Origin of the sequence: Flavobacterium sp. WG21, from assembly GCF_000335775.1 — a bacterium.
Taxonomy (GTDB): Bacteria; Bacteroidota; Bacteroidia; order Flavobacteriales; family Flavobacteriaceae; genus Flavobacterium; species Flavobacterium tructae.
The window spans coordinates 1-57671 of the sequence record NZ_AMYW01000008.1 but is presented as its reverse complement, the minus strand read 5'-3'; the positions used below and the strand labels follow the sequence as shown (position 1 = coordinate 57671).

Annotated in this window: 51 protein-coding genes (1 of these 51 running past the window's edge); 36 read left to right on the top strand and 15 right to left on the bottom strand. The window is 35.4% G+C overall.

From position 1 onward, the window contains the following. On the bottom strand, positions 1-515 hold the 5' portion of the coding sequence (locus C245_RS0108630; protein ID WP_026109956.1) for an aspartate kinase. It extends 745 nt beyond the left edge of the window; only the first 515 of its 1260 coding nucleotides appear in the window; it begins with the start codon at positions 513-515; the stop codon falls past the left edge of the window. A 116-nt stretch (positions 516-631) separates the two neighbouring features. Beyond that, positions 632-1120, bottom strand: a complete 489-nt coding sequence (locus C245_RS0108625; RefSeq protein ID WP_017496191.1) for a GNAT family N-acetyltransferase — start codon at positions 1118-1120, stop codon at positions 632-634. 171 nt (positions 1121-1291) lie between these two features. On the opposite strand from C245_RS0108625, the gene fbp reads away from it, so the two are divergent. Beyond that, positions 1292-2299: a class 1 fructose-bisphosphatase gene (fbp, locus tag C245_RS0108620; protein WP_017496190.1), complete on the top strand. Its 1008-nt coding sequence runs from the start codon at positions 1292-1294 to the stop codon at positions 2297-2299. Positions 2300-2407: 108 nt separating this feature from the next. Here the strand turns inward: fbp and C245_RS0108615 are convergent, their stop codons facing one another. Then, a complete protein-coding gene (locus C245_RS0108615) occupies positions 2408-2839 on the bottom strand; it encodes a TerB family tellurite resistance protein (protein ID WP_017496189.1) in 432 nt (143 codons plus the stop codon). A gap of 171 nt (positions 2840-3010) precedes the next feature. Here C245_RS0108615 and C245_RS0108610 point away from each other — a divergent pair, with 171 nt between their 5' ends. The 4 genes from C245_RS0108610 to C245_RS0108595 are packed head-to-tail and all read left to right on the top strand — an operon-like array spanning position 3011 to position 6005. Beyond that, on the top strand, positions 3011-3604 hold the full coding sequence (locus C245_RS0108610; protein WP_017496188.1) for a HupE/UreJ family protein: 594 nt from the start codon (positions 3011-3013) through the stop codon (positions 3602-3604). Positions 3605-3609: 5 nt separating this feature from the next. Then, complete coding sequence (locus C245_RS0108605; protein WP_017496187.1) at positions 3610-4041, top strand: dCMP deaminase family protein; 432 nt, start codon at positions 3610-3612, stop codon at positions 4039-4041. After that, positions 4042-5619: a S41 family peptidase gene (locus C245_RS0108600; RefSeq protein ID WP_017496186.1), complete on the top strand. Its 1578-nt coding sequence runs from the start codon at positions 4042-4044 to the stop codon at positions 5617-5619. It abuts the gene before it with no gap. A 17-nt stretch (positions 5620-5636) separates the two neighbouring features. Beyond that, a complete protein-coding gene (locus C245_RS0108595) occupies positions 5637-6005 on the top strand; it encodes a nuclear transport factor 2 family protein (RefSeq protein ID WP_017496185.1) in 369 nt (122 codons plus the stop codon). 61 nt (positions 6006-6066) lie between these two features. Here the strand turns inward: C245_RS0108595 and C245_RS0108590 are convergent, their stop codons facing one another. The 3 genes from C245_RS0108590 to C245_RS0108580 form a co-directional block, all read right to left on the bottom strand. Further along, on the bottom strand, positions 6067-6672 hold the full coding sequence (locus C245_RS0108590) for an FAD-dependent oxidoreductase (RefSeq protein ID WP_026109955.1): 606 nt from the start codon (positions 6670-6672) through the stop codon (positions 6067-6069). 4 nt (positions 6673-6676) lie between these two features. Beyond that, complete coding sequence (locus C245_RS0108585) at positions 6677-6877, bottom strand: hypothetical protein (RefSeq protein WP_017496183.1); 201 nt, start codon at positions 6875-6877, stop codon at positions 6677-6679. Positions 6878-6984: 107 nt separating this feature from the next. Further along, complete coding sequence (locus C245_RS0108580; RefSeq protein WP_017496182.1) at positions 6985-7563, bottom strand: MarC family protein; 579 nt, start codon at positions 7561-7563, stop codon at positions 6985-6987. A 317-nt stretch (positions 7564-7880) separates the two neighbouring features. Between C245_RS0108580 and C245_RS0108575 the strand changes: the two genes are divergently transcribed. The 21 genes from C245_RS0108575 to C245_RS0108470 all read left to right on the top strand — a co-directional run bounded on the left by C245_RS0108575 (position 7881) and on the right by C245_RS0108470 (position 35124). Continuing rightward, entirely contained in the window at positions 7881-8450 is a 570-nt protein-coding gene (locus C245_RS0108575) for a DUF3109 family protein (protein ID WP_017496181.1), read from the top strand. A gap of 335 nt (positions 8451-8785) precedes the next feature. Further along, entirely contained in the window at positions 8786-9763 is a 978-nt protein-coding gene (locus C245_RS0108570) for a ribonucleotide-diphosphate reductase subunit beta (protein ID WP_017496180.1), read from the top strand. 252 nt (positions 9764-10015) lie between these two features. Further along, on the top strand, positions 10016-12409 hold the full coding sequence (locus C245_RS0108565; RefSeq protein WP_017496179.1) for a ribonucleoside-diphosphate reductase subunit alpha: 2394 nt from the start codon (positions 10016-10018) through the stop codon (positions 12407-12409). Positions 12410-12809: 400 nt separating this feature from the next. Further along, on the top strand, positions 12810-14207 hold the full coding sequence (locus C245_RS0108560) for a DUF1800 domain-containing protein (RefSeq protein WP_017496178.1): 1398 nt from the start codon (positions 12810-12812) through the stop codon (positions 14205-14207). 11 nt (positions 14208-14218) lie between these two features. Next, a complete protein-coding gene (locus tag C245_RS0108555) occupies positions 14219-15385 on the top strand; it encodes a DUF1501 domain-containing protein (RefSeq protein WP_017496177.1) in 1167 nt (388 codons plus the stop codon). Positions 15386-15547: 162 nt separating this feature from the next. After that, positions 15548-15754 (top strand): addiction module protein, encoded by a 207-nt coding sequence (locus C245_RS0108550; RefSeq protein WP_017496176.1) that lies wholly within the window; start codon positions 15548-15550, stop codon positions 15752-15754. After that, positions 15755-16054 (top strand): type II toxin-antitoxin system RelE/ParE family toxin, encoded by a 300-nt coding sequence (locus C245_RS0108545; RefSeq protein ID WP_017496175.1) that lies wholly within the window; start codon positions 15755-15757, stop codon positions 16052-16054. Positions 16055-16546: 492 nt separating this feature from the next. After that, complete coding sequence (locus C245_RS0108540; RefSeq protein ID WP_017496174.1) at positions 16547-17386, top strand: prephenate dehydratase; 840 nt, start codon at positions 16547-16549, stop codon at positions 17384-17386. Positions 17387-17480: 94 nt separating this feature from the next. Beyond that, on the top strand, positions 17481-18626 hold the full coding sequence (locus C245_RS0108535; RefSeq protein WP_017496173.1) for a pyridoxal phosphate-dependent aminotransferase: 1146 nt from the start codon (positions 17481-17483) through the stop codon (positions 18624-18626). 146 nt (positions 18627-18772) lie between these two features. Next, on the top strand, positions 18773-19630 hold the full coding sequence (locus tag C245_RS0108530) for a prephenate dehydrogenase (RefSeq protein ID WP_017496172.1): 858 nt from the start codon (positions 18773-18775) through the stop codon (positions 19628-19630). A gap of 12 nt (positions 19631-19642) precedes the next feature. Beyond that, a complete protein-coding gene (locus tag C245_RS0108525) occupies positions 19643-20725 on the top strand; it encodes a bifunctional 3-deoxy-7-phosphoheptulonate synthase/chorismate mutase type II (RefSeq protein WP_017496171.1) in 1083 nt (360 codons plus the stop codon). Between the two features lie 217 nt (positions 20726-20942). Then, the gene (locus tag C245_RS23645; protein WP_026109953.1) at positions 20943-24305 is read left to right on the top strand and encodes a VIT domain-containing protein; all 3363 of its coding nucleotides are present in this window, start codon (positions 20943-20945) and stop codon (positions 24303-24305) included. 137 nt (positions 24306-24442) lie between these two features. Continuing rightward, positions 24443-25420, top strand: coding sequence for a ribosome small subunit-dependent GTPase A (gene rsgA, locus C245_RS0108515; protein WP_026109952.1), 978 nt, complete (start codon positions 24443-24445; stop codon positions 25418-25420). Positions 25421-25510: 90 nt separating this feature from the next. Then, a complete protein-coding gene (gene dtd / locus C245_RS0108510; protein ID WP_017496168.1) occupies positions 25511-25963 on the top strand; it encodes a D-aminoacyl-tRNA deacylase in 453 nt (150 codons plus the stop codon). A gap of 65 nt (positions 25964-26028) precedes the next feature. Then, the gene (locus tag C245_RS0108505; RefSeq protein WP_017496167.1) at positions 26029-27936 is read left to right on the top strand and encodes a DUF3857 domain-containing protein; all 1908 of its coding nucleotides are present in this window, start codon (positions 26029-26031) and stop codon (positions 27934-27936) included. A gap of 5 nt (positions 27937-27941) precedes the next feature. Further along, on the top strand, positions 27942-29954 hold the full coding sequence (locus C245_RS0108500) for a DUF3857 domain-containing protein (RefSeq protein ID WP_026109951.1): 2013 nt from the start codon (positions 27942-27944) through the stop codon (positions 29952-29954). Positions 29955-29997: 43 nt separating this feature from the next. Next, positions 29998-30324, top strand: a complete 327-nt coding sequence (locus C245_RS0108495; protein ID WP_012022600.1) for a nucleotide pyrophosphohydrolase — start codon at positions 29998-30000, stop codon at positions 30322-30324. Between the two features lie 81 nt (positions 30325-30405). Further along, a complete protein-coding gene (gene aroA, locus C245_RS0108490; RefSeq protein WP_017496165.1) occupies positions 30406-31632 on the top strand; it encodes a 3-phosphoshikimate 1-carboxyvinyltransferase in 1227 nt (408 codons plus the stop codon). A gap of 331 nt (positions 31633-31963) precedes the next feature. Then, positions 31964-33013: a tRNA preQ1(34) S-adenosylmethionine ribosyltransferase-isomerase QueA gene (gene queA / locus C245_RS0108480; protein WP_017496163.1), complete on the top strand. Its 1050-nt coding sequence runs from the start codon at positions 31964-31966 to the stop codon at positions 33011-33013. A 196-nt stretch (positions 33014-33209) separates the two neighbouring features. Further along, on the top strand, positions 33210-34487 hold the full coding sequence (gene kynU / locus C245_RS0108475; protein WP_017496162.1) for a kynureninase: 1278 nt from the start codon (positions 33210-33212) through the stop codon (positions 34485-34487). Between the two features lie 184 nt (positions 34488-34671). Further along, complete coding sequence (locus C245_RS0108470; RefSeq protein ID WP_017496161.1) at positions 34672-35124, top strand: glycine zipper family protein; 453 nt, start codon at positions 34672-34674, stop codon at positions 35122-35124. 57 nt (positions 35125-35181) lie between these two features. On the opposite strand, the gene C245_RS0108465 is transcribed toward C245_RS0108470, so the two are convergent. Continuing rightward, positions 35182-36993: a hypothetical protein gene (locus tag C245_RS0108465; RefSeq protein WP_017496160.1), complete on the bottom strand. Its 1812-nt coding sequence runs from the start codon at positions 36991-36993 to the stop codon at positions 35182-35184. A gap of 129 nt (positions 36994-37122) precedes the next feature. Continuing rightward, positions 37123-38685 (bottom strand): hypothetical protein, encoded by a 1563-nt coding sequence (locus tag C245_RS0108460; protein WP_017496159.1) that lies wholly within the window; start codon positions 38683-38685, stop codon positions 37123-37125. Between the two features lie 116 nt (positions 38686-38801). On the opposite strand from C245_RS0108460, the gene C245_RS0108455 reads away from it, so the two are divergent. Further along, entirely contained in the window at positions 38802-41192 is a 2391-nt protein-coding gene (locus C245_RS0108455; protein ID WP_017496158.1) for a penicillin acylase family protein, read from the top strand. A 288-nt stretch (positions 41193-41480) separates the two neighbouring features. Here C245_RS0108455 and C245_RS0108445 read toward each other — a convergent pair whose 3' ends face one another. The 6 genes from C245_RS0108445 to C245_RS0108420 all read right to left on the bottom strand — a co-directional run bounded on the left by C245_RS0108445 (position 41481) and on the right by C245_RS0108420 (position 47602). Beyond that, positions 41481-41924 carry a hypothetical protein gene (locus C245_RS0108445; protein WP_017496156.1) on the bottom strand — a complete coding sequence of 148 codons (444 nt, stop codon included), beginning with the start codon at positions 41922-41924 and terminating at the stop codon, positions 41481-41483. Positions 41925-42130: 206 nt separating this feature from the next. Further along, complete coding sequence (locus C245_RS0108440; RefSeq protein WP_017496155.1) at positions 42131-43594, bottom strand: serine hydrolase domain-containing protein; 1464 nt, start codon at positions 43592-43594, stop codon at positions 42131-42133. A 358-nt stretch (positions 43595-43952) separates the two neighbouring features. Next, entirely contained in the window at positions 43953-45482 is a 1530-nt protein-coding gene (locus C245_RS0108435) for a serine hydrolase (RefSeq protein ID WP_017496154.1), read from the bottom strand. An 80-nt stretch (positions 45483-45562) separates the two neighbouring features. Beyond that, complete coding sequence (locus C245_RS0108430; protein ID WP_017496153.1) at positions 45563-46357, bottom strand: AraC family transcriptional regulator; 795 nt, start codon at positions 46355-46357, stop codon at positions 45563-45565. 29 nt (positions 46358-46386) lie between these two features. Continuing rightward, complete coding sequence (locus C245_RS0108425) at positions 46387-46944, bottom strand: HD domain-containing protein (protein ID WP_017496152.1); 558 nt, start codon at positions 46942-46944, stop codon at positions 46387-46389. A 64-nt stretch (positions 46945-47008) separates the two neighbouring features. After that, the gene (locus C245_RS0108420; protein WP_017496151.1) at positions 47009-47602 is read right to left on the bottom strand and encodes a GNAT family N-acetyltransferase; all 594 of its coding nucleotides are present in this window, start codon (positions 47600-47602) and stop codon (positions 47009-47011) included. Between the two features lie 219 nt (positions 47603-47821). Here C245_RS0108420 and C245_RS0108415 point away from each other — a divergent pair, with 219 nt between their 5' ends. After that, positions 47822-49162 carry an NAD(P)/FAD-dependent oxidoreductase gene (locus C245_RS0108415; RefSeq protein WP_017496150.1) on the top strand — a complete coding sequence of 447 codons (1341 nt, stop codon included), beginning with the start codon at positions 47822-47824 and terminating at the stop codon, positions 49160-49162. A gap of 114 nt (positions 49163-49276) precedes the next feature. Here the strand turns inward: C245_RS0108415 and C245_RS0108410 are convergent, their stop codons facing one another. Continuing rightward, positions 49277-50794: a helicase HerA-like domain-containing protein gene (locus C245_RS0108410; protein ID WP_017496149.1), complete on the bottom strand. Its 1518-nt coding sequence runs from the start codon at positions 50792-50794 to the stop codon at positions 49277-49279. A gap of 379 nt (positions 50795-51173) precedes the next feature. On the opposite strand from C245_RS0108410, the gene C245_RS0108405 reads away from it, so the two are divergent. The 8 genes from C245_RS0108405 (at position 51174) to C245_RS0108370 (ending at position 57660) form a co-directional block, all read left to right on the top strand. Then, entirely contained in the window at positions 51174-51998 is an 825-nt protein-coding gene (locus tag C245_RS0108405; protein ID WP_017496148.1) for a MotA/TolQ/ExbB proton channel family protein, read from the top strand. A 52-nt stretch (positions 51999-52050) separates the two neighbouring features. Further along, positions 52051-52677 (top strand): biopolymer transporter ExbD, encoded by a 627-nt coding sequence (locus tag C245_RS0108400; protein ID WP_017496147.1) that lies wholly within the window; start codon positions 52051-52053, stop codon positions 52675-52677. A gap of 19 nt (positions 52678-52696) precedes the next feature. Further along, positions 52697-53254: a biopolymer transporter ExbD gene (locus C245_RS0108395; RefSeq protein ID WP_017496146.1), complete on the top strand. Its 558-nt coding sequence runs from the start codon at positions 52697-52699 to the stop codon at positions 53252-53254. 37 nt (positions 53255-53291) lie between these two features. Continuing rightward, on the top strand, positions 53292-54092 hold the full coding sequence (locus C245_RS0108390; protein ID WP_017496145.1) for an energy transducer TonB: 801 nt from the start codon (positions 53292-53294) through the stop codon (positions 54090-54092). Next, positions 54092-54322, top strand: coding sequence for a hypothetical protein (locus tag C245_RS24535; RefSeq protein ID WP_017496144.1), 231 nt, complete (start codon positions 54092-54094; stop codon positions 54320-54322). Before C245_RS0108390 ends, C245_RS24535 begins: the two co-directional genes overlap by 1 nt. A 2-nt stretch (positions 54323-54324) precedes the next feature. Next, complete coding sequence (locus tag C245_RS0108380) at positions 54325-55242, top strand: PstS family phosphate ABC transporter substrate-binding protein (RefSeq protein WP_017496143.1); 918 nt, start codon at positions 54325-54327, stop codon at positions 55240-55242. A gap of 17 nt (positions 55243-55259) precedes the next feature. Then, positions 55260-56927, top strand: a complete 1668-nt coding sequence (locus tag C245_RS0108375; protein ID WP_017496142.1) for a tetratricopeptide repeat protein — start codon at positions 55260-55262, stop codon at positions 56925-56927. 100 nt (positions 56928-57027) lie between these two features. Further along, on the top strand, positions 57028-57660 hold the full coding sequence (locus C245_RS0108370; protein WP_017496141.1) for a 7-carboxy-7-deazaguanine synthase QueE: 633 nt from the start codon (positions 57028-57030) through the stop codon (positions 57658-57660). Positions 57661-57671 lie beyond the last annotated feature (11 nt).

The following is a 57671-nucleotide window of genomic DNA, read 5'->3' as shown; positions in this document are numbered from 1 at the left end:
ACATTTTTACTGATGTTTTGTTGTGTAACCTCCCAGTCTACTTCAGCATCACGGTAGTTGGCATTGGTTTTGATAAAATTTCGAACATCCAGCCATTGCGTTTGAATGCCCATAAAATTCATAAAATGGCTTAAGATAGTCGTTGAAATCAATTCTCCGAAGCTCACAATCTGATCGTAAACAAAATTATAGTTTGGAGATTTATTGTGTGCCAGGAAATATTCCAATTCAGAGAATAGCGCTTTTACAGCAGTAAAAACAGCATGTTCTTCGTTCTCAAACAAATCCAGTAAAATTTGATTGTGGTATTTCTTTATTTCCTGTACGGATGAACTCAGTTCTGATGATTTATCAAAATAATTTTTGATTACTACTTCAAGAGCATTTGTCGTTTTTCCCATTGCGGAAACTACTAAAATCACATCTTCATAACCTACTTTTTGTAAAACGTCGTATACGTTTTTAATTCCTTCGGCATCTTTAACCGATGCTCCACCAAATTTAAATACTCTCATTTTTAATTTTAGATTTTTTATTTCAGATTTCAGACCGGATGAAATCTTGTATATGTTATCATTTTTCTGCCATGAATCTATATTAATTGATGAAATTCGTGGCAAAATATTGTTTTTTATAATTTTTCTAAAAACGAATTAATTCCCGTTTCGTCCATTTGGACAACTCTCCAGTCCTCAAGGATTTTTGCACCCGAATTCTCGTAGAATTTTACAGCAGGAGTATTCCAGTCCAGAACATTCCAATCGATTCTGAGAACATTATCCCGTTTTCCCTGTTTTATGATTTCGGCATAAAGTGCAGACCCTAAACCTGTACCTCTCATCTTTTCTTTAACGACCAAATCTTCAAGATGTATTGTTTTTCCTTTCCAGGTCGAGTATCGGTAATAGTAGAATGCAATTCCAACAATTTCTTTATGATTTTCGTCAGTATCAATTTCTGCAACAAACACATGAAACAGTGGTTTTTCACCAAAACCGTCACGTATTAAATCTGCTTCTGTAATCACTACGGCATTTGGTTCTTTTTCGAATATTGCCAACTCCTGTATTAATCCCAGAACCGATTTCATGTCTTCAGGATTCCCTTTTCTAATATTCATATATTCTTATTATTAAGCGTTTATTGGCTAAAAAAGTATTCTTTTGCTCAGTACTTTAGGGCTTTATTTAGCAAATATACAATAGTGGCAAACTAACGAAATAATTTTTAAACCATTCTCACAAAAAAAACGATATTTGTGACTTAAAAACAAAATTACAACGATTTAGTAATGGAAGAACGCAATAAAACACTGGGAGAGTTTATTATTGAGAACCAAAAAGCATTTCAATATTCGTCGGGGGAGCTTTCCCGAATTATCAATTCTATACGTTTGGCGGCCAAGGTCGTAAACTATAAAGTAAACAAAGCTGGATTGGTGGATATCATTGGCGCTGCAGGAGAGCAGAATGTTCAGGGTGAAGACCAGCAAAAATTAGATGTATATGCAAACGAAGTATTTATTCAGACGTTAATTAACCGTGAGATTGTCTGTGGTATTGCTTCAGAAGAAAACGACGATTTTATTACTGTTCAGGGGAGCGACAACAGTCATAATAATAAGTACGTGATCTTAATGGATCCGCTGGACGGATCTTCAAATATCGATGTGAATGTATCAGTGGGAACCATTTTTTCGGTTTTCAGAAGAATTACACCTATCGGAACTCCGGTTACAAGCGAGGATTTTTTACAACCGGGAGTCAATCAGGTAGCAGCAGGATATGTTATTTACGGAACGTCGACGATGTTGGTTTACACCACAGGTCATGGCGTAAACGGTTTTACCTTAAACCCGGCGATTGGAACATTCTATCTGTCACATCCTAATATGAAATTTCCGAAAAATGGAAATATCTATTCTGTAAACGAAGGGAATTATGTTCACTTTCCGCAAGGAGTGAAAAATTATATCAAATATTGTCAGAGAGAAGAAGAAGACAGACCTTATACTTCAAGATATATCGGAAGTTTAGTTTCTGATTTTCATCGAAATATGATCAAAGGCGGAATTTATATTTATCCAACCAGTTCAAAAGCACCAAAAGGAAAATTGAGATTGTTGTACGAATGTAATCCGATGGCTTTTATTGCAGAACAGGCAGGAGGAAAAGCAACAGATGGTTTTGGAAGAATTATGGAAATACAGCCAACTGAATTGCACCAAAGAGTTCCGTTTTTCTGCGGAAGTTACAACATGGTCGAAAAAGCAGAAGAGTTTATGGCGGAAACAGAGTAATCTCCGTTTTTGGTTTAATTTAAACCCGACAGGTTTTAAAAACTTGTCGGGTTTATATTTTATTTAGTTTTAACGATCAGTCTGAAAACTGAAAATTGCGACTGAATACTATTTATGCATGTGTTGCATTTCGTAAACAAAAGTATCACCGTCTACTTTTTTGTCGACTAATGATAATGCTTTAGAAATAATATAGTTTACGTTGCTTGGTGTAAAACCTAAAGCGATACCTAATTTTCGTAACATCACTTCTTGTTGGTCTTCAAGATGGTGATCTACGTGTACCATTCTTGTTAAATCATACAAACGCTCTAAACGCTGTACGTGCAAATAAGGAGGATTGATAGGGTATTTTAATGGGTCGTTAAGAATTTCTTCGTATTCAGTTTCTGAAATTTCTAAACGTGCAGCCAATTTGTCCAAGAAATTTTTTTCTTCAGGATGTACAATTCCATCAGCTAGTGCTACACGAACAATAGCAGAAAAGTGACCTTTGTTTCTTTGTTTGAATTCGCTATCAAATAAATCTGAAAATGACATAATTATGGTTTTTTTTATCCTACAAAGATAATTTTTATTTTAAATTATTAATTTTAAAGTTCTCATAAAATTTAACTTAATTTTTATCGGTTGTTTTAGTTTGGGACAGCTGTAATTGTTCAAAATAAATCGTAAGTTTACAACCCCTAATCATTATAATAGAGTACCCTTATGTCAGAATTTTGGATTTATTTTCAAATAGGATTAAAGCATGTTTTAGATATTAACGCTTATGATCACGTTCTTTTTTTAATTGCATTAACAACCCCTTATTTGTTTAAAGACTGGAAACGTATTTTGCTTCTTGTTTCTGTTTTTACAATTGGTCATACGCTGGCTTTATTGCTTTCTGTTTACGGAATTATTGCGATAAAAGTGAATACTGTTGAGTTTTTAATTCCCATAACGATTTTAATTACTGCAGTTTTTAATCTTTTAACAGCCGGAAAGAACTCTAAAAATGATGGTTTGAATGTAGTTTTTTTTGTGACCTTATTTTTTGGAATTATACACGGACTTGGATTCTCGAATTATTTCAAAACAATTTTAGGAGGATCACCTGGTTCAAAATTACTACCTTTAGGAGAATTTGCTTTAGGAATTGAAGCAGCACAACTGGTTGTGGTTTTTGTAGTTTTGATACTATCTTATATTGTGCAGACCATATTTCGTTTTTCAAAACGTGATTGGGCACTTGTAATGTCGGCTTTTGTTATCGGAGTGGTTATTCCTATGATTATTGAAAGCCCAATTTGGAACAGATAAAATAAATGAAGAAAAAAAAATTAAATAAATACGATAAAGCCTATCTGAGGATTGCCAAAGAGTGGAGTTTGTTGTCGTATTGCAAACGAAAGCAGGTAGGTGCTATTATTGTAAAAGACCGGATGATTATTTCGGATGGATACAATGGTACCCCGTCTGGTTTTGAAAATTGCTGTGAAGATGAGGAAGGATTAACCCGTTGGGACGTTCTTCATGCCGAGGCAAACGCCATTTTGAAAGTAGCAAGATCAACGCAATCCTGTGAAGGAGCGACCTTGTATATTACACTTTCGCCTTGCAAAGAATGCAGTAAATTAATACATCAGTCGGGTATAAAAAGAGTGGTGTATCATGACGGATATCGTGACGATTCCGGAATTCAGTTTTTAATAAAAGCAGGTGTCGAAGTCGAACATATTCCTGTTTTAGAAGAGTAGATGAAATTTAATTCAAAATATTTACCACTTGTTATCGGAGCAACCTTAGCTCTGGGTATCGTTCTCGGAAGCCTGATGAATGCTCCCGCAGATGATCAGCTTTTGGCTAAAAATTACTCAAAAACCAAACTGAACAAGCTGATCGATTTTATCAATAATGAATATGTTGACAGTATCAACACCGATTCAATTGTAAATCTTACGGTCGACAATATCCTATCAAAATTAGATCCGCATTCTGTTTATATTCCCCCAACAGAACAGGCCGAAGTAGCTGAAAGCATGAAAGGGGATTTTGTAGGGATTGGGATTAATTTTTACATGTACAAAGATTCTGTTGCCATTATAAAACCAATTGAAAATGGGCCTTCGGCAAAAGCCGGAATAAAGTCGGGTGACCGTATTCTATTTGCCGGAAAAACCAAACTGTTCGGACGCAGATTGTCTTCAGATATTTTGTTTTCTAAGTTAAAAGGATTAAAAGGATCTGAGATTGAACTGACTGTTTTTAGAAGATCAGAACAAAAGAAACTTAAGTTTAAAGTAAAAAGAGATATTATTCCGATCAAAAGCGTTGATGCTTCATTGCTGTTGGGGAATAATGCCGGATATATCAAAATCAATCGTTTTGCCGAAACTACCTTTAATGAGTTTAAGAGTGGTCTGGATCGATTGAAGCAAAAAGGAATCGAGTCGCTGGTGATTGACCTTCGTGACAATGGCGGTGGTTATATGGAAGAAGCTATTGCAATTGCAGATGAATTTTTAAAAGACAAACAGCTCATCGTTTTTACTAAAAATAAAAACGGTACAACCGAGAAGACTTATGCAACCAAAGCAGGCAGTTTTGAAACCGGTAAAGTGTATGTGCTGATTAATGAAAACAGTGCATCGGCCAGTGAAATTCTGGCGGGAGCATTGCAGGATAACGACCGTGGGACCATTGTAGGCCGACGTTCTTTTGGAAAAGGTTTGGTGCAGCGTGAAATGGATTTCAACGACGGATCGGCAGTGAGGCTGACCGTGGCTCGTTATTACACCCCAACCGGAAGATCGATTCAGAAGCCTTATAAAAAAGGAAATGAAGACTATTTTAAGGAATCTGAAGCCCGTATAAAATCAGGCGAACTTTATGCAAAAGACAGTATAAAAGTGGCCGATTCTTTAAAGTTTAAAACGCCAAAAGGTAAAATTGTGTATGGCGGTGGCGGAATTGTTCCTGATGTTTTCGTGCCGATGGAGGCCGAGCATGGGAATGAAAATGTTGCCTACCTGATGCAAACCGGAATTGTGGGGCATTTCGTTTTTGAAGAATTGGATAAAAACAGAGGTGTATTTGCCGGACTTCATTTTAATGAGTTTTTGGCAAAGATGAAGGGTTCTGATCTGTATTTTAAAAAGTTCAAAACCTATGTGCTGTCAGCTGGTTTAGATTTGAAATTTGACAAAACCAAAGCGTTGGTAAATCGATATATCACTGCTGAGTTTGCCAGACAATTGTATGGCGAATTGTATTACTACGATGTTATTTTAAAAGAAGATGCCATGATCAAGGCTGTTTTGAAACCAAACAAGTAATCCCTAATCTTCATCAGATGAAAATAGAAACTATTGTAAATGCTGAGATTGAACTATTAACGGCCATGAAAAGTGCAGATATTCCAACTTTGGAAAAGATGCTGCATGACGATTTACTTTTTAATTTACCGGACGGACAAACCATTACGAAAGAGTTTGATTTAAATTCGTATCGTTCAGGTAAGATGCAAATAGATGCATTAGAAGCTTCAGATCAGACTGTAAACGTAATTGATGACTCGACGGCTGTAGTTGCAGTAACGATTTTATTAAAAGGAAGCTTTAATCATAATCCCTTTAACGGAACTTTCAGATATATCAGGGTTTGGAAACAGTTTGATGAAAATCTGAAAGTAATTGCCGGAAGCTGTATTCAATTGCAGTAAAAAAACGATCTAAGCTGGATTTTGTTAATCTGCGGTGTTTTTGTGCTAATTTTTCAGGGTTTTATCGAATACTGTCGTGTGCATGAGTTTGCACGCCGTTGTTCCATAAAGTTAAGATGTCTGTCGCTACAGCGGCGCCGCTTCCGGCTGCAATCGCTAATTGACTTCTCCATCCTGCCAAAGTTCCAATAACATAAATACCGTCGGCAACCTTGTGGTCGTCATTTTTAAGTTGGATTCGCTGTTTTTCTGGAAGTGCTTTTTTGTGTGGCTCGATATAGTGCATCAAGCCTTCTATGTCAAAAGTATTCGCTGAACCAATACCGATTACGATACTTTTTGTTTTATAAGAGTTTTTGTTGGTAGTTACAATGAAGTCCGGGTATGAACCCTCAACTTTAACTACCTTTTCGTTTTCTATCTGAGTGATATGCGGATAAGTTTTGGCTAAATCCTGAGTACTTTCTACTAACAAATCAGATCCCAGTTTGCCGGGTGTAATGCCGTAAGCATTGTAAAAAATGGCTTCCTGTAGAGAAGAGTTTTTTTGATGTGTAAAAATTCCGATTTTTTTGTCGGTTACAAAAGCTTTGTTTTTGGCTGATCCCAATACAAGAGCACAGGACATGCCTGAAACACCTCCGCCAATAATTAAAACATCAAACATAAGATTATCGTCCGTTTGTTTTTTCTTCAATTCTTTTAGAGATTCTAAAAATCAAAAGAATTAAAACGGCGCAGAATGAAGCAGCGATTCCAATAAAAGCAACTACACTGTCTCCCTGAAAAGGATTTTTGAAGTCCAGTAGCGTAATATTAAAAACGATTAATGCCAAAGCCAAAAGCACTAAAATTGAAGTAAAAATTTTCATAATGGTTGTTTGTTTGTCTAAAATAATAAAGTAGAACCGTCAGATGTGAAAAGTATCTTAAAGTTATATTTTAGAAATTTTATGGGGTAAATTTATAAAAATAAATGTTAGACAAACAAACCTTTAACATTAGCAGCAAATAATTTAACAGCAATTGCTAAAAGGATTACTCCAAATGTCTTGCGAACTACACCAAGTCCGTTTTCTCCTAATAAATTTTCTATTTTTTTAGAAGATTTCAAAACAACGTAAACCAGAATAATATTTAGTAAAATGGCAATAATAATGTTAATAGTGTGAAACTGAGAACGTAATGATAATAAAGTAGTCATCGTACCGGCGCCTGCAATTAAAGGAAAGGCCAAAGGAACAATCGAGGCTGATCCCGGTTCTTCATCACGATAAATTCGGATTCCTAAAATCATTTCCAAAGCCAGAAAGAACAATACAAAGGAACCCGCAACAGCAAAAGAATGTACGTCAATTCCAATAAGATGCAGAAAACCTTCTCCGACAAAAAGAAAAGTAATCATAATCAGACCGGCTACAATTGAAGCTTTCTCTGATTCTATATGGCCAACTTTCGCTCTTAAATTTAGTATAATCGGAATTGATCCTACAATATCGATTACGGCAAAAAGTACCATTCCAACGGTGATAATTTCCTTAAAATCAATTTCTAACATAATTTTTTTATTTACTGTTTAGAGATGTGCAAAAGTAGATAATAAAGTTAATGCTTTTTTGTGATATAGTGAAAGGGCTGTATTTTTGTTATAAAAACACGTGTTACTGCTTAAAAAAGTGATTTTTATAACAATTGCCAAATTGTTTTGCATATTTGCAAGGCGTTTGCTGAAAAATGTTGCGACGGTTTTTTATTCGGGACTGGCATAAAGTGTTTGACATGAGGATCTGTTGGGTAAGTATGAGAAAAGAATAGGCAGAATATCTGCTTTCTTTGCGTATCTTTGCACTTTATAAATTACAGTATTTCAATATCATGTTTCAATTAGGGAAAACCATTATTTCAGAAGATATTCTTGAAAAAGAATTTGTGTGCAACTTGTCAGCTTGTAAAGGAGCTTGCTGTGTTGATGGAGATGCCGGTGCGCCTTTGAGTGAAGCTGAGACTAAAATTCTGGAAGAAATCTATCCTAAAGTAAAGCCTTTCCTGCGAAAAGAAGGGATTGCTGCCATCGAAGCTCAGGGAACCTGGGTAAAAGGAACGGATGGTGATCTTGAAACGACTCTGATTGATAATAAAGACTGTGCTTATGTTATTTTTGATGGCAAGACCGCGCTTTGCGGAATTGAGCAGGCGTACAATCAGGGAATCGTAGACTGGAAAAAACCTGTTTCCTGTCATTTGTATCCAATCCGGGTGAAAGACTTTACAGAGTTTGCTGCTGTAAACTATGACAAGTGGGACATTTGCGACGATGCCTGTTCGTTAGGTAAGGAGTTGGAAGTTCCGGTGTATAAATTTGTCAAAGAAGCATTAATTCGCCGTTTTGGACAGGACTGGTATTTGGAGCTTGAAAAAGTTGCAGAAGAACTCAAAAAATCGTAAAAAATCGGTAGCCATTACCATTGCTGGGAAGTGTTCGGATTTTGATTAAAAAACATTTAAGAAGTCAGGTGAAAACTTTTAAAAACATTTAAAATTTTCTTGCTTTTTGTTTCAAAAATTCTATATTTTACTTCCAAAAATGAGATGAAATTTAATATTAATTTGCTTGTTTTCAGTATTTTAGTTATTGTATGAAAAATATCTCATTTTCGGTGTGTTGTTAAAAACTACGCCCGATTGTGAATAAGTTTGACTTTTATTTTCGGCAACAAATGACAATCTTTGTAGTCTACTGAATGAGCTAAAATTTAGTATAAAAATTAAAGAAAAATTTCATGTTACAAGTCGAGCCAATATTACAAGAAAACAAAAATCGTTTCGTTATTTTCCCAATAAAACACCATGATATTTGGGAATGGTACAAAAAGATGGAGGCTAGTTTCTGGACTGCCGAAGAAATCGATTTGCACCAAGACTTGACTGACTGGAATAATAAATTAACTGACGACGAAAGATACTTTATCAAGCACATTTTAGCTTTTTTTGCAGCTTCTGACGGAATTGTAAATGAAAACCTTGCAGAGAACTTTGTAAATGAAGTTCAATATGCCGAAGCTAAATTTTTCTATGGCTTTCAAATTATGATGGAGAATATTCATAGTGAGACTTATTCTTTATTAATTGATACCTATGTGAAAGATGAAGCAGAGAAAGCGGAATTGTTTAATGCTTTAGAAGTTTTTCCTGCAATTGGTAAAAAAGCAGAATGGGCTTTAAAATGGATCGAATCAGATTCGTTTGCTGAAAGACTAATTGCTTTTGCAGCAGTAGAGGGGATCTTTTTCTCAGGTGCTTTCTGTTCAATTTATTGGTTGAAAAAACGTGGTTTAATGCCAGGTTTAACTTTTTCGAATGAATTGATTTCGCGTGACGAAGGTGTACACTGTGATTTTGCAGTGCACTTACACAATCATCACCTGGTTAATAAAGTGCCAAAAGACAGAATTAAAGAAATCATCGTTGATGCTTTAAATATCGAAAGAGAGTTTGTAACAGAATCTCTTCCGGTAAGTTTAATAGGAATGAATGCTACTTTAATGACGCAATATCTAGAATTTGTTGCGGATAGATTATTAGTAGAATTAGGTTGTGAGCGTGTGTATGGATCAGCGAATCCGTTTGATTTCATGGACATGATCTCTCTTCAGGGAAAAACTAATTTCTTTGAAAAACGTGTTGCGGAGTATCAAAAATCAGGTGTGATGAACACAGATAGTGATGCTCAGAAAATTTCATTTGATGCAGATTTTTAGACAACAGCAATAAATTTAGTGTATACCAAAACACTAAAAAAATAAATCATTTTATAAGATTGAATCTTCATCCCAAATCGTTGATTCAAGTACAATTTTTAATGCCTTTCAGTTTGTTTTTCAAACTGGAAACAGACAACTATTGAGAATCCTGCAATTCTCAAAAAATAATTTAAAAACACACAATGTTTAAGCCTTGGAAATCGTTATTCCCGAGACTTTCATTTTTTCAATAACTAAAAAAGTAAGCTTATGTATGTAGTAAAAAGAGATGGCCATAAAGAGCCGGTAATGTTTGATAAGATTACAGAAAGAATCAAAAAATTGTGTTATGGTTTAAATGAACTTGTAGATCCTGTTAAGGTGGCGATGAGGGTTATTGAAGGATTGTACGATGGGGTTTCGACTTCTGAGTTGGATAATCTTGCGGCAGAAACGGCGGCTTCTATGACGATTGCGCACCCTGATTATGCACAATTGGCGGCACGTGTGGCAATTTCAAATCTACATTCCAATACCAAGAAATCGTTCTCAGAAACGATGAAGGATATGTACAATTATGTAAATCCAAGAAACGGACAAGATGCTCCGTTACTTTCGGATGAAGTATTTAAAGTAATTCAGGAAAACTCTGCTTTCTTAGATTCTCATATCATTTACACAAGAGATTTTAATTACGATTACTTTGGTTTTAAAACCTTAGAGCGTTCTTATCTGTTAAAAATAAACGGTAAAATCGTCGAAAGACCACAGCACATGTTAATGCGTGTTTCGGTTGGTATTCACCTTGACGATTTAAAAGCAGTAATTGAAACCTACGACTTAATGTCTAAAAAGTTCTTTACGCATGCAACGCCAACGTTGTTTAATGCCGGAACTCCAAAGCCACAAATGTCTTCTTGTTTTCTATTGGCCATGCAGGATGATAGTATTGATGGTATTTATGATACTTTAAAACAAACGGCTAAAATCTCGCAATCGGCGGGAGGAATCGGACTTTCTATTCATAACGTCCGTGCGACGGGATCATACATTCGTGGTACAAACGGAACTTCAAACGGAATTGTTCCGATGTTGAGAGTTTTCAATGATACTGCTCGTTATGTAGACCAAGGTGGCGGAAAACGTAAAGGAAGTTTTGCGATTTACATCGAAACCTGGCATGCTGATATCTTTGATTTCTTAGATTTAAAGAAAAACACAGGGAAAGAAGAAATGCGTGCGAGAGATTTATTCTTCGCGATGTGGACTTCAGATTTATTCATGAAACGTGTGCAGGAAGATACTACCTGGACTTTAATGTGTCCTAATGAGTGTCCTGGTTTGTACGATGTTTATGGAGAAGAATTTGAAGCATTGTATACCGATTATGAATTTAGAGGAAAAGGTAGAAAAACGATTCGTGCACGTGAATTATGGGAGAAAATCCTGGAATCACAAATCGAAACAGGAACACCGTATATGTTGTATAAAGATGCAGCAAACCGTAAATCAAATCACAAGAATTTAGGAACCATTCGTTCGTCTAACTTGTGTACTGAGATTATGGAGTACACTTCTAAAGATGAAATTGCAGTTTGTAACCTGGCTTCTATTTCATTACCAATGTTTATTGATAACGGAAAATTCGATCACGAAGCGCTTTACAATGTTACGAAACGTGTAACACGTAACCTGAACAAGGTAATCGACAGAAACTATTACCCGGTTAAAGAAGCTGAAAATTCTAACCTTCGTCACCGTCCGGTGGGATTAGGAGTGCAAGGTTTAGCAGATGCTTTTATCATGTTGCGTATGCCATTTACAAGTGATCAGGCTAAAGCATTAAACCAGGAAATTTTCGAAACTTTATACTTTGCAGCTGTAACCGCTTCTATGGAAATGGCAAAAGAAGAAGGACCATATTCAACTTTCGCAGGTTCTCCAATGTCACAGGGAGAATTCCAATACAATATGTGGGGATTGAAAGACGAAGAATTATCAGGTCGTTGGGACTGGGCTTCCTTAAGAAAAGAAGTAATGGAGCACGGAGTTCGTAACTCATTATTAGTTGCGCCAATGCCAACAGCTTCGACTTCGCAAATTTTAGGGAACAATGAAGCTTTCGAACCGTATACCTCAAACATTTATACACGTCGTGTATTGTCTGGAGAATTCATCGTAGTAAACAAACATTTACTTCATGATTTAGTAGACAGAGGTTTGTGGAACGAAGATTTGAAACAGGAAATTATGCGTCATAACGGATCTGTTCAAAACATTGATATTATTCCACAAGATTTAAAAGATCTTTATAAAACAGTTTGGGAAATGTCGATGAAAGATATTATCGATATGTCACGTCAAAGAGGATATTTTATTGATCAGTCTCAGTCGTTAAACTTGTTCATGCAGGATGCTAACTATTCTAAACTAACGTCAATGCATTTCTATGCTTGGCAATCAGGTTTAAAAACAGGAATGTATTACCTAAGAACAAAATCAGCAGTTGATGCGATTAAGTTTACGTTGAACAACGATAAAAAAGAAGAAACATCTCCAACTTTAGTTCCGGAAACTGAAGCAATCAGCGTTGAAGATTACAAAGCAATGTTGCTAAAAGCACAAGCTGGAGATCCTGAAGATTGTGAAATGTGTGGATCTTAATGATTTTTAGAAGAAAGAAAATAGAGTAAAGAAGATAGAGTAGAGATTATTTTTATTCTTAAGTTTATAGAAAGCAGTTATCGTAAGGGTAGCTGCTTTTTTTGTTGTCGTTTGTTTTTGTCAATGTAGAGGAACGAGGTGTTTTTGTCCACTGCTATTTTAATATTGTCCAGGGTTTCAACCGTTAAATACACTGCATTTTGTCATAGGTTTTTCAGACTTGAAACTATAACTTGTAATGTATATAAATGTTGTAAAGCGCGTAATATCCCATAAAAAAATCCGTTCTAATTATTACCAAAGATTTTAAAGCCTTAGCACCTTAGTAACTAAGCATCTCAGAACCTTCTCTTTAAACCTTTAAGAGAAAGTCAAGTCTTATTGTAATAATTTCTGAATTATGAAAAAAAGCAATCTTTGGTCATTGCGATTGGGTTTTTCTGGAAAAGAATCCGATGCGATTGAAAAATTAGGAATAGAAAAATTCCTGAAACAGTCTTATCAATCAAAATTTGATACCCAGCTTCCCGCTTTTCTGGAAGATGATCCCAAAACATTATTAGAACTCAAAGAACTTAAAGAGTCTATTAAAGTCGCAGATTCAGAGGAAAAAAAGAAAGCGCTGAAAAAAGAATTCTACTCTGCTGTGGAGTTGAGAAAATGGTGGATCGGAAAAATGCGTAATGACGAATTTCCATTACGGGAGAACATGGTTTGCTTTTGGCACAATCACTTTGTCTCTACTTCTCAAAAAGTAAAAGTCAATTACTGGATTTACCAGCACAATATGATTTTGCGGGAACATGCCTTTGGTAATTTTAAAGAGCTTACCAAGCAAATCATAAAATCGAATGCTATGGTGAAGTATCTGGATAATGTTGACAACAAAAAAGGGAAATACAACGAGAATCTCAGTCGTGAATTATTGGAACTGTTTACCATTGGAATTGGAAACTATACCGAAAGCGACATTAAGAACGGTGCAAGAGCTCTGGCCGGACTCAATTACGGCGACAACAGGGCTGCTTACAGAAGGTTTGCTGAAGATGATACAGACAAAACGTATTTTGGTAAAACCGGAAATTGGAAAGCAGATGATTTGGTCGATATTATTTTCGAACAGAAAAATATTCCATATCTCATTACCCGAAAAATTCTGGAATGGTTTATTTATGACAATCCGCCTGAAGATTTGGTCACTTACTATGGAGATTATTTTAGAAAGGTGAAATTTGAAATACAGCCTTTACTAACCAAAATTTTTACCGAAGAGTATAAGAAAGAGAATTCAGGAACCAAAATCAAAGATCCGTTAGTTTATATTTTGCAGCTTTTAGATGAACTGCATATCGACGATCTTGATGAGGGTATGATTTTGTTTTTTCTGAAGCAGCAAGGAATGGATTTGTACAATCAGGTTAATGTGAAAGGCTGGGAGGGAGGAAATTCCTGGCTGACTTCTCAGGTGTATCTGCAGCGCAACAACACAGCCGACTTACTTTGTTCTGGAAAAAGTATTACCCGAAAAACTTTGAACACAATGACTACTGAAACTGAAAAGCCAAAATCAGAATTTGAAAAAGTGGATGTAAAAATGGACTTTGACACCAATGGTACTAATAAAACGATCATCACAGAACTGTCAAACAGATTATTGTTTAAAGTAAATGATTCAATGCAAAAAGACATGGAGAATTTACTAAAATACGATTTCGATCCAAAAGAGGAACACGCCAATTTTGCCGTAATTCGGCTCTTCAATTATATTACAAAACTGCCCGAGTATCAATTAATTTAGAAGTTATTATCATGAACAGAAGGAATTTTCTAACGCTTACAGGAACTCTTACCGGCGGAATGTTGGTACTTCCTGATTTTTTACACGCATTTGGTTCGCAGAGTAGTTTAATTGTAGGGGAGCAATGTGTGGTGTTTGTTCAGTTAAATGGTGGGAATGATGGTCTGAATACTTTTATACCATACGACAATCCGCTGTATTACGATTATCGTACAAAAATCGCTTTGAATAAAGATGTTGTTATTGGTAAAAATAAAGGAATGGCATTTCATCCGGCACTGAAAGATCTGGCTCAGATACAGCAAAACGGAGATTTGACTGTAATTCAGAATGTAGGTTATCCCGAACCCGTCCGATCACACTTTAGAAGTCAGGAAATTTGGCAAACCGCAACAGATTCTAATAAGTATAGTAACGAAGGCTGGTTAGGACGTTATTTGGATTTACAATGCAATGGACATCAGGCTACAGCGGGAATAAATTTGGATTCGATCGATAATTTAGCTTTAAAAGGAAATGAGCCTAATTTTATAACCGTAAAAGACCCAAACCGATTTAAGGTAAAATCAGATAAAGAAGTAAATATAACCTTGTCTGATAATCCGCAATTGGATTTTGTTCGAAAAATTGCCAATTCGGTTACAGAAGGGTCAGATGAAATTCAGAAGGCATTGGCAAAATCAAAGTCGGAAATTAGTTATTCGAAAACAGAATTGTCTAAAAACCTGGAATGGATTGGCCGATTGATTAAAGGAAATCTAAATTCGAAAGTATATTATACCTCGTTGGGTGGATTTGATACTCATGACAATCAGCTGGCTTTGCACGAAAGAAAATTGGGGGAGCTTAATGACGCCTTGTATAGTTTTTATCAGGATTTGAAACAGGCAAAGCTGCTTCAGAATGTAACGGTCGTAGTTTTTTCTGAATTTGGAAGACGTGTTAGAGATAACGGAAACGGTACAGATCACGGAACTGCGGCGCCAATGTTTATAATTGGCGGAAACAACCGAGGAACAATTTTAGGTAAGAACCCTGATTTATCTAATTTGGATAACGGAGATTTGAAATATGAAATTGATTTCAGAAGTGTGTATGGCTCATTATTACAGCAAAAAATGAATTTCGATTACACTAAAATTGGAATTAAGAATGCACCAGTTTCGGGATTATTTTAGGATTGCTAGATAGCCACGAATTCACGAATTTTTTGTTTAAAAGCTGCAAGAGTTTGAAATCATTTGTGAATTCGTGGCAAATAAATAGTGTTCTTAATTTATTCTATTCAAGGCAATTTTTAATTAATTTTGTACTATTGATAATGTATTAATACTGAAAATATGGAAATTAAAAATCTATCTAAATATAGTAATGCCGAAAAAATTGTTTTGGCAGAGCAATTGTGGGACAGTGTTTCTAAAGATGATTTAGAAATTTCTGATGATGTTAAAAGAGAATTAGATATTCGGATACAAAATTTAGAAGAAGGAAAGTCAGAATTGTATTCTTGGGAAGAGGTTAAGGCCCATTTAAAATCTTTGAGATAATTGTATAAACTTCAATTTGTAAAGGAAGCATTATTTGATATTGAAGATATAGTTCTTTGGTATGAAGAACAGCGTATTGGGTTATCTTATGATTTTGAACTTTGTTTGGAAGCAGGAATTGATACCATTTTAAGGAATCCCGATGCTTTCCAAAAGAAATACAAAAATATAAAAATCCGATTTATTTCGAGATTTCCTTATGGGATCCATTATAGATTAGAAGAGTCAGAAATAATCGTACTTGGTGTCTTTCATACTTCTCGATCTCCAAAAAAATGGTCTAAAAGATTAGGGTTGTAATATTGACACTATTTAAACAGTTTCAAAAAGTGGGGATAATTCACTAATTTTTTCCTTTAAAAAAAATCACACAATTCGGAAAATTGAATTTCACGCCACAATTATTTTGCGTTAATTCGTGAATTCGTAGCGAAAAAACGTAGCACATTAGTACCTCAGAACTTTAGCATCTTCAAAAAACCAATTGTAAATATCTCATTTTAAGAGGATATTTTTATATTATCTTACAAAACATCATAAATTTGTTAAGAAATCCTTTTTTGTTTCATAAAAAGTATTATTTTTTTTGGTGCGGTAAAAATAATTTATACATTCGCAGAGTATTTATTGAAAAACACAAACAAAATGACTAATAACCGTTTTTATTTTAGCAACTCTTTTTATTTCTTCTTTAGTAGAAGTGAGGATTGTGCTATGGTTATTTGAGAAAATTAAAAGACAAATAAAACTAATATACAATCCTGATGCAAATCAGGATTTTTTTTTGAATATATGACAACGAAAATTGCGATACAAGGTATTAAAGGATCTTTTCACCATCAGGTAGTGAAGGAGTATTTCTCTGAAAACGTGGATATTGATGAGTGTTTATCTTTTGAAGAATTAATTGACAGTCTGCTTTCAGGAAAATCTGAGCAGGCAGTAATGGCTATTGAAAATTCGATTGCGGGGCCAATTATTCCGAATTATGCCTTGATTGATAAGAATAATATTCACATTATTGGAGAGCATTATTTGAATATTCACCAAAATTTAATGGCTTTAAAAGGTCAGAAAATTGAGGATATAAAAGAGGTTCATTCGCATCCGATGGCCTTATTGCAATGCATGGATTTTTTGAAACAATATCCAAATATTAAATTGGTTGAGGATAAAGATACGGCCGAAACAGCAAGAAGAATTCAGGAGAAACAATTGACCGGAATTGCAGCGATCGCAAGTAAAACGGCTTCAGAAATGTACAATTTAGAAATTATTGCTCCTGAAATCCAAACCATCAAAAACAATATGACCCGCTTTGTAATCATTAAAAAGGAGAATTCATTTTTGCCGGAAAATGAAATCAACAGAGCCTCAATTAAATTTGAACTGGATCATAAGAGAGGAAGTCTGGCAGCGGTTTTAAATGTAATGAGTGACTGCAAATTGAATTTGACGAAAATTCAGTCGCTTCCAAAAATTGAAACACCTTGGAAATATGCGTTTTTCGTAGATGTGACCTTTGAGAAATACGAGGATTTTGCAAAAGCCAAATCGTTATTAAATATTATGGCAGAGTACTTTAAAGTATTGGGAGAATACAAAAACACCAAACCTTTAAGTGGGTCTTAAAGTTGAAAATTATAAAGTCAAAAAAATAATACAGCAAATTAAAAAGTTTAAATGAGCTTAAAGCATACAGCTTAAAGCCTAAAGCCGAAAAAAAATGATCACAACAGCAAAACGATTAGATACAGTTGAAGAATACTACTTCTCCTCAAAATTGAGAGAAGTTCGTCAACTGCAATCTGAAGGGAAACCTATCATCAATATGGGTATCGGAAGCCCTGATTTGAGTCCGTCTAAAGCAGTAATTGAAGCGGTAGCCGCAGCAATTCAGGAGGAAAACGGGCATGGCTATCAAAGCTATCAGGGGTTGCCGGAATTGAGAAAAGGGATGGCTGATTTTTATCAGAACCAGTTTGGTGTTGTGTTGAATCCAAACAATGAGATTTTACCGTTGATGGGTTCGAAAGAAGGAATTATGCACATTTCGTTAGCATTTTTAAATGAAGGCGATCATGTTTTAATTCCGAATCCGGGTTACCCAACTTATACTTCGGTAACCAATTTGGTTGGAGCAGTTCCGGTTTATTATGATTTGAAAGAAGCAAATGCCTGGGAACCTGATTTTGAAGCTTTAGAGAAATTAGATCTGAAGAAAGTAAAACTGATGTGGCTGGGGTATCCCCATATGCCAACGGGCGCAAGAGGAAGCTTGACGTTATTTGAAAAATTGGTTGCTTTTGCTAAAAAACACAACATACTATTGGTTAACGACAATCCGTATAGTTTTGTTTTGAATGATAATCCAATGAGTTTGCTGCAGGTTGAAGGGGCAAAGGATGTGGCTTTAGAATTGAATTCATTGAGTAAAACATTCAATATGGCCGGCTGGAGAGTGGGGATGGTTTTAGGAAATCCTGAAATTATAGATGCTGTTTTGAAAGTAAAAAGCAACATGGACAGCGGTATGTTTTACGGAATTCAGAAAGGCGCTGTCGCAGCTTTAAATTGTGGCAAAAGCTGGTTCGAAGATCAAAATGTAATTTACAGACGTCGTAGAGAATTAACAGAAAAATTAGCAGAGAAATTGGGCTGCAAAGTTTACAAAGAAGGTGTTGGACTATTTGTTTGGGCAAAACTTCCGGAAGGAATAGCGTCAGCAGAGAAGTTTATTGATGAAATATTATATGAGAAATATATTTTCATCACGCCGGGAACTATTTTCGGGAGCAATGGCGAAGGATACATCAGATTCTCACTGTGTGTAAAAGAAGAAAAAGTACAAGAAGCGATAGAGCGATTTTAGGTATTAAGATTTTAGAATCAAGAATCAAGATTTTTATCCAGATGTCAGGCTGAGGGAAGTCGAAGCCCATATTCCAATTGAAGCGCGACCTTCGACTTCGCTCAGGGAGACAAATAAGATCAAAAATTGGAAATTAAAGAAATAGTATGAAAATATACGTAATAGGAATAGGATTAATTGGCGGTTCGATGGTGTTGGACATCAAGGACCAACATCCAAATGCCGCTGTTTTTGGAATTGACAGTAATGAAAAACACCTGCAGGAAGCAATTGATTTAGGAGTTATTGATCAGGAAGGACATTTTGAAGATTTGTCAGGAGCTGATTTTGTAATTGTTTCGGTTCCTGTAGATGTGGCACTAACGGTTTTGCCAAAAGTACTGGATTTAGTGGGCGATAAAACAATCGTTTTTGAAGTGGGGTCGACTAAAAAACCAATTTGCGATGCAGTAGCAAGCCACCCAAAAAGAAGAAATTTTATTGCCACGCATCCAATAGCCGGTACAGAGTTCTCAGGACCTTCGGCGGCGATAAGAGGATTGTTTAAAGGGAAAACGAATATTATTTGCGAGGTGGAAAAAACCACTTTTAAATTGCAGGAAAAGGCATTAAAGCTTTTCAGCGAAATAGGGATGAGGATTCGATACATGGATCCGGTTTCGCACGACAAACACATCGCTTATGTGTCGCATTTATCGCACATCAGTTCATTTATGCTTGGGAAAACGGTGATGAACAAAGAAAAAGACGAACAGGATATTTTCGATATGGCGGGAAGCGGATTTGAAAGTACAGTACGTCTGGCCAAAAGTTCTCCCGCGATGTGGACGCCCATTTTTGAGCAGAATAAAGAGTACGTTCTCGAAACTTTAGAAGCATACATTTCAAATCTCAGTCGGTTTAGAGATTTGCTGAAAGAAGAAGATTATAGCGCCATTTTTGAAGAAATGGAAAGCACCAATAAAATTAAAGAAATACTAAACGGATTAACAATTAAAAAATAAACTATAACAAAGATGGAAAATAAGAAAGAAATGAGAAAGTGGTTAGAAGATTTCAATTTAAATCACCCACTTGTGATAGCAGGACCATGCAGCGCAGAGACAGAAGATCAGGTATTGAAAATTGCACGTGAGTTGAAAGATTCAAAAGTTAGTGTATTCAGAGCAGGAATCTGGAAACCAAGAACGCGTCCGGGAGGATTTGAGGGTGTTGGAGAAATTGGTTTGAAATGGTTACAAAAAGCAAAAGCTGAAACCGGTTTATTAATGGGAACTGAAGTAGCAACTGCAGCACACTGTAAATTGGCTTTAGAACACGATATCGACGTTTTATGGGTAGGTGCCCGTACAACGGCAAACCCTTTTGCAGTTCAGGAAATTGCAGATACTTTGAAAGGAACAGACAAAATCGTTTTGGTTAAAAACCCGGTAAACCCTGATTTAGCTTTATGGTTAGGTGGTGTGGAGCGTTTGCACATGGCAGGAATCGAAAAATTAGGGGTGATTCACAGAGGATTTTCGACTTACGAAAAAACAAAATACAGAAACATTCCGGAATGGCAAATTGCAATCGAATTGCAAAATAAATTCCCTGATCTGCCATTAATCATCGATCCGTCTCATATTACAGGAAACCGTAACATGATTTTCGAAGTGACTCAGGAAGCTTTAGATTTGAATTACGATGGTATGATTATCGAAACGCATTACGATCCGGACAATGCCTGGAGTGATGCCGCTCAACAAGTAACTCCGGATGCCTTGAAGCAAATCATAAAAGATTTGACCATCAGAAAAACAGATGATACTACAGACGAGTACAACCAAAAAATGAAGAGATTAAGAGCAAACATTGACGTTTTGGATGCTAACTTATTAGAGTTGCTTGGAAAACGTATGAAAGTTGCTGATGAAATCGGACAGGTGAAAAAAGACGCAAACGTTGCGATTCTTCAAAATAACCGTTGGAATGAAATTTTAGGAAAAATGATTTTGGAAGGAGAGAAAAAAGGACTTACCGAAGAATTTGTTTTGAGAATGTTTAAAGCAATTCACCAGGAAAGTATTGGTCACCAGGAAAAAGTTTTCAATACATAATTTTTTCTAAACACATAAGTGATATAAGTTAATTAGAACTTTTTAAACTCTGCTCTACGATTTTCTTATGTCACAATTTTAAAAATAGATTGTTTTTTTTACATTAAATCTCCTTTGCTTTTGGGCTTTGGAGATTTTTTTTTGAAATAAATAGTATCTTCCCAACCTTTTGATGTTTTTTGTTCTCTATAAAAGTATAAACCTAAATTTTCGTATCATGAAGTCAAAATTGTTTTCGTCTGTGCCGGGCATTTTTCGGATGAATTTGCATGTATTGTTTTTATTCTTTTTGTTTATGGGAATAAAAAGTTTCGCACAAAGTCCTGAACTAACGGTTAAAGGAGAGGATGCTGAAAAAGTGAGAATGAACAAACTTTTCGTCAATGTAAAAGTGGTAGGAAACATTGCTTATACTACTGCCGAAATGCACTTTTTTAATTCAGGAACCCGTCAGATGGAGGCAGAACTTATTTTTCCGTTACCGGAAAATGTTTCGGTTTCCAGATATGCTATTGATATTAACGGAAAAATACGTGAAGCAGTTCCGGTTAATAAAAATAAAGGGAAACAGGTTTTTGAAGCGATTGAACATCGTCGTGTTGACCCGGGATTACTGGAGAAAGTAGATGGGAATAATTTTAGAACGAGAATTTATCCGTTACTGCCAAATGGAGAACGAACCGTGATTATTGGTTACGAAGAAGAACTTTCGGCTTTTGATAAAGACAATCTGGTGTATCAATTGATGAGTCGTTTTCCAAAAAAAATAGATCAGTTTGAAATTAATGTATCAGTTTTAGGAGCTTCAACGGTACCAACAGTTACTGAGAATTCAGGAAACGAGATTACTTTTTCAAAATGGAACCAATCTTTTCAGGCTTCGATCAAAAAAGAAAACTATCAGCCTGCAGAAAAAATAGTTTTTAAAATTCCATTGCAGCAGAATATTCCAAGTGTATTGATGCAGGATGTTGGTGGCCAACATTATTTTTACGGGAATACTTTTGTAGAAGGGAATAAAACAGCGAAAAAGACACCAGCTTCGATTGGTTTAATTTGGGATAACTCGCTTAGCTGTCAGAATAGAGATTTAAAAAAGGAACTGGATTTGTTAAATGTTTATTTCCAGAAAATAAAAAATACAAAAGTTACCCTGTACTTTTTGAATTATACTTTCGAAAAACGAAAAGAATTTGTAGTTTCTGATGGAAATTGGTCCGAATTAAAAGCAGTTTTAGAAAATACGAAATACGATGGCGGAACTCGTTTTTCACAAATCAGTTTTGAAAACCAGGATGAATTTTTATTTTTCACAGATGGATTATCTTCTTTGAGTGAAAATCTTTTACCCAAAACGAGGAAACCTCTTTACATAATTACCTCTTCAGTTTCTTCAGATTTTGCTTTTCTCAACTTTTCTTCAATGAAAACCGGCGGAAATTTCATCAATTTAAATCAGATAAATGCTGAAGCTGCTTTAGATAAATTGGTAAATACTAATTTAAAGTTTCTTGGAATAAAGGAGAATTTAACGGTAACTGATGTATTTCCTATAGAAGGAACTTCGGTTTCGGGAAATTTTAGTTTTTCGGGGATTTCTTTGAATCCGAAAAATGAGATTACACTTCTTTTTGGTTACGGCAACCAAGTAGTTTTGGAACGAAAAATTACGCTTGAAGCTGCTATTCAAGCTACCAAAGAAGTAAATATTGAAAAACTTTGGGCGCAGAAAAAAATTGCCAACCTCGATTTTCAATATGACAAAAATGCAGATGAAATCGAGCTTCTGGGCAAGAAATACGGAATCATAACAAAGAATACTTCATTGATTGTTCTGGAAGATATTCGCGATTATATTTCTTATGAAATTATGCCGCCAGCAGAATTGCGTGCCGAATTTGACCGAATTAAAAAACAGGAACATGATGCTACACTGGCGCAGCAAAAAAATAATTGGGAAAGTATTGAAAATTATTTTAAGGAATTAAATATTTGGTGGAAAAAGAATGTTCAATACAAAGGGCAGAAAATTGCGTCTAAGTATAAATACAAAAGGCAACTTCCGCCGCCTGGTTTAGGTAGAGATGGAGGCACAGTTTATCAAGAGACTATAAAAGGAGATCCTGATGCAGTATTGACTGTAGATGAACCTGTTGGCGCAGGAACAGTCGCGACAGTAATTGAAGACAACAATGTATATAATACTGCTTCTGCCCCAAAAGTAGATCAGGTTAAATTTGTTGCGCCAGTGGTAGCAAAAGCGGAAGAAGTTACTGAGGATATACCAAAAATTGCTGATATAAAAGATAAAAAAGTAGGAAGCGAAGAAATTAATAAAGTTTCAAACAGCGAAGAATTACAAGAAGTAGTTGTAGTAGGGTATGGTACTCAAAAAAAATCAGATTTAACAGGAGCTCTTGAAGAAGGCACATTAAAAAATAAAGATTTTTCAGAAGATTCAAATTTTAATGGAGGTTATTTAGCCGGAGATTCAAAAAAGCCTTTAATTATTGTTGATGGTCAGTTTTATGAGGGTGAATTAACCGATTTAAAGTCAGATGATATCGCTTCGGTAGAGGTGTTGAAAGATCCGTCGAGAATTTCTACATATGGTAGCAGAGGGGCAAATGGAGTTATTATCATAACAACGAAAAAGGACTTTTCGAATAGTGGAGTTGTAGAAACAAAAAGTTGGAATCCAGATCGATTGTATTTAAAAGCGTTGGCCTCAGCTCCAAAAGAAAAACAATATGATTTGTATTTTGAATTACGAAAAGCACAGGAAAGGAACCCAAGTTTTTATTTTGATGCGGCTCATTTTTTCTACAATCAGGGCGATGTAAAAAAAGCGTTGCTGATCCTTAGTAATATTGCTGATTTAGGGTTAGAGAATCATCAGCTTTATAAAACTTTGACTTATACTTTGCGTCAGTGGAAAGATCATAATGATGCAGTTTTTACTGCAAAACAAGTGGCAAAATGGAGAGAACATGAACCACAGAGTCTTAGAGATTATGCTTTAACACTAGAAGATGCAGGAAAATATCAAGAAGCTTTTGATCAATTAATTAAAGCGCTTGAAGTGAATTATTATGGAGAAATGAGTGGCCAGTATGAAGGTGTAGAGGATATTATTCTAATGGATGTTAATCGAATGATAACAGAACATTCTGGCATAAAAACGGGTAAGCTTGATAAAAAGTACCTTGCAAAAATGCCGGTTGATATCAGAGTTATCATGAACTGGAACCAAATGGATGTTGATTTGGATTTACATGTAATTGAGCCAACAAATGAAGAATGTTATTACAGCCATACTTCTACACAAATTGGAGGAAGATTTTCTAAAGATTTTACAGAAGGTTATGGGCCGGAGCAATATATAATTCGAAATGCAATAAAGGGGAAATATAAAATTAAAACCGATTATTTTGGAGAAACTGAATTAACTGAAAATGGTCCAGCAACATTAATGGTCGAAATTTATATTACAAGAGCAGGAAAAACGTCCAGAACTTTAAAAACGATTCAGTTAGGAAAAGTTAAAGAGAATGATATTTTAGCCGAAATTATCTGGTAAATCTTTCAAATAAAGAGTAAGCCTTTAATTTTAAAAGGCGAAGTTGCGTTGTTCAATTCTAAAAACGTAATTTTGCCTTTTATTTTTTAGTTCAAGGAATAATCTAAAAACTAAAATCAGAAATCTAAAAAAATAGAATGACAGGAATCGTATATAAATCTACAGGAAGTTGGTACACTGTGAAATCAGAAAAGGGTGATTTTATAGAATGCCGTATGAAAGGGAAGTTTAGGATGAAGGGTATTAAGAGCACCAATCCAATTGCTGTAGGTGATATTGTTGATTATGAATTGGAGCAAACTTCAGATGCGGTAACCGGAACGATTTTTAATATTCACGAAAGAAAAAACTATATCGTTCGTAAATCGGTTAATTTATCCAAACAGATTCATATCATTGCATCCAATATAGATCAGGTTTTTTTACTGATTACGATTAATAATCCGCCAACAACAACGAGTTTTATAGATCGTTTTTTAGTTACAGCCGAAGCGTATGGAATTGAAGCTGTTTTGATTTTTAATAAAATCGATACTTTGGATGAAAATACTTTGGACGAACAGCTTTATCTGCAGCACATTTATCAGGAAATAGGATATAAATGCCTGCGTATTTCTTCGACAGAGAATAAAGGAGTGGATAAGCTTAAAGAAATGATGGTGGGTAAAGTAAGTATGTTTTCCGGGCATTCCGGTGTTGGAAAATCAACATTGGTCAATGCGATGGAACCAAGTTTGCATCTTAAAACTACTGTAATTTCAGAACAAAGTAAACAAGGGCAGCACACCACCACTTTTGCCGAAATGTACGATCTGTCTTTTAATGCACAGATTATCGATACTCCGGGAATAAAAGGTTTTGGAATTGTTGATATGGAACCTTCAGAAATAAGCGGTTATTTTCCGGAATTCTTCCGATTAAAAGATCAGTGCAAGTTTAACAACTGTTTACATAAAGAAGAACCACATTGTGCGATCAAAGCCGCTTTGGAAAAAGATGAAATCGCCTGGTCCCGCTATAATAGTTATCTTAAAATTTTGGAAGGAGACGAAGAGCATTACCGCACGGATACTTATGGTGATGATCGTGCAGCGAGTGATGAAACGAGAAAATAAATTCAGTTAAAAGGTCGATGTTTAAAAAGTTTCGAAAGGACTTTTTTTAACTTTTTGGCTTTATAACTTTCAACTTTAAGACTTACATAAATGAGAATAGTACTGCAAAGAGTTTCAGAAGCATCCGTAACAGTCGATCAGAAAAAAGTTGCAGATATTCAGAAAGGTTTATTGGTTTTAGTGGGAATAGAAGAAGCCGATACGCAGGAAGATATTGATTGGCTGGTGGGTAAAATCATAAAAATGAGAATTTTTGCAGACGAAAACGATGTTATGAATTGTTCAATTCAGGATATCGATGGAGATATTATTGTAGTGAGTCAGTTTACACTTCATGCTTCTACTAAAAAGGGGAATCGTCCTTCATATATAAAAGCGGCAAAACCGGACTTTGCAATACCGATGTATGAGAATTTTTTACAATCCTTAGAAAGGGAATTCAATAAAAAAATACAGGCAGGAATTTTCGGTGCCGATATGAAAGTTGGTCTGGTTAATGACGGACCTGTGACTATTTTAATAGACAGTAAAAACAGAGATTAAAAAAATATTAGACGAGTGTTAAGAATTTCTAAAAAAAAATTATATTTGGCGAAATTACTTACTAAATGAAAAGCCTAGTTCTTACGTTATTTTTCTTCTTTTTCACCTTTGTTTTAACAGCTCAGAAGAGCGAATATAGTTCAGCTGCAATTGCCGACAGTCTTAAAGAAAATGCCAATGCAGTAGTTCGTCTGGATCAGATTGATATAGCGATTTTGTCTCAACGAACTATGAACGCTAGAAATCGTCGTGTTGTTACGGTTTTAAACGAAAAAGGACTTAGCGCAATACAAGCTCATGAATATTATGATAAATCAACTTCGGTCAGGAGTATCGAAGCGGTAGTTTATGATGCTTTTGGTAAGGAAATTAAAAAAGTAAAAAGGAAAGATTTTAAAGATCAGAGCGTTGTTGGAGGTAGTACGCTCTTTTCTGATAGTCGTGTTATATATTTAGACTATACTCCAATTTCCTACCCTTTCACAGTTGAGTTTAGCAGTGAGGTCCAAACTTCTTCAACTGCTTTTATTCCAAGTTGGATGCCTTTAAAAGGGTTTTATACCAGCATTGAAAAAGCAGTTCTAAATGTCGTCTATCCTGCTGATTTGGGATTTAAAAAGAAAGAACTTCAATTTTCAGGGTTCAACGTAAAGAAAACAATCGATACCAGTACGCAGCTTTCTTATACTGCAAGTACTATTTTAGCCCAAAAACAGGAAGATTATAGTCCGGTATACAGAGATCTTTTTCCTAAAGTTATGATGGGATTAGAACATTTTCATCTGGAAGGCGTTGACGGTACCGCCACAAATTGGACTGATTTTGGTAAATGGTATTCTGAAAAAATACTTTCCGGAACAACCGATTTGCCAGAGGAAACCAAAGTTAAAATAAAAGCGATTGTTGGCAACGAAAAAGACCCGATTAAAAAAGCAAAATTGGTTTACGATTTTGTTCAAAAAAAATCCAGATATGTAAGTATTCAGGTTGGAATTGGTGGTTGGAAACCTATGCTGGCGACCGATGTTGACCGCTTGGGTTATGGCGATTGTAAAGCTTTAACCAATTATACTAAAGCACTTTTACAAGCCGTAGATGTTCCGTCTTATAATACAATTTTATACGGAGATTCTAATAAAACAAATATCGAATCTGATTTTGTTTCCATGCAGGGAAATCACATGATTCTATCAATTCCGAATGGCAATCAGTATACCTGGTTAGAATGTACAAGTCAGGACGATCCTTTTGGATATCAGGGAACTTTTACCGATGATAGAGATGTATTGGTTGTTAAACCTGAGGGAGCAGAAATTGTAAGGACTAATATCTATGAAGATAAGGGTAATACTCAAATCGAAAAAGGAACTTATACAATCGATGAAAGCGGGCATTTTTCCGGTTCTATTTTAATAAATTCAGAAGGATCTCAATACGCTTCGAAAACACGAATAGAGCATTTACAGCCAACGGAAAAAGAAGCACATTACAAAGAGTATTGGGATAACATCAACAATCTGAAATTGGGTAAAATAACTTTGAACAATAACAAAGAGACAATACGTTTTACCGAAGATGTTCAGCTTAGTGCTTTGAATTATGCAACAGTTTCAGGGAATAAACTAATTTTTGCCGTTGATGCATTTAATCAAAGCGGCACAAACGTAAAGAGAATCCGAAACAGAAAAAACCCCTTTCAGATTCAGCGTGGATATGCAGATACAGACGAGATTGAGGTCAATTTACCAGCAGGTTTTGCTATAGAGTTTTTGCCTTCAAACTTTGAGTTAAAAGGAAAGTTCGGCGAATATAAAACTGAAATCATCAAAAAAGAAAATAATAAATTACTCTACAAACGCTCGCTGTTTTTGAATAAAGGAAAATATTCCAACAAAGAATACGATGACTATCGTCTTTTTATGGAGCAGATAGCAAAAAATGATAATGCCAAAATTATACTAACCAAGAATTAATCAAAATGAAACCAATCAAATTTTTAAGTTTTTTAATTGTATTGCTCTGTATGTTCAAAGTAAGAGCACAAGAGTTTAAATTAGGAAAAGTGTCTGTTGCTGAATTAGAACAGAAAGTACACCCTAAAGATTCATCAGCGGCGGCTGCTATTTTGTATAAAAAAGGAACGGCCAGATTTGAATACGATGAAACGCAAGGCTTTGTTGTGGTAACGGAAGTCGAAACCAGAATTAAAATCTATAAAAAGGAAGGATATGATTGGGCAAATCAAAAAGTATGGTATTATAACGAGAATGACTTTAAAGAAAAGGTAACATTTAGCGATGCAGTTACCTATAATTTAGTAGGAGGTAAAATCGAAAAAACAAAGCTTAAGAGCGATGGAGTGTTTGACGAAGTAGTTAATAAATTCAGAGCGCAAAAAAAGATTACCATGCCTAATGTAAAAGAAGGCTCTGTTCTGGAGTTTAGATATGTTTTAAGATGTCCAAGCGATCGAATGATCAGAGAATGGGATTTTCAAACCAGTATTCCTGTAGATTATTCAGAATTTACAACTTATATTCCGGAGTATTATGTGTTTAATCCAAGACAGAAAGGGTATATTTTTCCAAAAACTACAGTAGAGAAAGCTTTAAAGACGCTCACTTTTACAAGTAAAGAAAGAAATGGTTGGCTGAACAGCTCGACAACATTTTCTACAGACAAATTAGATTATCAGGAAACCAAAACAACTTATGTGGCCAAAGATTTTCCGGCTATGAAAGAGGAGGCTTTTGTAAATAATATTGATAATTATACGGCAAGTATTCAGCATGAATTATCGATGACTAAATTTCCGCGTGCAGAGTTTAAAATGTATTCAGTAGATTGGAACTCGGTTGTGAAAACGATTTACGAAAACAAGGATTTTGGTGCAGAGTTAAGCAAGACGGGATATTTTGAAGAAGATTTGAAAAAGAAACTGGAGGGGAAAAATAGCCTTGAAGAAAAAATATTAGTTGTTCTGCATCATGTGAAAGAAAATGTGAAATGGAATGATTATTTTGGATATTACGCAGATAATGGCGTTAAGAAAGCGTATAAGGAAAAGACAGGAAATATTGCTGATATTAATTTAATGCTTACCGCGATGTTGCGTTATGCGGGCTTAACAGCAAATCCTGTTTTAGTGAGTACACGTTCTAACGGGATTTCGCTTTTTCCAAACAGAACCGCTTTTAATTATGTGATTGCGGCGGTTGAAACGCCAGAGGGGAATATACTTCTAGATGCTTCAGATAAGTATTCAACCCCTAATGTTTTGCCACTTAGAGCCCTAAATTGGTACGGTCGATTGATTAGAAAAGACGGAAGCTCTGAAGAAGTAGATTTGATGCCTAAAAAATCGTCGAATGATATTGTGTTTATGAATTATAGTGTTGATCCTGATGGTAAAATCACAGGAAAAGCCAGAAGACAATGTACGGATTACAATGCTGTGATTACCAGACATAACATTTCCAGTCTCAAAGAAGAGGAATATCTGGAAAAATTGGAAAATCAAAACAATAAAATTGAAATCAGTGAGTACTCAAAAACCAATGAAAAAGATATTCTATTGCCTATTGTCGAATCGTACTCTTTTACAGGAAGCAATTTATGTGAAGTAATTGGCGGTAAAATATATGTGAGTCCGATGTTGTTTTTTGCAAATCAGGAAAACCCATTCAAACAGGAAGTGAGAGAATATCCGGTAGATTTTGGTTTCCCGTTTACTGATAAATACAATATTACGCTTAAAATTCCTGAAGGATTCGCAGTAGAAACATTACCTGCACCAGCAATTTTCAATATGGAAGAGAATTTAGGAACTTTTAAGTTTAACATTGCAGCAAACGATAATCTTTTACAAATCACAGTGCAGCACCAGATTAATGATGCAATTGTATCTACTGAAAAATATGAAATGCTAAAAGAATATTACAAAGGGATGATCGCTAAAGAAACAGAGAAAATTGTTTTAAAGAGAATCTAGCGGTATTAAAAGATTAGAATTATTTTTGTTGAAAAATAGAACTATGGATTTGAAAAATGCACAACTAGATGTCGATACCTGGATTAAAGAACACGGCGTTCGTTATTTTAACGAATTAACCAATATGGCACAACTTACAGAAGAAGTAGGTGAAGTCGCTCGTATTATTGCCCGCAGGTATGGAGAACAGTCAGAGAAAGAAAGCGATAAAAATAAAGATTTAGGAGAAGAACTGGCCGATGTTGTTTTTGTAGTACTATGTCTGGCCAATCAAACCGGAATAGATTTACAAGCTGCTTTTGATAAAAAAATGGATTTAAAATCAGTTCGCGATAAAGACCGTCATAAAAACAACGATAAATTAAAATAATGTGATAAGTCCTGGTAAAGTTTTGGAGTGTCCTTTATTTAAAATAGATTTGCAAAAATGCTATAATATAATTACCCTATAATGAATTTACTACTCCAAACCACTCAACATAATTTACAAGGACAAATTGCAGTAACCGGATCAAAAAGCGAAACCAATCGTTTGTTGTTATTAAAAGCACTGTTCCCAAATATTACTTTAGCCAATACTTCAAACTCCGATGATAGTGAGGTAATGCAAAAAGCACTAATTGGCCATGACGAAATCATAGACATTCATCATGCAGGAACGGCGATGCGTTTTTTAACAGCCTATTTTGCAGTAAATGAAGGCCGCGAAGTAGTCATGACGGGTTCCAGCAGAATGCAGGAGCGCCCAATAAAGATTTTGGTAGAAGCTTTAGAACAATTGGGAGTCGAGATTTCTTATGAAAAAGAAGAAGGTTATCCGCCAATTCGAATCAAAGGAAAAAAAGTAACCGCTTCAAAAGTAACTTTGGCAGCCAACGTAAGCAGTCAGTACATTTCTGCACTTTTATTAGTGGCACCAAAACTGGAGAATGGCTTAGAATTGACTTTAGAAGGTGAAATCACTTCGATTCCATACATCAAAATGACTTTGGCTTTGCTAAATGATTTAGATATCCAGACCAGTTTTGAAGGAAATGTGATCAAAGTATATCCAAAAACAGAAGTAGCTTCTAAAGAAATGGTAGTAGAATCAGATTGGAGTTCGGCTTCGTACTTCTTTAGTTTAGTGGCTTTGGCAGATACTGCTTCTATAACGTTAAGCAGTTACAAGGAAAACAGCTTACAAGGAGATTCTGAATTGGTATCACTTTATGAAAAATTGGGAGTGAAAACTACTTTTCAGAACAATAAAATGACTTTGGTCAAACAAGAGGATTTTAAGTTTGAAAATGTAAATTTTGAATTGAACAATACTCCGGATATTGCGCAAACAATAGTAGTAACTTGTTTAGGTTTAGGAATAGGCTGTCATTTAACAGGTCTTCATACCTTGAAAATTAAAGAAACAGACCGATTGGAAGCGTTGCGAATCGAGCTTACAAAATTAGGGGCTGACATTTCAGTAACCAATGACAGTTTGACTTTGGTGGCATCAGAAAATATTAAGCACAATGTGAAGATTGCGACTTACAATGATCACCGCATGGCAATGGCATTTGCACCCTTGGCTTTAAAAGTGCCTATTGTTATTGAAGATGCCGAAGTAGTTTCAAAATCATACCCTGATTTCTGGAATGATTTGAAAGTATTAAACTTTGAAATTGTCGAAACACTATAAAAAATAGAAGCTCATTTAAGAGCTGAACATAATTCAATAACCTCCGGTTCCAACCGGAGGTTTTTTTGTGGATTTATTTTTGATTTTGACCCGGAAAAGCAACAGCGATTTTTCAGGAGTTCGGATTAAATGAACTTTGGTTTCCTCTAAAGTTAAAGAAAAGCTAAAACTTTCATTTTTAAGGAACTCTAAGGGGCAGTAAACCAAAGACTTTTGAAAATAAACAGCAAAACACTTGACAACGCCTATCTCACAATCGTATATTTGCACACGATTTACAATTTTAGATAAAAAAATCTAAAATCTACACTCTAAAATCAGCAATGTCAATATGAAATTATCACATTTTCAATTCAATTTACCAAAAGAACTTTTAGCGGAGTTTCCAGCAGAAAACAGAGACGAGTCTCGTTTAATGGTAATCGATCGTCAAAAACAAACTATAGAGCACAAAATGTTCAAAGATGTTATCAATTATTTTGATGACGGAGACGTTTTGATCCTTAATAATACTAAAGTTTTTCCTGCACGTTTGTACGGAAATAAAGAAAAAACAGGAGCAAGAATTGAAGTTTTCTTATTAAGAGAATTAAACTCAGAGCAGCGTCTATGGGACGTTTTGGTTGATCCGGCCCGTAAAATCAGAATTGGTAACAAACTTTATTTTGGCGACGACGATTCGTTAGTGGCTGAGGTAATCGACAACACCACTTCACGTGGTAGAACTTTACGTTTCTTATACGACGGTTCTTACGAAGAATTCAGAAATAAATTGACAGAACTTGGAGAAACTCCGATTCCTAAATACATCAACAGAGAAGTAACTGCTGAAGATGCTGAAAGATACCAGACCATTTATGCAAAAGAAGAAGGAGCTGTAGCAGCACCAACTGCAGGTTTACACTTCTCGAAACACCTTTTGAAAAAATTAGAAATTAAAGGAGTAAATTTTGCAGAAGTAACACTTCACGTAGGTTTAGGAACTTTTAACCCGGTTGAGGTTGAAGATTTGTCCAAACACAAAATGGATTCTGAAGAATTGATCATCAGACAAGAAGCGTGTGATATCGTAAATGCTGCAAAAACAGGTAGAAAACGTATCTGTGCGGTTGGAACAACTTCAATGCGTGCCATCGAAAGTTCAGTTTCCTCTCAAAATACTTTAAATCCTTATGAAGGCTGGACGAATAAATTTATTTTCCCTCCTCACGATTTTAGTATTGCCAACTGTATGATTACAAACTTCCACACACCAAAATCAACATTATTAATGATGATTTCTGCATTCTGTGGTCATGATTTAATGAAAAGAGCTTACGAAGAAGCGATCAAAGAAGAATACAAATTCTATTCTTACGGAGATGCAATGTTAATTCTTTAATTAGAATTTATCTTATAGACGGACCCGACAGGTTTTTAAAACTTGTCGGGTTTTTTATTTTATAATGGTTTCAAGTTTCAAGTTTCAAGTTTCAAGTTTCAGGTTTCAGGTTTCAGGTTCTGTTGGTAACTTGAAACCTGAAACTTGAAACAAAATAAACAATTTTTGTTATTTTAGCATTCAAAACAAAAACACAATGACTTTTCAAAATACACGCGAATTCGCGAAACAACTCGATTCAGAGGATATTTTAAATCACTATCAGGACCAATTTATATTTCCAAAAGTTAACGACAAAAGAGTGATTTATTTCACCGGAAACTCTTTAGGATTGCAGCCAAAACGTACCAAAGCTTATATTGATGAAGTAATGAACGATTGGGCAGATCTTGCCGTAGAAGGTCACTTTTACGCCGAAAAACCATGGTGGGATTATCAGGAAAGATTCGCCGGACCCCTGAGTAAAATAGTGGGAGCTTTACCTTCCGAAGTAACAGTAATGAATACTTTGACTGTAAATCTTCATTTGTTAATGGTTTCTTTTTATCAGCCAACCGCAACCCGTTACAAAATCATCTGTGAGGAAAAAGCATTTCCTTCAGATCAATATATGTTTCAGAGTCAGGTACATTTTCATGGTTATAAAACAGAAGATGCGATTGTAGAAATTAAACGCCGTGAAGGAGAACATAATATTCGCCTTGAAGATATTCTGGCCAAAATTGAAGAAGTTGGAGATGAATTGGCTTTAGTGTTAATAGGAGGAGTAAATTATTATACCGGGCAGGTTTTTGATATGAAAACCATTACCGCTGCAGGTCAAAAAGCAGGAGCAAAAGTGGGTTGGGATCTGGCACATGCAGCCGGAAATATTAAACTACAGCTTCACGATTGGAATGTAGATTTTGCTGCCTGGTGCAGTTATAAATATATGAATTCAGGACCGGGGAATGCTTCAGGCTGTTTTGTACATGAAAAACATCACAACAACCCGGACTTACCAAGATTTGCCGGATGGTGGGGACATAACAAGGAACGTCGTTTTAAAATGGAGCCTAATTTTGATCCGGTTCATGGAGCAGACGGTTGGCAAATTAGTAATTTACCAATACTTTCCTTAGCACCTTATTTGGCTTCCGTTGAAATGTTTGCTGAGGTTGGAATGGATAACCTGATCGCAAAAAGAGATAAAATTACCGCTTATTTAGAGTTTATCCTACATGAAATTGATAAAGAGGTAAAAGGAAATTTTGAGATTATAACGCCTTCAAATCTTAGTGAAAGAGCTTCTCAGCTTTCTGTTTTTCTACATGGAGAAGGAAGAAGCTTATTTGATTACCTGATGAAAAATGGCGTGATAACAGATTGGCGTGAACCTAATGTAATCCGTCTGGCACCCGTTCCGTTGTACTGTTCGTATGAAGACATGTATGATTTTGGACAGATTCTTAAAAAAGGAATTTTAGGAGAATAAGTCAAAGTATAATCCCGTGCAGATTCAAATAGATTGAAGTAGTTTTTTAAAATCATTTTAATCATTATAATCTGTGGCGAAACAGAACCTTCAAATTCTATAAGTTTTCTGCAAAATCCTGTAACCTTCCAGAAAAAAGTTCTTCCTTACTTTGTAGTGTAATAATTTTTTAAACTACAATCTCATGAAAGCTTTATATATTTTTATAGCTGCGGTATTTCTTGTTTCTTGCCAGAATCAGGGAAAAGAGGATATCAATAAAGCAAAACAAGCTAGTATTGATTCGATGAAAGTTGAAATCAGTAAACAAAGAGTTATTGATTCAATGAGAACGGAAATGGCAAAGATCAGAGAAGAGCAAAAGGTAGAGGCGCAACAAAAGTTAGAAACACAAAAAGTAGTCGTGGTCAATCAAAAAGCTGACGTAACCCCGACTGCAACACAAACCACTCCCAAAAAGAAAGGCTGGAGTTCAGCTGCCAAAGGAGCTGTAATAGGTGCCGGAGTAGGAGCAGTGACAGGAGCCATTGTTAGCAAGAGAAAAGGCGAAGGTGCAATAATAGGCGGTTTAGCCGGAGCAGGTGTTGGAGCCGGAACCGGAGCTATTATCGATGGCAGCAAAAAGAAAAAAGAGTAAACGATAAAACAGTTTTAAAATAAAACCGCCGATTTAAATTTTAAATCGGCGGTTTCTTTATACCAACTCACAAGTTGGAACTTTAATTGTAGCCAGTTCCAGTTTGTAAAAATCGAATTGGTATTTGATTTTTTCGGGATCTTCCTGAAAATAGAAAGAAGACGAAAACAAATTTTCATAATAGGCAATTCCGTCTAAGAGATTAGCTTTAAAAGCAGTCCATTTCTTTAATTGGGCATTGGTGATTTCTCCCGAAATATTATTTATTTCATTCCTAAAGTAGTCGATATACATTTTTAATTCCTTTACAAACAGATTAGGCCTGTTATTAGCCCTCAGAATTGATTTATTTCCATAAATATGTGCCAGCATATCAGACAAAGAAACTTCTTGATCAAAATAGGCCATATTAGGGCCTGGGCAGATAACAACTCCCTGCGCCTGACCTTTTATCTGAATATTATTTTCTAAATAAGATGCATTGGCCAATCCGACGCATAAACAGGCTTTTTCGGTGATCGAAAACTTCTCTCTCTCGTAAGCTTCCTTCGAAAGACTATTTTTTTTAGCGTCTAATTCTGCCAGTTTAATGTCCTGAAATTTCTTCGATGCTGTGCAAATTCCATGTGGATCATATTCCTTACTCAAGGCCAGGAATTTTTTCGGGCAGGAACTTCCAGCTTTATTTTGCTCGATTCTTTTTTGCTTTAAAGCCTCATTTGTAGTGCCTTTTAACGTGTTAAACGGAACTCCCAGTGGAGAAATGTGGCTCAGATACAAGTCTTTTTCTTTAGCATCCATTAATAATTTACGAGTCGCGGGGTCTACAGAAGTTGCTTCGGGAACCAGTAAAAAAGGAGATCCCCATCCTACAGAGTCCACTTCGTAATTTTGCAATAAAAAATCGTGTTCTTCGGCAGTACCTACGCCTCCCTGAACCGTAATTTTCAAAGGCAATGGTGCTTGAGGGACATGAACTTGTTTTTGCTGTAATACCTTTGTCATCAATTCATGTGCAGACTGAATAAGCTGATTCTTTTTCTGCCTGAATTCTTCTAAAATCGGACCTAGTAAAAGACCTTCAGTGGCAAAAGCATGTCCGCCGCAGTTTAGTCCTGATTCAATTCGGTATTCAGAAACCCACAGGCCCTTTTTGGCCAGGAAATTTCCCTGTATCATAGCCGATCTGAAATCGCTGACTTTTAGAATGATTCTCTTTTTAAGCTCGTTTTTACTATTGGGAAAGAAATCTGAAAAATTTTCAAAATAGCTGTACAATCTCGGATTCATTCCGGCAGAAAGTACCACCGAAGATTCAAGATCACTATTGGCAAAACCTCGCAAAGCAGCATGAGCATCATTAAATTCAATCGGAAGCTGTTCGTTTTTTTCAAAATTATCTTTGTCGATTTTGGTCATGATATTCACATCAATACAACCGGGTGAAAGATGTGATTCAATGTAGTTTTGGATATTTTCTTTAAAAGAAATCCCGTCCTCCAGTAAATTCTGAAACCCCTTTTTGATGTCGGAAGTATTCGGTAACATCGCAATGTAGTTTTCTAACGCAGTTTTACTTTCGATTAATTCCGTTTTAAAATTTTCAAATTTCTCTTTCACAATTTTATCGACCAAATTGAGATATGAAGTAATGCGCTGTGCCCTGTAGTCCTGAAATTTTTGACTTATCTCTTCGTACGGAAAATTAAATTTAGTACTGTAAAAATTACGCATCTTCTCAATCAGATCATCATCAGCGATAGAAATTACAGACGAAATACCAAATTGTGCCACTCGAATCGGACTGTCAATTGTATATGCGAGACCCATTACAGGAATATGAAAAGTGTGTAACGATGGTTTTGCCATTTGTTTTTAAATTAAAATAAAAGCAAATGTTGGGAAAATAAAATTCAAAAAACCTGATAAATATCAGGTTTGCAGATTATTATTCCTTTGACCTTATCCGAAATGAAACTCTTCAGAAGAATAAATAAGTTAAATTAAAATTTGGGTAAAAGACGCTGCAATACTTCTCCATAGAAAATTGTAAAAAGATTTTTCGGGAATTCGGTCCAATTCAACATCAGCAGTTTTAGATGTTGCTCCCGAGTCATCTTTGAGTACTAAATTGGCAACTGCAGTTTTTAGTTTCGCTTCCTTTTCAGGATGTTTCTTTTTAAAGAGTTTTACTTTTAAATTTTCATAGTCCAGCAAAGCGTTTCCTTTAACGTTATCATCGTTTCCGTAAAAATCAAATTGATATTTATGGAATTTGCCGGTAAAAGTAGTGTTGATGTAAGGTTTGGTAAAACGTTCCATTGCGGCAACATTGAAACGGGAGATCGTTCCCTCAATGTGAAAACTGTCTTTAGGATCGAGAACATTAAAACTCCAATCAACATGTAAAGGAGACGTTTTCATGAAAAGGCAATTGATTTTAATTTTCACATCAGCAGTTTTCTTTAAAGCAAAACCGCTTTTCAGATGGATAGCCTGCAAATTGAAATTGTCAAAATTTAGAATCCCGGGACCTTTTGAAAAGTCAATTTCTTCCTCATAAACCAATTTTGATTTTAAAATCTGGATCGTATCAATCTGCAGAGGAAACTTAATTTTTCGCAATAAGGCATTGTAAAGATATTTTTTACTCAAATCATCTTTCGGTATCTTATTGCGATAGATATTAGCGTTCAAATGATGAGCAACCAATGAGTTGGCTTTGAAGAAAAATTGCTCTTTTTTAAAACCCCAATCCATTTTTTCAATGTCAGCTGAATCCAGTTTTAGCGTATAAATATCTTTCTCTTTGTCGAGTTTTTGAACAAATTCTTTTCGATTAAATTCAGGCAAATAAGAAAAATTCTTAAGTCTTAGAAATTGATTTTCGCTGCTGATTTTGCCAATATTCAGGCGATAAAAGGCATTGGGTTTAAAATATAAACTATCACAGACCAAAACATACTTTTCAAAATGCAGGGGGATTTTTTCTTTTAAAGTAGTAGCAGTAACCAAAATTCCTTCGAGCTTTAGAATCATTTTTTTGATGCTAAAAATAGGTTGGTTATGGTTCAGCGAAACCACATCAACACTTCCTTCGTTTAAATAGATATTGGAAACCGCAATTATTTTTTGAAAAGGGGCTATAATTTCTGTCTGAATACTTCTGCTATTGTTTAAAAGCTTATCCCCTTTTTTATATAAAATGACGCGGGGTTTGTTGATGATGATACTTTCGGCTTGAATAATATCGCGGAAGGCCAGATCCCAAATGTTAAAATGACGAATCGTAATGGATTCAATTTTGGAGTAGATTCCGTTTTTAGTTTTGCTGTTCTGAAGTTGATTTTTGGGATGGATCAGTAAGGTTTGCGCATTGATGCTTCGGCTCCATAATGAGACTTCGATTTTTTCGTACTGAATCGAATAAGCAGTTTTGTTTTTTTCGTGTACAATAAGAGGCAATTGTTTTTTTATCCAATAGTTGAGGCCCATATCGAATAAAATCACAAAAAAAAGGACTGAAATGATACCGATCGCTATTTTTTTATAGATTGACATTTATAGTATTGATTTTAAATACATAAATTTAGACTTTTAAAAGAGATGTTTCTTACAGGATTTTAAATTTAAGTTACATCATTGCAAAATCATTTATCATTATACGTTTCATAAATATGAGAAAAATTAAAAAAATTCTGTTGGTTTTATTGGTATTGATTGTTATTCTTGGAATTGGTCTTTGTGCCTACATCTTTCATCTGAAGCCTAAATATGAAGGCGAAGTACAACTGAAAAACCTTCAGAAAGAAACCACAGTGTATTTTGATGATTTTGGAGTGCCTCATATTTATGCCGATTCTGAAAAAGACGCGATGACGGCACTTGGTTATGTTCATGCGCAGGAACGATTATGGCAAATGGAATTACTTCGAAGAATTGCACCCGGAAGATTATCGGAAATCTTTGGATCGGTTGCACTAAAAAATGATAAATTTTTCTCCGGAATCGGTATAGAAGAAGCTTCGGCAAAAGCCATAGCAAAATTAGATCCGAACAGTCAGAGTTATAAAATGACCATGGCTTATCTGGACGGGATAAATCAGTACATGGAAGAGGGAGTAACGCCAATTGAGTTTACCCTGGTAGGAGTGAAAAAAGAAAAATTTACCATAAAAGATGTGTATAATATTTTTGGTTATATGTCTTTTAGTTTTGCAATGGCGCAAAAAACAGATCCTTTGTTAACTTTTATTCGGGATAAATACGGTGTTGAATATTTAAAAGATTTAGGGATCGAGGGGGAATTTAATACCACCAGGATCAAAAATTCAAAAGAGAATATCGAAGAATATACCACCATTTCAAAGTCAGTAGCGGCATTGCTGGAGAATTCACTTATTCCTCCTTTTGTGGGAAGTAACAGCTGGGTTGCGGGTCCCACTAAAACGAAAAGCGGAAAAGTGATTTTTGCGAATGATCCGCATATTAGCTTTTCACAGCCTGCGACCTGGTATGAAGCGCATTTGATAACGCCGGATTTTGAATTGTACGGCTGTTATCTGGCCGGAACACCTTATCCGTTATTGGCGCACAATCGCAATTATGCTTACGGACTGACAATGTTCGAAAATGATGATATCGATTTTTATCAGGAAAAAAACAAAGAGGGGGATTCTAATCAATATCAGACACCAACAGGTTTTGCGGCTTATACGTCGATTAAAAAGACGATAAAAGTAAAAGATACGTCAGATGTAGTTCTGACGGTTAAATCAAGCCGTCACGGACCTATTATGAATGATGTACTGGATCGTTTAGGAAAAAAGAATCCTATTGCAATGTCATGGGTTTATACACAACAGCCCATCCAGATTTTAGATGCCGTTTACGGACTTTCGCATGCTAAAAATAAAGACGATTTCAGAAAAGCAGTTTCGCTTGTAGCGGCACCGGGTTTGAACGTGATGTATGGTGATGCTAAAGGAAATGTGGCATGGTGGGCAACCGGAGCACTTTATAAACACGATAAGGGAGTGAACACCTTTCTTATTTTGGATGGTGCCAGCGGTAAAGACGATATTAAAGAGCATTTAGATTTTTCGAAGAATCCTTCTGCCGAGAATCCAAAATGGGGTTATGTGTATTCTGCCAACAATCAGCCTGAGGCTATCGATGGTTTTTTATATCCGGGATATTATTTGCCGGAGGATCGTGCCAAAAGAATTTCAGGTTTAATGGATGCAAAATCAGATTGGGATAAAGAAGCCATCAGTAAGATGATTTTTGATAATACTTCACTGGTTTCACCGGGAGTGGTGCAACGTTTAATTTCGACTGTAGCCGGAAGTTCGCTTTCCGCAGAAGAAAAAGAAGCGATAAATGCTTTGCAATCATGGAAAGGAACCAATAATACGGAGGATGTTGGACCAACGATTTACAATAAATGGGTTTATCTGTACCTGAAAAATACTTTTGAAGACGAAATGGGAGCCGATAACTTTACTTTGTATCTTGATACCTCACTGGGAAAACAAATCATTGCAAGACAAATTCAGAATGAAAATTCCGTTTGGTGGGACAATATCAAAACCAAAAATGTAAAAGAAACCAGAAGTGATATTGTTTCAAAATCCTTCCATGAAGCCATAGCGGAACTTCAGGAACAATTTGGGAATCAGGTCGCAGATTGGAACTGGGGTAAAGCACACACCGTAGAACATGAACATCCTTTGGGTAAAGTAGCAGCTTTGCGCAGTTTGTTTAATGTAGGGCCATTTGCAGCTCCGGGATCGAATGAAGTAATAAACAATCAGTTTTTCGGATTCAATAAAGAAGGAAAGTATCACGTAAAAGGCGGGCCATCAACCAGAAGAGTAGTGGATTTCTCTGATATCGAAAATAGCTGGAGTATTTTGCCAACAGGACAATCCGGTAATCCGTTTAGTAAACATTATGACGATCAGGCCGAGATGTACAATGCCGGTAAATTCAGAAAGATGAAACTGAACAAAGAAGAGATCATTAAAACATCCACCAAATTAGTTTTGAAACCAAAAGCGAAGTAGTGCTTTTGGTTTTAGGTTTCAAGTTTCAGGTTTCAAGTTCCAGGTTTCAAGTTTTACATTCAACATTTCACTTATACCTGCCGGGAAATAGTTTTTTAGTTTTAGGATTGCTGATTTTACCGCAAAGTGCGCAAAGTCTTTTCGCAAAGATTCGCAAAGTTTCTTTTGCGTTTTTATGATTACATCTTTGTCAAAGTGTAAGCTTTGACAAAGATTAAAACCTTAGCAACTCAGAGCCTCAGAACCTAAAAAGAACCTCTGTCACTCTGAGCCTTTGCAACTCTGAACCTATTTATACCTTCCCCGAACAATATCATTTGCAAATATTTCGAGATTATAACCCAGTGCATCGTTGGTAACCATGACATTGGTTGTTTGATAAACAGTATCTTTCTGATAGGTTTTTAAAAGTGTTTCCAATTCTATTTCATTATAAAAAGCAAACATATTATAAACGGCGTCCCGGAAGTTTTTGTAGTCGATACTCTCCGTTATTTCAATCGTTTTTTGATCGTTCCATTTTTCTTTAAGGGCCGCTTCGCTAATAGTTGCCAGACAAAAATCGGTCACATAATTTTTGTAACGGGCAGCCTCGACAATTTTATCAATGATAATTTTGTTTTGCTGACTGGGCATCGGGACGGTCTTGGTTGAGGTTTGAGCATTACCAGTAAGCGGAATAAACAGACATAGTACGAGTACTAAAAGAGTTTGTGTCTTTAATTTTTTCATAGGTTAAGTAAAAACAGTTCACAACAATTATTGCTGTAAATCACGTTGATTTGAGGGTTTACTATTGTTTTTTTGGGCAGCGCTAAAATAGTTCTTTTAATGCTAAATTATCGAATATGACTGTTAGAAATTGTAACAAAAAAAACTCTGCTAAAACTGATTTTAAATCAATTTTAGCAGAGTTTTTTAAAGAGGACTGCTGAGAGTTATTTTGTTTTGTTTTTTGAAATTTCTTCTAAGACCTTTTTCCCGTTTTCATTTGAAGGATCTAGTTCCACCGATTTTTTATAGTTGGTTATCGCTAAATCTTTATTTCCATCTGTCAGATAGGCTTCTCCTAAACTATCATACACGTTTCCGGATTTTGGAAAAGTCTCCGCATTAATTTTAAAAACTTCAATTGCTTCTTTCTTTTTTCCGCTTTGCAGCAACTGATAGCCGGCTTCGTTCATATCGTTTTCTTTAATAACAAAAGTGGGATCATTCTTTAGTTTTTTATAAGTATCCATTCCGGCTACTAATCCTTTTGTAGAGAAAACATCCAATAAATCAATTGCCAATGATTTTCTGGCAGGTTTATAAGGCTGGTTGTATAAAATAGCACGAATAGCAGTGTTCATTTCGCCCAAAACAGTATTGCCTGTATTGTTAAGTAACACCACTAGAATTTTATCGGCAGGAACACGTGAAATGAGCGTGTTAAATCCGTTAATTCCTCCACCGTGCTCCGTAATTTTTACTTTGTCTTTACTGCCATTATTAGCTTCTGAAATAAACCATCCGTAACTGTAAAAATCTCCCCAGGCTTTTATATACGGTTTAAAAAGAGAGTCCATCGATTTTTCTGAAAGCAATTTAGTGGTATAAAGCGCCTGATCCCATAAGTATAAATCTTCGACAGTAGAATATAAAGATCCCGCCGCATATGGAATACTCATGTCAATGAAAGAAGAATTGACAAAATTTTTGCCTTGTTTTTCATAACCCGCAGCTCTGTTTTTAAGGATAACTTCACTATGATCAAAACCTGTATTTACCATTTTTAAAGGAGTAAGAATAGTTTCCTGCAAATATTGTTCGTAGGTTTTACCGGTAACTTTTTCGATAATATACCCCAAGAGGAAATATCCGGAATTACTATAGTTAAATTTTTCACCTGGTTTGAATTCCAGAGGCAATTTGTTAAATGTTTTTACAAAGTCTTCCGGAGTATAATGATTGCGGCTTTTATCTCTTAGAAAATTTGGTGTAGCGGTATAATTTGGAATTCCTGAGGTATGTGTTAGTAAGTGATGCAGTGTTATTTTATCGCCGGTTTCTTTGGGATAATCCGGTAAGTAAGTCGTGATAGGAACGTCCAGTTTTAGTTTTCCGTCGTCCACTAATTTTAAGATTAAAAAAGCGGTAAATTGTTTGGTGATCGAGCCCAATCTGAATTTGGTATCAGACTGATTCGGAATATCCCATTCCATATTGGCTGAGCCGAATCCTTTTTTAAAAATTACCTTTCCATTTTCGGCAACCAGTGCCGAACCATTAAATTGACCATATTGATTGTAGGTAGTTAATAATTGGTCAATTTGTTTCGCTTTGTCCTGTGCGGAAGTAATGTTCAAAGCGAAAAATAGCAAAAGAACGCTAAGAACAACTAGTTTGATTGGTTTCTGCATATTGATTGATGGTTAAGGTTAGTAAATCAGTGATTGATTTTTGATTTGATGATTGAAACTCTTTAATCTGTTCAGGATTATGTCGTTGTCTTTTGTTAGACGACGAATTTTTAATTATGTTTCAGAATCAATCCTTTTTTATCTTTTTCTTAACACTCTTGCGGGAGAGCATAGACCGGGAACTGCCAGGAACCACCACTATTTATAGGCCTATGCTCATAACTAACAAATTTCTTTTAAATCAATAATAGGTTTATGCAAATAGAACTTCACTTAAAAATAACACAATAAGAATACATAATTTTACCATAGATTTCCGAATAATGATTATATACACATCACTTTTTTGAATTAAGATTTACTTGGTTTCAATCTCAATTATTTTCTTCCCTTTTTCACCCATATAATGTGTAAGGATTTTTTCGTAAACCTTATATCCATCATCAACATTGGTAAAAATAATCAGACCTTGTTTGGTTTTTGGAAGTAACAGGAAAATCGTCTGAACCCCATTGTCAGCTCCGCCATGTGACAAAGCAAAATCGTCATTTCCTAAATCATAAATCTCAAAACCTAAACCAAAGTATTTGTTCTTTTTAGTTTGAACCTGATGTGCCGTCATGTCTTCATAAACTTTTTTGCTCAAACCGTCACTGTTCATCACACTGCATAGAAATGTCCCGTAATCTTCAAGGGTTGTGAGCAAGTCATCGGCTGCACTTGCTGTTTTATTTTTGGTAGGCTCGTAAGCATTCCCCTTATTGTCGTAACCAGTGGCATATCTCGAAACATCGGTTATGGCGCCCCAGGTAAATTTGGTGTCATTTATTTTTAACGGTTTAAAAATCAATTCATCCGCTAATTGATCCAGTGATTTATGAAACTTTTTTTCCAGAGCCTTTCGCAAATATTCCATGCCTTCTCCCGAGTATTGGTATTTTGTTCCGGGTTTGAATTTGAAATCTAATTTGCCGGATTTGTTCATATACCTCCAATTCGGAAAACCGCTTTGATGACTTAAGACAATTCTCGTGGTCAATAATTTAGTATTCGGATCATTTGCGATATCCGGATCTGTCCAGTATTTGTATAGAGGCTCGTCGAGATCCCATTTTCCGGAACTTACCAATTTTAAAGTGACTATGGCAGTAATTGGTTTAGTAAGAGAAGCCACATTCCAAATGGTATTGTAAGGTGCAGCAACTCCTTTTTTAAGTTCACCAAAAACTTTTACTTCCTGTAGTTTCCCATCATTGATCACGCCAATACCCAGTGCCGGAACATTATTCTGAACCAGCCATTTTTTAATGGCAGCATCGTTGTCAAAGATATCCGATTGGGTGCCCGCTGTATTGGTCTCCTGATGATCGTAGCTAAGGGATCTTTTAAGTTTCCATGTCCCATTTTCTAAAATCCATAGGTGAGTAAATCGTGCAGTACTGCCAAATTTCTCCTTCACGTCTGCAAGAGATTCATTTTTTCCTGCTGATTTTTCGTAAAACTGATGAATTCCCATTTGAATGGCACCATATAACACGCCTTTTTGATATAACGGATAAACTTCGGTGCTGCCAGGAACCAGGTACCTTCTGGCTTTGTAAGTTTCAACCGATTTACATAAGCCTTTTTTGAGATTGACTAAAAAGAGAGCCTTATCCGAGGGACCGTCCTTGTCATGATAAAATTCAAAACTGTCACTGTAAAGATTTTCAAACTGGCTAATGTCACAGGTATTAAAGCCAACATTAAAAAGAAGACTGTCTCGTGACATAATGATCTTGTACAATTCGGAGTTTTTTTCTTCCTGAGAAAACCCGGTTTGGAAGTGGAAAAGTAATATTCCAATTAAAAAAACTTTTAGCGGGAAAATAGATGGATTGATTTTCATTTTATATTTGGTTTGATTGATTGATGATTTTGCAATAGTACTGCAATCTAAAACCTAAAAATTGTACAAATGCGAAAATCTTATCTTTTTTTAGAAAGAAAGTACAAACTGGAATTGAATGTTTTTGGAGTTGTTTTCATAACTCCTTTAAATTGTTTTATAAAATGCGACTGGTCAAAATACTTATTGTAAAGAGCAACCTCTGTCAGACTGAGTTTTTCCGGGTTCGAATGCACCATTTGATCCACGGATTTTCTGAACTTCAGAATCTGAATGTATTTTTTAATCGTAAGTCCGGTCGCCGTTTTAAACTTCATTTGCAGCAATCGCTGAGAGACCTTTAAAATCCCGCTAATTTCGGAAACCGAGATTTCTTCGTTGTGAAGTCTGATGATTTCGCAGATTTTTTCGATACTATTTTTCTCTGAATGTAAAGCAGACAATTCTTCAAAATAAACATTTATAGCCCGCAATAAATTTTCAGTAACAGCATCAGTTTGTATTTTAAAGGGAAGCTCTTCGGGATTAATCCTGATAATCGAATCGCTAAAATGGCTCAAATCATATTGAGGAAACATCGAAAGCGTCCAGGGCTGGAATTGAATGATGGTTACTTTGGTCTTAGGTCTTATGTTGACCAAAACCTTGTTCGTCATTTGCGAACAAAAGTAAAATCCTTCGTTCATCTCATATTTTCGCTTACTGGTGTGTACTTCTATTGATTCGCCACTAATAAGAGCGAGATTAAAGCAGCCGTTAGGTAAAACGAGCTTGTTTTCAATTGTAGTTTCGCCAACGTAATTATCCAGACACCAGATTTTGGTAACAAACCGCTCGCTTTTTTCGCTTACATAATGTTCTGAATAGAGGTTCATTTTGAGATTATGTTTGGATGAGTTGTGACCTATGATTTTTCGACGGTACAATACAGTAAATAATTTTGAATTCTTTCTAAAAGTCTTTTTTCTAAATAAGCGTTGCCGTCTTTAAGTGTATTTAGTATTTGTATCGCTTGTTTATGATATTCTTTTATCTTTTCCACACTCCAGTCTTCTGGCGGAACCTGTAAATTAGTTATTCTGTCAGCTAATTTCACAGCCCAGACCTCTTTTGATAATGCTTTAATTCGGGCCAGACTATCGGTCATTCTTTCTTCTTTAGGTATTTTAGAATTCTTGGTTAGTGCCAGGACGGCCTGAGCAATTTCTTCATCAAATTCCGCTGTAAGTTCTTCAAAAGTAGTTACTGTATCTTCTAGAATATCGTGAAGTAATGCAATTTGAATTGCAAATGCAGTATTAAAAGACGTTGTGTTTTGCGAAGCAAATAGAATTTCCATGGTTACATTGCTTAAATGAACAACATAAGGTAAATTGGTTCCGGGAATTACCTGATTCTGATCGGCGTGTCTTTTTGCAGCAAATTTTAGGGTTCTTTGATAGATAGTCTGTAATTCAGTCATAGAAGAGGTACTTTAGAAGAAGCTAAAATACCATTTTTCTATCACAATAGTTGAGGCGCTTTTCCTATATAAATTCAGGAAAGTAATTCGTTTTAACTGCTTGCCACTCTTCGGAAATAATACTGTAATACACATCATCTTTGCTTTTCCCTTCCGAATCGATATAATTGTTTCTGAAAAGACCTTCTTTGGTTGCTCCCAGTTTTTCAATTGCCCGTTGTGACTTTCTGTTTTCAAGATCAGCGCTGAATTGTATTCTTCTGAATTGAATAGTTTCAAATCCAAAATTTAACAATTCAAATTTACAGGCTTTGTTTAAACCGGTTCCCTGAAATTTTTCCCCGTACCAGGTCCATCCAATTTCACATTTCTGACTAGTATGATTCAGGTAGCCGTATCTGGTGCTTCCTGCAACCCGGTTGGTAGCTTTGTCAATGATTAAAAAAGGATAACAAATCCCGGCGGCTTTTTGCTCTAGAGTATTTTGAATGTAATTTTCAAAATCTTTTTCATCGCGAACGTACATGCCCATGTATTTCCAGATCCCATCGTCAAAAATGATTTCTTTGAGTTCAATGTTTCTTCGGCTCTCAAACGGAATTAATAGTACTTTTTCGTTTTCCAGAATAATTTCTGATTGTAAAATTGTGCTGTCCATGATTCTGATATATATTAAGGTAAAACCGAAAGCGAATGTAAGAGTTTAAATTTTTTAGATAAATCGAATAAAATAACATTTTGTTATATTTTTAAATTAACTCTGAATTCTGGCAAAAATCGAAACGGTTGTGAGTAGCTACAGTAAATAATTGATTTATTTTAAAGCTTATGTACAATTATTACTTATTTTTACGATCTTATATTTAGATTTTTCTTGATGCAAACTCCACTAAATATTGCTGTTGTTGGTTCCGGATTAGTAGGATCACTCTTGGCGATTTATCTTAAAAAAGCAGGTCATACCGTTCATGTTTATGATCGTAGTCCCGATATCCGTAAAATTAATTTCTCAGGTCGTTCTATAAATCTGGCAATGTCAAACCGGGGCTGGAAAGCACTTGACGGCGTTGGTGTTGGAGATGCCGTTCGGGAAATCGCTATCCCAATGGACAAACGAGCCATTCATTTGGTGGACAAACTCAATTTTCAGAACTACGGTCAGGAAGGCGAGTCCATTTATTCCATTTCCAGAGGAACTTTAAACCGGAAAATGATTGATCTTGCGGAAGAAGCCGGTGCAGAATTTCTTTTCGAACAAAAAATCTGGGACGTAACGTTAAATGATGCTACCTTACATATAGGTGAAACCGAAAGAGGAGAGTGGGAAGAGAAAAAATACGATATGGTTTTTGGTGCCGACGGTGCTTTCTCGAGAATACGACACAGAATGCAGCGTCAGAGCATGTTCAATTATTCCCAGGAATTTTTGAATATGGGGTACAAAGAACTAAACATCCCGGCAAATGCAGATGCTTCCCATAAACTGGATAAAAACTCTTTTCATATATGGCCACGTGGTGAGTACATGTTAATTGCACTTCCTAATCTCGATGGAAGTTTTACCTGTACTTTGTTTATGCCTTTTGAAGGCGAAAATTCATTTGCATCGCTTACAGATCGTAAAATGGTTGAAGACTTCTTTTTGAAGAATTTTCCCGACTCGATCGAAGTAATCCCCGAACTGGCAAATGATTTCTTTAAAAATCCAACCAGTACTTTGGTAACCATGAAATGTTTTCCGTGGACATACGAAGATAAAATTGCTTTAATCGGAGATGCTTGTCATGCCATTGTTCCATTTTACGGACAAGGAATGAATGCGGGTTTTGAAGATATCACCGTTTTAAGTGAAATGATCGGGAAATATGGAGACGACTGGAAGAAAATCTTCTCCGAGTATCAAATTTCACGTAAACCGAATGCCGATGCAATTGCCGAATTGTCTTATCGAAATTTCATGGAGATGAGTACCAAAACGGCCGATGAAAAATTCTTATTGCAAAAGAAAATCGAAAAAGCATTCTCAGATAAACATCCTGATAAATGGATTCCGCTTTACAGTCGCGTAACCTTTAGCGATCGTCCTTATTCCGAAGCTTTGGCAATTGGTGATTTTCAAAATGTAATAATGGAACAAGTTTTACGAATAGAAAATATTGAAAACATCTGGAACAGTCCGGAAGTAGAAAATAAAATACTGGAATTATTGCAAAAATAGATCAATTACAATAGCAATATCAAAAAGCAATGTCAAAAGTCAATTTAAAATTAGCATTGACATTGCAATTGATTTTTGATATTGACATTGGCATTGCCATTGATTTTTGATAGGTTATTTTTTGAATATTTTTGATAAAACTCCAAAAACACCTCTTATAAAGGTAGCGCTGGTAACCACTTTTAAAACCGATTTACCAACTACACTAGCTGTGCTGGGTTCAGATTTAGATGATTTTGTCGGTGTTTCTTCTTCCTGTTCTGCAGCTGCCTGAGTGGCATCTTCGATTTTTTTGTTCAGAATTTCGTAGGCACTCTCTCGATCAATTTCTTCAAGGTATTTTTTTACGAGTTTCGATTTACTATTGATTCCCTCAATTTCATCAGCCGTTAAAACATCCATTCGGCTCATAGGCGCACGCATCATAGTTGCTACAAGTGGAGTAGGGACTCCCTTTTCATTTAATGCCGTTACTAAAGCTTCACCAATTCCTAAACTGGTTAGTAACTCATCTGTCTTATAATAAGGAGAAGTTGGATAATTGTCTGCTGTTTTTTTAATCGCCTGACGGTCATTGGCAGTAAAAGCCCTTAGCGCATGCTGAATCTTTAAACCCAATTGTGCCAATACACCGCTCGGGACATCCATTGGATTCTGAGTTACAAAATAAATTCCAATTCCTTTAGAACGTATTAGTTTTACAATCGTTTCGATTTGTTCCAGAAGAGCCTTGCTGGCTTCATTAAAAATTAAATGTGCTTCATCAATAAAAATAACCAGTTCAGGTTGTACAACATCTCCTTTTTCTGGCATTTGCTGATAAATTTCAGCCAATAAACTCAGCATAAAAGTCGAGAATAATTTAGGTTTGTCCTGAATATCCGTCAAACGAATAATGTTTACGTAACCCTTTCCGTTTTCATCGATTCGCATTAAATCATCAATTTCAAACGAAAGTTCACCAAAGAACAAGTCACCGCCTTGCTGCTCTAATTCTATGATTTTTCTCAAAATCGTTCCTGTGGTTGCAGTTGAGATCTTGCCGTAGTTAGAAGTTATTTCATCTTTGCCTTCCTCGGTAATATAATTAAGGACCTTTTTAATATCCTTTAAATCCAAAAGCGGCATTTTATTATCATCACAATATTTAAAGATAACGGCTACCACACCCGCCTGGGTATCATTCAGGTCTAATATTCGGGAAAACAATACCGGTCCGAACTCTGAAACAGTAGCTCTTAAGCGAACGCCGTTCTGTTTAGAGAGTGACATTAATTCAACAGGAAAAGAAGCTGTATTATAAGGTATGTTTATTTTAGCATGACGCTCCGTTATAAAACCCTCTTCTTTGCCTTCTTCGGCGATTCCACTAAAGTCACCTTTAATATCCATCATCAAAACAGAAACTCCCACATTCGAAAGCTGCTCAGAGAAAACCTGTATCGTTTTGGTTTTTCCGGTTCCCGTTGCCCCCGCAATCAACCCGTGGCGGTTTAATGTTTTTAAAGGAATTTTGACATGAGCTTCTCCAAGTGGTTCTCCGTCCAGAATGGCACTTCCAAGAATAATACTATCTCCCTTCGAAGAATAGCCATTGTTGATATCCTGAATGAAATTGTCTTTTTTATTCATGTTTTTATTTGTAATTTAGATGATTATAAGAGGTTTGCTAGGTTTATTAACATTTTAGGCTGTTTTTCTTTAGTAGGAAAAAACTTTTTTGGGTTAAAAAAAATATAAAAAACAATTTCGCAACTTTTTAAGAAGATATCAATGGAATGTTTGAATATTTACTAAAACGTTGTAATTTTCCCATTATTAGCCCTTATTTTTGTTTTATCTAAAAAATGATATCGGCAATTTAATGAGATATTTTTTAAATTGACGTTAAATTTCCTTCAATTAAATTAAAAAAAGTTTTTTTATTTAAACTAAACGTATAAATTTGCTCCTCTACAAGTTAAATATAACTAAAAAATAAAATTATTTAAAACTATTAAAATTAAAAAAAATGGCAAACGTTAAAGTTAAAAAAGAAAGCACTTCAAACGGAGGAGGAATGATCACTGGAATCATTATTGTAGCGTGTATTTTAGTTGGGGTGTTTATTTGGAAAGTAATCATGGGAGATGCAGCTAACTTTGAAGGAGGAAATCCAGAAACTGGTCACCCTATCAATACATTAGGACAGGTTTATAAAGGAGGTTTTATCGTACCAGTATTATTAGGTATGTTTTTAATGGTTGTTGTTTTTTCTATTGAAAGATTTATTGTTATCGGTAAAGCTGCTGGTAAAGCTAACTTAGATACATTTATGAAAAATGTACAAGGAAGCATTAAAGAAGGAAACATCGAGGCTGCTATCGCTTCATGTGACAAACAACAAGGTTCAGTTGCAAATGCAATTAAATCTGCTTTGATTAAATATCAAGATGTTAAAAAAGAAGGTTTCAACAGTGAAGAAGCTTCAGAAGTAATCCACAAAGAAATCGAAGAGGCAACTTCATTAGAAATGCCAATGTTAGAAAAAAACATGACTATTATCTCTACTTTAGTATCATTAGGAACTTTAGGAGGATTATTAGGAACAGTATCTGGTATGATTAAAGCGTTTGGTGCGTTAGCTTCTGCTGGAACTCCAGACCAGGCTGCTCTTGCAACAGGTATTTCTGAGGCACTTATCAACACTGCAACAGGTATCTCTACTTCAATCTTAGCGATCGTTTCTTACAACTTCTTTACTGCTAAAATTGATGATTTAACTTACTCTATCGATGAGGCTGGTACTACAATCGTAAATACTTACAGAAGATTCAGAGGAAGTTTGAAACAATAATTAATTTTTGATATTATATAATTAATTATTTATCAAAATAAAATAAAAGAGAATGGCTAAAATAAAAATGAAAAAAAAGTCAACATCGACAGATATGACTGCCATGTGTGATGTTGCGTTCCTTTTGCTTACGTTCTTTATTTTGACCGCTACTGCTAAGGTGCCAGAAGCACTTCCTGTAGATATGCCTTCTTCTACTGTTCAAAGTAAATTACCAGATTCTGATTTGGCAATTATTACGATCGGTAAAGGAGCAGACGGAAAAAGCAAAGTGTTTTTTGATATCAAAGGAAGAGAGATTCGTAAAAGAACTCTTGAAGGAATGGGAGCTAAATTTGGTGTGACTTTCTCAGAAGATGATAAAACTAAATTTGCCTTAATGGATGACTTCGGTGTACCAGTAGCAAATTTGAAACAAATTATCGCTATGAAAGCTGCGGATAGAGTGAAAGCTGATCAACCTGGAATTCCAATTGATTCTTTAGACAATCAATTAAAAGAATGGCTTTTGGTTTCAAGAAGAGCCGCAATTGACCTTGATGATAAAGAATTGCAGATTGCGATCAAAGGTGACGCTAAAGAGCAGTATCCACAAATCAAAAAGATTATGGATATTTTACAAGATCAAAAAATCAATTCCTTTAACTTAGTTACAGGTATGAGAGGAAAAGACTTTTAATTAAAAAAGATACACTAAAATGGCTGAATTAAATACCGGCGACGGTGGTGGCGGAAAAGGTGGTAAAGTAAGAAGTAAAAAGCAAAACTCGAAAGTCGATTTAACGGCGATGGTAGATTTGGCATTCTTATTGATCACATTCTTTATGTTAACCACATCGTTGTCAAAACCTCAATCGATGGATTTGTCGTTGCCAAATAAAGATGAAGATCCTACCAAGAATAAAGATATTAAGGTGGATGAGAATCGTACGATGACCGTGATGTTAGGTGAAAATAACAAAATGGTTTATTATATGGGATTGCTTGAAAGTCCAATTGCCGGACCTAAAGACATTGCATATGGTAAAGATGGAATTCGTAAAGAAGTTCTTAAAAGAAAGAAATCAGTTTTAGAATATTCTACAGGTTTAGGGAAACCTAAAAACGGAATTATCGTGATCATTAAGCCAACTAAAAAGTCAACTTACAGAAATTTAGTTGATATGTTGGATGAGATGGCTATCACTGGAGTAGATACTTATGCTATCGTTCCTGAGTTTAGCCCTGAAGAAACAAAATTGATAGATAAAAAATAAGAGTTGTCTTGTTTTAACATCCTAATAATCAAGAAAAATGAAATTAGATATAATTAAAAATCAGTGGCTTGATATCGTATTCGAAGGGCGTAATAAGATATATGGTGCATATGAGTTAAGAAAATCGAACGGTAAGACGACTGTAAAGTCGCTTATTATTGGATCGGTTATTTTTAGCTTTGCTGTTGCAGCTCCTCTTATTGCAAGCTTTTTACCAGATTCTAGTGAAGAAGATGTGAATAATGATATTAAGATTGCGACAGTAAAATTACCTCCTAAAAAAGAGGAAGTAAAGCCAAACCAACCACCACCACCACCACCACCACCAAAAGTGGATCAGGTGAAATTCGTGAAGCCGGTTGTTGCTAAGGCAAATGAAGTTACTGAAGATCCTCCGAAAATTGAGGAACTTAAAGATAAAAAAGTAGGTAACGAAACCATCAAAGGAGATCCGGATGCAGTTTTAACTGTTGATGAGCCAGTTGGTAAAGGGCCAGTTACAGAGATCATTCAGGAAGATAACAATGTTTATAATACTGCAGGTATCGAAGTAAAACCAGATTTCCCTGGAGGAATTGAGAAATTCTACAAATTCGTAGGAAACAATTACAAGACTCCGGAAGAAGAAGGTTTAAAAGGTAAAGTTTATGTTACTTTTGTAGTTGAAAAAGACGGTTCATTAACCGACATTAAAGTTTTAAGGGATATCGGTTACGGTACAGGAGCAGAAGCAATTCGTGTTCTTAAAAAGTGTCCAAAATGGACTCCCGGCGAGCAAAATGGTAAAAAAGTTAGGGTACTTTACTCTCTGCCTATTACTATTCAATCTGCAGAATAATGTTAAAAGGTATACTTAATAATATTCAGAAGAAATCGCTCAAAGAGCGATTTCTTCTTGTTTTAGGAATACTGTTCTTTTTAATATATCTTGTACTCGGTTTAATGATCATGTTTTGGGAAAAACTTCCGCTAAATATGGAGCAAAAGTATAGATATGCTTTTGGAGGATTATTGATAGTGTATTCAGCAATTCGTTTTTTGAGATTAATTAATTCAAACGCAGAATAATTATGTTAAAGTATAGTAAGATTGCAGGCTTGGTTGTTTTTGTTTTTTTGTTTGCCATGTGCAACCAAAAAAGTAAAAACGATAAAGAAACAATTTTAAAAGGAGCAATCGATATTACTGTCGATGAAACTATAAAACCTATTGTGGACGATCAGGTTGCTGTCTTCGAAGGAACTTATTACGATGCAAAGATTACGGTAAAACCTAAGTCAGAAGCTGAGCTTATAAATGATTTACTCAATCAGAAAGCTTCAGTAGTAGTGACAACGAGAGATTTGACTAAAGAAGAATTGGCTAAATTCGAAAAAAGTAAAATAAAACCCAGAGTTACCCCTTTTGCAACAGATGCAATAGCTTTTATTTCGATCAAAGGCAATAATGATACATTAATAGCGTTGAAAACGGTAATCGATTTTATGCAGGGCAAACCTGATGCAAGAATTAAAGGACTTGTGTTTGATAATCCAAATTCAAGTACCGTACGTTATATGAAAGAATTGGCTAAAGTTAAAGATGTTCCTGCAAAAGGAGTGTTTTCTTTTAAAACAAACGATGAAGTCATTAAATTTGTATCTGAGAATGATGGTATGATCGGGGTAGTTGGTGTAAACTGGCTTTCTCAGCCTTCACCAAACATGGCGGAAGTGGTGAAGAAAATAAATGTATTGAGTGTTAAAGGATTAAATAGCAATCAATATTATAGCCCAACTCAAAATGATCTTGCAGAAGTAAAATACCCTTTGGCACGTGATTTGTTTATCATAAATTGCCAGGGTTATTCTGGCTTGGGAATGGGGTTTGCATCCTTTATTGCCGGCGATATTGGACAGAGGATAGTTCTGAAATCAGGTTTGTTACCGGTTAGAACTCCTGGAAGAAAGCTTAAAATAAGGAATCAAATAGTAAAAGATAAAGAATAAATTAATTACAATTAGAGATGAATAAATTTAAAATTTTTAGTCTTGCCTTAGTTGCTTCAGCTACTGTAGTAAAAGCGCAAGATATCAAAGAAGCTAAAAAAGCAATCGATGCTGAGCAATTTCAAAAAGCAAAGTCATTGCTAAAATCAATCATCAAAGCAAAACCTTCTGATGGAGAAGCTAATTTTGTTTTAGGTAATGTATATTTAAATCAGGCAATCATTGACTCTGCTAAAATTTATTATGCAAATGGTTTACAGGCATCAGATAAGAAAAACTTAAATTATATTGGATTAGGTCAGTTGGATCTTGATGCGAAGAATGCTGCTGCAGCTCAGGCAAATTTTGCTTTGGCCGCAAAAGATATGAAGCGTAAAGATGTAGAGGAATTCATTTACATTGGTAGAGCTTACATGAATTCTTCTTCGCCAGATTATACAAATGCCATAGCTGTTTTGAAGCGTGCGTTGGTAATTGATCCTCAAAATGCAACAGCACTTTTAGCTATTGGTGATGCATACTACGGAGCAAACAATCAAAACGATGCTTATAAGGCATACCGTGATGCATTTACAGCTGATCCAACGCTTTTAAGAGCAAAAATGCAGCTAGGAGTTTTATTAAAAGGGGCTAAATCTTATGATGAAGCAATTAAATCTTTTAATGAAGTAATTGCTTTGAACGCTAATTATGGTCCGGTTTACAGAGAGTTAGCTGAGACTTACTATAAATGGGGAAGAAATAAACCATCTACTTCTAAAGTTAACATGCAAAATGCAATTACAAACTACGAGAAGTATTTAAGTCTTACGGATTACTCTTTAGATTCTAAAATGCGTCACGCAGATTTCTTAATCTTGGTTAAGGATTATAAAAGTTTAGAGACTGTTGCAAACAAAATGATTGCTGAGGATAAAGTAAATCCTAGAATTTTCAGATATTTAGGTTATGCTGCTTATGAGAATGGAAATGTAGATGTAGCGATCAAATCTATTGAAGATTATATCAAAGTGCCTTCTAACAAAGTAATTGGTAGAGATTATCTGTATTTAGGTTTATCTAAAATTAAAAAAGGAACTGCTGCTGACGGAACTGTTGATCAGGCTTCTTTTGATGCTGGTATAGCTGATATCAAAAAAGCGATCGAACTAGAGCCTTTAGTGGTTGAAGAATTATCTGATTTAGGAAAAGCTTTGTTCGGGAAAAAACAATTTGCTCAGGCTGCTACTGTTTTAGAGCTTGGAACAACGAACAAAGAGTCTAAAAACTACTTAGATGATAATATTTACTACGGTATTTCTCTTTATTATGCTAACGCAAATAAAACAAATGGAGCTGCAGATGCTGTGGCTTTAGGAAAAGCGGATGTTGCTTTTGACAGAATCTTAGAAGCTTCTCCAACTTATAATGAGGCTTACTTATACAAAGGTAGAATCAACAACTTGTTAGAGAAAGATGATTTAATCATTAAAAACTACGAAGAGTACGTAACAAGAATTACTGCAAAAGGTGCTGAAGAATTGGCTAAGCCAGCTACAGTTAAAAAAGTAGTAGAAGCTTACAATAGTATCGGTGCTAGTTATGCAAATACTGATAAAGCAAAGGCAATTGAATATTTCAATAAGAGTTTAGCTTTAGATCCTGCAAATGCTTACGCTGCGCAATCTGTAAAAGCTCTAAAATAATATAAATTTACAGTCAAATATAAAGCCGATAGTTTCTTTGAACTATCGGTTTTTTTTGTTCCGTATTTAATTGACTATCTTTGCACTTTAAAATAGAATAATGTTATCAAAAGAAATACAATTAGAAGTAAATAAAGGAGCGATGTTGCCTTTGATGGAAGAATTTTATACCATTCAGGGAGAAGGGTTCCATACTGGGACAGCTGCTTACTTTATACGAATTGGAGGTTGCGATGTGGGTTGTCACTGGTGTGATGTGAAGGAAAGTTGGAATGCCGAGTTACATCCGCCAACAAGTATTGATTTAATTGTAAATAATGCATCAAGTCAGGCTGATACTGTTGTGATTACAGGTGGTGAGCCTTTGACGTGGGATATGAGTTTATTGACTCAACAGTTGAAGGATAAAAACATGAAAGTTCATATCGAGACTTCAGGAGCTTATCCGTTATCAGGTACTTGGGACTGGATTTGTCTTTCGCCAAAAAAAAATAAGTTGCCTACTCAAACGGTATATGACAATGCGCATGAGTTGAAAGTAATTATCTATAACAAACACGATTTTATTTTTGCAGAAGAGCAAGCTGAGTTGGTAAATGACAACGCAATTTTGTTTCTTCAGCCGGAATGGAGTAAAAAAGAAGAAATGACACCCCTGATTGTGGATTATGTGATGAACAACCCAAAATGGAGAGTTTCGCTTCAAACGCATAAATATTTAAATATTCCTTAAGGTATCTAAAC

Bases quoted from the DNA above. Each gene is read 5' to 3' on its own strand.
- C245_RS0108600 (WP_017496186.1), top strand. From the start codon at position 4,042: ATGAAATTTAATTCAAAATATTTACCACTTGTTATCGGAGCAACCTTA.
- C245_RS0108500 (WP_026109951.1), top strand. From the start codon at position 27,942: ATGAAACCAATCAAATTTTTAAGTTTTTTAATTGTATTGCTCTGTATG.
- C245_RS0108465 (WP_017496160.1), bottom strand. From the start codon at position 36,993: ATGGCAAAACCATCGTTACACACTTTTCATATTCCTGTAATGGGTCTC.
- C245_RS24535 (WP_017496144.1), top strand. From the start codon at position 54,092: ATGTTAAAAGGTATACTTAATAATATTCAGAAGAAATCGCTCAAAGAG.
- C245_RS0108535 (WP_017496173.1), top strand. From the start codon at position 17,481: ATGATCACAACAGCAAAACGATTAGATACAGTTGAAGAATACTACTTC.
- C245_RS0108470 (WP_017496161.1), top strand. From the start codon at position 34,672: ATGAAAGCTTTATATATTTTTATAGCTGCGGTATTTCTTGTTTCTTGC.
- C245_RS0108420 (WP_017496151.1), bottom strand. From the start codon at position 47,602: ATGGACAGCACAATTTTACAATCAGAAATTATTCTGGAAAACGAAAAA.
- C245_RS0108625 (WP_017496191.1), bottom strand. From the start codon at position 1,120: ATGAATATTAGAAAAGGGAATCCTGAAGACATGAAATCGGTTCTGGGA.
- C245_RS0108405 (WP_017496148.1), top strand. From the start codon at position 51,174: ATGGCAAACGTTAAAGTTAAAAAAGAAAGCACTTCAAACGGAGGAGGA.
- C245_RS0108390 (WP_017496145.1), top strand. From the start codon at position 53,292: ATGAAATTAGATATAATTAAAAATCAGTGGCTTGATATCGTATTCGAA.
- C245_RS0108445 (WP_017496156.1), bottom strand. From the start codon at position 41,924: ATGAAAAAATTAAAGACACAAACTCTTTTAGTACTCGTACTATGTCTG.
- C245_RS0108580 (WP_017496182.1), bottom strand. From the start codon at position 7,563: ATGTTAGAAATTGATTTTAAGGAAATTATCACCGTTGGAATGGTACTT.
- C245_RS0108440 (WP_017496155.1), bottom strand. From the start codon at position 43,594: ATGCAGAAACCAATCAAACTAGTTGTTCTTAGCGTTCTTTTGCTATTT.
- queA (WP_017496163.1), top strand. From the start codon at position 31,964: ATGAAATTATCACATTTTCAATTCAATTTACCAAAAGAACTTTTAGCG.
- C245_RS0108570 (WP_017496180.1), top strand. From the start codon at position 8,786: ATGTTACAAGTCGAGCCAATATTACAAGAAAACAAAAATCGTTTCGTT.
- C245_RS0108530 (WP_017496172.1), top strand. From the start codon at position 18,773: ATGAAAATATACGTAATAGGAATAGGATTAATTGGCGGTTCGATGGTG.
- C245_RS23645 (WP_026109953.1), top strand. From the start codon at position 20,943: ATGAAGTCAAAATTGTTTTCGTCTGTGCCGGGCATTTTTCGGATGAAT.
- C245_RS0108540 (WP_017496174.1), top strand. From the start codon at position 16,547: ATGACAACGAAAATTGCGATACAAGGTATTAAAGGATCTTTTCACCAT.
- C245_RS0108560 (WP_017496178.1), top strand. From the start codon at position 12,810: ATGAAAAAAAGCAATCTTTGGTCATTGCGATTGGGTTTTTCTGGAAAA.
- C245_RS0108595 (WP_017496185.1), top strand. From the start codon at position 5,637: ATGAAAATAGAAACTATTGTAAATGCTGAGATTGAACTATTAACGGCC.
- C245_RS0108380 (WP_017496143.1), top strand. From the start codon at position 54,325: ATGTTAAAGTATAGTAAGATTGCAGGCTTGGTTGTTTTTGTTTTTTTG.
- C245_RS0108455 (WP_017496158.1), top strand. From the start codon at position 38,802: ATGAGAAAAATTAAAAAAATTCTGTTGGTTTTATTGGTATTGATTGTT.
- C245_RS0108555 (WP_017496177.1), top strand. From the start codon at position 14,219: ATGAACAGAAGGAATTTTCTAACGCTTACAGGAACTCTTACCGGCGGA.
- C245_RS0108415 (WP_017496150.1), top strand. From the start codon at position 47,822: ATGCAAACTCCACTAAATATTGCTGTTGTTGGTTCCGGATTAGTAGGA.
- C245_RS0108575 (WP_017496181.1), top strand. From the start codon at position 7,881: ATGTTTCAATTAGGGAAAACCATTATTTCAGAAGATATTCTTGAAAAA.
- C245_RS0108605 (WP_017496187.1), top strand. From the start codon at position 3,610: ATGAAGAAAAAAAAATTAAATAAATACGATAAAGCCTATCTGAGGATT.
- C245_RS0108370 (WP_017496141.1), top strand. From the start codon at position 57,028: ATGTTATCAAAAGAAATACAATTAGAAGTAAATAAAGGAGCGATGTTG.
- C245_RS0108495 (WP_012022600.1), top strand. From the start codon at position 29,998: ATGGATTTGAAAAATGCACAACTAGATGTCGATACCTGGATTAAAGAA.
- C245_RS0108550 (WP_017496176.1), top strand. From the start codon at position 15,548: ATGGAAATTAAAAATCTATCTAAATATAGTAATGCCGAAAAAATTGTT.
- fbp (WP_017496190.1), top strand. From the start codon at position 1,292: ATGGAAGAACGCAATAAAACACTGGGAGAGTTTATTATTGAGAACCAA.
- C245_RS0108590 (WP_026109955.1), bottom strand. From the start codon at position 6,672: ATGTTTGATGTTTTAATTATTGGCGGAGGTGTTTCAGGCATGTCCTGT.
- C245_RS0108610 (WP_017496188.1), top strand. From the start codon at position 3,011: ATGTCAGAATTTTGGATTTATTTTCAAATAGGATTAAAGCATGTTTTA.
- C245_RS0108395 (WP_017496146.1), top strand. From the start codon at position 52,697: ATGGCTGAATTAAATACCGGCGACGGTGGTGGCGGAAAAGGTGGTAAA.
- aroA (WP_017496165.1), top strand. From the start codon at position 30,406: ATGAATTTACTACTCCAAACCACTCAACATAATTTACAAGGACAAATT.
- C245_RS0108425 (WP_017496152.1), bottom strand. From the start codon at position 46,944: ATGACTGAATTACAGACTATCTATCAAAGAACCCTAAAATTTGCTGCA.
- C245_RS0108410 (WP_017496149.1), bottom strand. From the start codon at position 50,794: ATGAATAAAAAAGACAATTTCATTCAGGATATCAACAATGGCTATTCT.
- C245_RS0108585 (WP_017496183.1), bottom strand. From the start codon at position 6,877: ATGAAAATTTTTACTTCAATTTTAGTGCTTTTGGCTTTGGCATTAATC.
- C245_RS0108430 (WP_017496153.1), bottom strand. From the start codon at position 46,357: ATGAACCTCTATTCAGAACATTATGTAAGCGAAAAAAGCGAGCGGTTT.
- C245_RS0108615 (WP_017496189.1), bottom strand. From the start codon at position 2,839: ATGTCATTTTCAGATTTATTTGATAGCGAATTCAAACAAAGAAACAAA.
- C245_RS0108525 (WP_017496171.1), top strand. From the start codon at position 19,643: ATGGAAAATAAGAAAGAAATGAGAAAGTGGTTAGAAGATTTCAATTTA.
- kynU (WP_017496162.1), top strand. From the start codon at position 33,210: ATGACTTTTCAAAATACACGCGAATTCGCGAAACAACTCGATTCAGAG.
- C245_RS0108435 (WP_017496154.1), bottom strand. From the start codon at position 45,482: ATGAAAATCAATCCATCTATTTTCCCGCTAAAAGTTTTTTTAATTGGA.
- C245_RS0108460 (WP_017496159.1), bottom strand. From the start codon at position 38,685: ATGTCAATCTATAAAAAAATAGCGATCGGTATCATTTCAGTCCTTTTT.
- C245_RS0108505 (WP_017496167.1), top strand. From the start codon at position 26,029: ATGAAAAGCCTAGTTCTTACGTTATTTTTCTTCTTTTTCACCTTTGTT.
- C245_RS0108400 (WP_017496147.1), top strand. From the start codon at position 52,051: ATGGCTAAAATAAAAATGAAAAAAAAGTCAACATCGACAGATATGACT.
- C245_RS0108565 (WP_017496179.1), top strand. From the start codon at position 10,016: ATGTATGTAGTAAAAAGAGATGGCCATAAAGAGCCGGTAATGTTTGAT.
- dtd (WP_017496168.1), top strand. From the start codon at position 25,511: ATGAGAATAGTACTGCAAAGAGTTTCAGAAGCATCCGTAACAGTCGAT.
- C245_RS0108375 (WP_017496142.1), top strand. From the start codon at position 55,260: ATGAATAAATTTAAAATTTTTAGTCTTGCCTTAGTTGCTTCAGCTACT.
- rsgA (WP_026109952.1), top strand. From the start codon at position 24,443: ATGACAGGAATCGTATATAAATCTACAGGAAGTTGGTACACTGTGAAA.